We start from the raw sequence: 55,172 nt of genomic DNA, 5'->3' as shown, positions 1-55,172 counted from the left end.
CGCCTCCTCTTCGGAACCGGCCGGTTCGAGTCGTCGAGCGGCTTTCAGTGCGGCCTGGCGGGGCATGCTGCCGGAGAACACGCTCGATTCTGTACCGTCCTCCTCGCGCATCACGAAATTCCGCTTACCGTCCTCGCGTACCATGGTTTTACTCCTCCATGGCAACCGAACACATGGCGCGGCTTAAATATATCGGCAAAATGAGCGTCCGGCGTCGAGGTCCTTATAAACGAACCCGCGCGGAGGGGGTGCGTCGTGAGTCCGGCGGCGGCGACGCCGTCTGTCGTTCGACGTTCGGGCTTGAGAGCGCGTAGACAACACTTATGTATATCCTACAGTGAACCTTCGACTAGACACCCCCGATGGTTCGGAAAAAGAAGCTCAGCCCGAGTGGCGCGAAAGACGAGAACGGTGAGTACCACAACGTCCACGTGAACCTTCACGAGGACGAACTCGCCGTCGCGGGCATGGAGATTGGAGACGAGGTGTTCGTGCGCGTCCGAGACGGCAAGATAATCATCCAGAAAGCCGACCCAGAGGAAGTCGAGCACGATTTCTGACTCGGATGACGCAGACGACGCGACAGCCCCGAACCCGGGACCCAACGAGAGACGGCGGGGGTCGTGGGCGATGATTCGGGGCGCGTACACCGCACTCAGACCCGCCCTTTTCGCGCTCCCGCCGGAGACGGCCCACGGTGCGGTCCACACGGCGTTACGGACGGTACAGCACACCCCGATAGAGGACAGACTCCGCCGGCGCTACCGCGTCGAAGACGAGAGACTCGCGACGGACGCGTTCGGTCTCGCGTTCGACAACCCGGTCGGAGTCGCCGCGGGGTTCGACAAGAACGCCGAGGTGCCGTCGGTGCTCGGCGCACTCGGGTTCGGCCACGTCGAAGTCGGCGGCGTCACCGCGGAGGCACAGGCCGGAAACCCGCGCCCCCGGATGTTCCGCCTCCCCGAGGACGGAGCCATCATCAACCGCATGGGACTGAACAACGAAGGTGCGGACCGAGTCGGGGAGCGACTCGCGGCAGAACCGACGCCCGACGTACCCGTCGGCGTCAACGTCGCTCTCTCGGAGACGACGCCCGCAGAGGACGCGCCCGAGGACTACCGCTACACGTACGAACGAGTCGCGGCGGGCGCGGACTACGTCGCGGTCAACGTCTCGTGTCCCAACAGCGAGGGGATGCGTTCGCTCCAGAACCGCGACGCGATGGAGGCTATCCTCGCCGAACTCGTCGACGCGGGCGCGTCACCGCTTCTCGTGAAACTCGCTCCCGACCTCCCGAACCCCGCCGTCGAAGACGCCCTCGAAGTCGTCGACGAACTCGACTTAGACGGCGTCATCGCCACGAACACGACGACCGACCGCCCCGAGAGCCTCCGGAACCCGAACAAGGCCGAACGCGGCGGCCTCTCGGGCAAGCCGATAGAGTCGAGAGCGACCGACCTCGTGCGCTTTATCGCCGAACGGACCGACGTTCCCGTCGTCGGCGTCGGCGGCGTCTCCGACGCGGAGGGCGCGTACGCGAAGATTCGCGCCGGTGCCAGCCTCGTGCAGTTGTACACCGGCCTCGTCTTCGAGGGACCGACCCTCGCGCGCGACATCAACGAGGGCGTGCTCGAACTCCTCGAACGCGACGGCTTCGACTCGATAGACGAAGCCGTCGGCGCGGACGTCTGACCGGCGGTCCGAAAAGAGAAAAACTGCGACGCCGATGCCTCAGTTCCGGACGACGATGGCCGTCTCGCCCGCCTCGACCATCTCGCCGTCGCCCGTGTACCGCCGTTCCTCGTTTATCTCGAACATCTCGGCGTGGAGTTCGACGCCCGCGGCGTGGAGTTCGCCGTCCACGACTTCGTAGTCGTCCTGCGCGATTGCGGACTCGATGTCGGAGACCCGACTCCCGAACTCGGGACCGACCAGCGAGTAGTCGAGGTCCACGCCCGTGACGACGGACTCGACGTCCGGATCCTCGTCGAAGGCGTCGAGGGATTCGACGTGCATCACGCGACTGATGTCGTCTTCGAATCCGGCGACGTTGCCGTACACCTCGACGGTGTCTAAGTCGGCGTTCATCGACAGTTGGTTGTCGCTCTTGTACTTTCGAAGCGCGCCGACGACGTCCATCGCCGTCTCGCCCGCCGCGACGTCGGCGTCGAGTCCGAGCGGTTCGGGCCACGAGGCGCGGTGGACGCTCGATTCGTCGTCGTACATGTCGTGCCACAGTTCCTCTGTTGCGTGCGCGAGGACCGGCGCGAACAGTTTGACGAAGCGACGGTGCGCCGTCTGGAGCGTGTACGCCGCCGAGGGGTCGTCGCCGTCGCGGACGCGCTGTTTTGCGATTTCGAGGTAGTCGTCACAGAAGGTGTGCCAGAAGAAACTCCGAACCCGGTCGCGGGCCTTCGAGAACTCCCTGTTTTCGAACTTCTCGGTGACGAACTCGATTTCGCGGTCCAGCGAGGTCAAGAGCCAGCGGTCTATCTGGCGCAGGTCGTCGTGGTCGAACTCTTCCGGGGCATCTTCGGTGAGACTCTCGACGAGTTTCGACGCGTTCCACAGTTTCCGCAGGAGTTTCTCCCCGGCGCGAAGACCTTTCTCGGAGTACGGCAGGTCGTCGCCGACGGCGCTTCCGGCGGCCCAGTAGCGCGCGGCGTCGACGGGGTACTTCGAGACGACTTCGTCGGGCGCGACGATGTTGCCCTTCGATTTGGACATCTTCTCGCGGTTCTCGTCCAACACCATCCCGTTTATCATCACGCTGTCGAACGGCACCTCGCCCGTGTGTTCGTAGCATTTGACGACGGTGTGGAACAGCCAAAACGAGATGATGTCGTGGCCCTGCGGGCGCACGTCGAACGGGTACAGGTTCGGTCGAGCTATCTCCATCTCCCCGGTTTCGCCGTTCCAGTCCCACCCGGCGTTGACGAGGGGGGTCAGAGAGGAGGTGGCCCACGTGTCGAAGACGTCGTCCTCGGGGACGAGTTCGTCGTGGCCGCACTCCGGACAGGACGCCACGGGCGGGTCGTCCGAGAGGGGGTCCACCGGCAGGTCCTCGCGTTCTGCGACGACGACGTGTTCGCAGTCGTCGCAGTACCAGACGGGAAACGGGATGCCCGAGGAGCGCTGACGGGAGATGGACCAGTCCCACTGCAGGCCCTCGATCCAGTTTTTGTACCGGGTGAACATCTTCTCGGGGTACCAGTCCATCTGGCGGCCCGCCTCGAGGTACTCGTCGGTCTTGTCCAGCAGTTCGATGTACCACTGGTCTTTGACGAGGAACTCGACGCTCGTCCCGCAGCGTTCGTGGACGTTCACCGTGTGAGTGATGGCGCGGCGGTCCAGAAGCGACCCCTCCTCGTCTAAGTCCTCGACGATAGCCTCGCGGGCCTCCTCCGAGGAGAGACCCTCGTACTCGCCGGCCACGTCGGTCAGCGTGCCCGACTCGTCGATGGCGATGCGCAGGTCCAGGTCGTGGGCTTGGTACCACTCGATGTCGGTCTGGTCGCCGAAGGTACAGCACATGACGACGCCGGACCCGGTCTCCATATCGACGCGTTCGTCGGCGATGACGGGGACTTCCTGCCCGAACAGCGGGATTTCGGCCGTCTCGCCGACGAGATACTGGTTCTCGTCGTCGTCGGGGTGGACGAAGACGGCGACGCAGGCGGGGAGCAGTTCGGGGCGCGTCGTCGCGATGACGAACGATTCGTCCTCGCCGACCACGTCGAACTCGATGTCGTGGAAGTGACTGTCCTGTTCGTCGTCTTCGGTTTCGACCTGCGAGATGGCCGTCTCGCACTCGGGACACCAGATGGCGGGCGCGCGCTGGCGGTACTCTCGGCCCCGTTCGTACAGGTCGATAAAGGAGAGTTGCGAGATGCGCTGGACCTCCGGCGAGATGGTCTGGTACGTCTCGTCCCAGTCGATGGAGATGCCGAGATTCTGCATCTTCTCGGTGAACTCGGACTCGTACTCCTCGCAGACCTCCCGGCACATCCGCTGGAACTCCCGACGCTCGTAGTCTTGGTGTCGAACGTCGAGTTCGTCCTCGGCCAGTCGCTCGGAGGCGATGCCGTTGTCGTCGTATCCGAACGGGAAGAACACGTCTCTCCCGCGCATGCGTTCGAACCGCGCGACGAAGTCCTGCAGGGTGAAGCCGTAGACGTGGCCCCAGTGCAGACTCCCGGACACCGTCGGCGGCGGCGAGTCGATGGAGAATGCGGTGTCGGGGTCTACCGACTCGCCGCGGTACGCGTACGTATCCTCGTCGACCCACCTATCCTGCCACTTCGACTCGACGGTCTCCGGGTCGTATTCTCCGCTCGGCATTATCGGTCGAATCTACTGCGTGGACCGCTGTTAAACAACTCGGTTGGCGGAGACGAGGCGGCGCGAGACCGGTCGGTTCGAGCGCGCGCACCGATTCGTTCGCTCCGCTGAACTGTCGGTTCTCGTGAACTGGCAGTTTTGTGGCGTTCGTCCCTACCGTAGAACATGCAGGGAATACGATGGGTTCAGATGAGCGACGACGAGCGAACCGAGTTCCTCGGGCGCGGCGGGACGGGCGTCATCTCCTTCGCCGAGGGAGTCGATACCGCCCCGTTCACCGTCCCCGTGTCGTACGGCTACGACACCGAGAGCGGGTGGTTCTACTTTCGGCTCTCGTTTCAGCCCGACAGCACGAAAGAGGACGTCGTGGACAGACCCGTCTCTTTCGTCACGCACCGACGGACCGACGACGGGTGGCGGAGCGTCGTCGCGACCGGTGCGCTCGAAGACGTCTCGGAGGACGACCACGCCTCGACCGCGGTACAGGGGCTGTGGGCGGTCGAGATTCCGGAGGTGGACATCTTCGAGCGTCCGCGAGACGACGTCGAGTTCAGGGAGTTCCGCCTCGACCCCGACAGCCTGTCCGGGCGAAAAGAGGTACAGACAGAAGGGTGAAAGAGAGACTCAGACTCGCTCGACTGCGATGAACCCTCACTCGCCGCCTTCGTCCGGTTCGCGGACCGTGAGCACGGGGACGGGTGACGTTCGGAGCAGTTTCTCGGTGACGCTCCCGAGCAGATACCGGTTGAATCCGGTCCGCCCGTGCGTCCCGACGACGAGCAGGTCGATATCGGACTCCTCGACGTAGGAGAGAATCGCCCGGTGGATCGACGTTCCGTGTTCGACCGTTCCGGTGACGGACTCGACGCCCGCGGCCGACGCCGACGCCGCCGCGTCCTCGACTATCTCCTCGGCCGCCTCTTCGAGCGTGGACAGTCGAACGTCGGCCCGCACGTCGTAGCCGAGAGACGTGAGATCGACCACGGACAGGACAGAGAGCGCCGCGGACTCCGCCGTCGCGACGTCGGTCCCCATCGAGAGCGCCGCCGCGGCGCAGTCGCTTCCGTCCGTCGGAACCAACACGTTTCGGTAGGGGTACTCGACGCTCACCTCGTCGTCGGGGCGAATCGTCAGGACGGGCACGTCGGCCCGGCGAACCACTCGCTCCGTGGTGCTCCCCACGAGGAGGCGTTCCAGTCCGCGCCGCCCGCGCGTCGGCATGACCACGATATCGACGTCGCGGGCGTCGGCGTAGTCGAGTATCGCACGGTGAGGCTCTCCTTGGACGACTTCCGTGACGGTGTCGACGCCGCGGCCGCCCGCGCGGTCGGCCGCCTCGGCGACGATTCGTTCACCCTCTTCTTCGAGGACATCGGTGATTTGGCCCCGCATCCGGACGACGCTGTCGTGGGTGGTGTCCGCGACGTTGAGGACGTACACCGTCGAGTCGTGCGCGGCGGCGATGTCGAGGACGTGGTCGAACGCCGCCGACGCCCCGTCGCTTCCGTCGGTCGGGAACAGAATTCTGTCGTACATACTAGGGCTGTCGATGCGTTGATACAAAAAGGCGACAGACGGTTACCGCGAACTGGTAGTCACCGGCGGAGCGAAGACGGGACGCGGCGCGCCGTCCGGGCGGCGGGCGGCGGGCAGCAGGTGGGTGACGGTGCGTCGCTACCGCAACGCGCTCAGGTCGAACTCGAACGCCGCGACGGGCAGTTCCAGGTCGTGTTCGACGAGGACGGAGGGGTGAACCTCGCCGACGACGCCCACGTCGTCGCCGTCAACGACGACGCTCGCGACGCGGCCGTCGATGAACGAGGGGTGAGTCGTCTTCGGCGTCTCCAGTTCGACGTCGAAGTCTCGACAGAGCGTCTGGAGGCGCGCTTTGGCGTCCTCGTACGTCGCGTCGTGGCGCGCGAGGACGGCCGCGACGTGCCGCCGTTCTCGAACTCGCGTGTTCACGTCGTCGTCGCGTTCGGCCACGAGGCCGATTTCGGCGAGGTCCTGCGGGTACGCGCGATGGGTGTTGTTCTCCAGGACCATGAGAAGAGAGGGCAGCGCCCACGTCCGGAGGACGGTGTAATCCTCGCTGTACGGTTCCGTGATGCGGGCGGGTTCGCCGCCGCCGAGAACACCGTCGGAACGGCGTTCCGACGAGCCCCCACTCGCTTCGCTCGCGGGGACCGATTCGCCCTCCTCGACGTTCATCCGCGTCGTGAGGGCGTCCTCGTTCGTCATGTGGAAGTTCAGCATGTCCTCGAACCCGAGTCCGACGAGCGTGTTCCGGGCGGCGTCTTCGAGTCGGGACCGTTCGTGTCGCTTCCCGACGGTTCCCACGTCGGGGTACCGCGGTTCGAGTTCGTTGAACCCGTAGGCGCGGCCCACGTCGTCCACGAGGTCAGACGGGTGGAGCACGTCCACGCGGTACGGCGGGACGGACACCTCGTACACCGTCTCCTCGTCTGCGTCGTCCGTCGGGGTGGCCGCACCGTCCTCGGTGTTTACGGCCGTCGATTCGTCCGATTCGGCTCGCGTCACGCCGAGGCCGGACCGTTCGAACAGGTCCGCGACTTCCCTCTCTCCGAACTCGACGCCGAGCATCGTCTCGATTCGGTCGTGCGAGACGTGCTTCGTGTCAACCTCGAAGTCGGGGCGAACGAGCGTCCGGTCGGAGTACTGGACTTCGACGTCCTCTATCGTCGCGCCGCGCGCGCTGAGGGCGTAGCAGATGATGTTGCACATCCGGTCTATCGTCCACTGGTCGGTGCCGGTGAGTTCGACGAGCAGTTCCCGCGACTCGGTCGAAACCTCCGTTCGACGGCCGTTGATGACCGGCGGGAACGAAAAGAGGCCGAGTTCGTCGTAGATGGCGGGGTAGCGGTCGTACTCCGAGACCAACTCGGCGTACTCCCGCCCGGTGGGGTGTCGCTCCAGAACCTCGCCGGGGGACAGTTCGGCGTCGCTGTCGAGTGGGACGAACGTGTCCTCGTCGGGGGCGATGCCGGTGTAGGTGATGGAGTTGCCGCCGGTGTCCTCCTGCAGTACGTCCCCCTTTATCATCGTCAGGTCGTGGATGCCTATCGCGCCCTTCGCGCGCTTTCGACCCATCGTCGCGTGGAGTTTCTCCTGCAACTGGATGAGCGAATCGAGGGCCGCCTCGTCCAAGTCGACGCCGCGGACTATCGCGCCGGTGACGTACGGGCGTTCCTCGGGCACGTCCTCGTCGACGACGAACGTGTAGTCGGGGTTGTTCGTGTTCGGGACGTAGACCCCTCTCTCGTCGCCGTACTGGTAGCGAAGCGACCGGGCGACGCCCTCGACGGAGAGTCGGTCGAGTCTGTCGGGACCGAACTCCAGTTGGAACTCGCCGTCTTCTGTCTCGCCTTCGAACTCCAGTCCGAGAGCGAACAGGTCCTCCTTGAACTCCTCGTCGGACTTGTCCTCGTGGCCCGTCAGTTCCCGCAGTTCGTCCGGGTGAACGTCGACGACGGGCATTATCGGAGCACCTCCGTCTCGCGGAGCAGTTCGAGGTCACTCATCGTCCCGTGCACGTCGCGGATGTCGTCGAAGCCGTACATGAGCATCAGTAGTCGTTCGAGTGCGAGTCCCCACGCCATCACGTCGCAGTCGACGCCGAGGGGTTCGAGCACTTCGTCGCGGAACATCCCGGAGTTTCCGATTTCGATGAGTTCGTCCGTCTCGGGGTGTCGTCCGAACAACTCGAACGACGGTTCGGTGTAGGGGTTGTAGTGGGGTTTGAACTGGATGTCCGTGATGCCGAACTGGCTGTAGAACTCCTCGAAAGTCCCCATCAGGTCCCGCACCGAGAGGTCCTCCGCCATCACCCACCCCTCTATCTGGTAGAATTCGAGCAGGTGCGTCGGGTCGAGCGTGTCGTTTCGGTACACCTTCTCGACCGAGAAATACCGCTGCGGAGCGTCGAGTTCGCCGACTTCGTGCCCCGAGAGGTAGCGCATCGACAGCGACGTGGTGTGCCCGCGCAGGGCGACGGCCCGCGCGAAGTCCTCGGACCACGGCGAGTGATAGCCGTCGCCGTCCGGGCCGACGCCGTGTCTGTGGGCGTCTTCCACTCGGTCCACGAGGTCCTCGGGCAGGTCCCGTATCGGCGGCACGTCGAGGGCGAACCGGTCCCAGTGGGTCCGCGCCGGGTGGTCCTGCGGCATGAACAGGCAGTCGTTGATCCAGAAGTCCGCGTCCGCGTGCGGTCCCTCCATCTCCCGAAAGCCCATGCCCGTCAACACGTCCTTCACGCGGTCTGCGGTCTGTCGGAGGATGTGCGTCTTGCCGCCGCGCACGTCGGGGGCGTCGGCTTCGACGTTGTACTCCGTGAACTCCACGTCCTCCCACTCGCCGGAGGTCAGCATCTCCGGGGTGAGGCGGTCCACCGTCTCTGCGGGTTCGACGCCCTCCATGAGGAGCGTCACGCCCTCGTCTGTGAGGCGGACGGACCGAACCGTCTCCTCGTTCCTCTCGACGAGGTTCCGCGAGGCCAGTTGGTCGAGAACGTCGCCGTCCTCTGCGGCGTCGCCCCGCGCGAGTGCCGCGAGAGCCAGCGCTTCCGGGTCGGCGTCCGCGTCCGCGTCCGGGTCCGCGGAGAGTTCGCCGCTCTCTATCTCGCCGTACCCCTTCCGGCCGAAGTTCGCGAGGGCGATGTCGACTTCGGGGCCTTCGAGGCCGGACGCGCCGATGACGCGCCCCATCTGCACCGCGTCCTCGTCGGCACCGGCGTCGACCGCGGCCCGATAGAGGCGAACTTCCGGAAGCCCGGATTCGACGTAGTCGCGGCCCTCCTCGGTGAGTTCGTGCGTTACGTCTTCGGTCTCCTCGATTTCGAGGGAGCCCTCGTCCGCGAGTTCGAAGGCCGCCTGCGTCACCGTCTCCGGTTTCAGGCCCGTCTCCGTCGCCAGTCGGTCGATGGTCTGTGCGTCCGTCGCGCTCGCGGCGTTCAACACCGCGACCTGTGATTCGGGAAGTCTCATGTCACATCCTGCGTTCGCGTCGGTCGTTGTCGCGTCTACCGAGCGGTGGTCATTAGCAGTTCCGAAGAGCGCGGGCCGTCGGTCGGCCCCCGTCGGGCCGCGCCCGGCGTCGTCCCCCACGTTCGGACGCGGGACCCCGGACCGGTTCGGACGGAGTCGCCTCCCCGCCGCCCTCAGTCGGTCCGAGAGAAGAGACCGAACCCGCCGCGTCCGGTCGGTTCGCGGGTGGTTCGTGCGCCTGCGGCGTCGGGTCCGAGTCGCGTACCCGAGAGAACCGCTCCCCGCCCCAAAAGCGTTCTGAAAGGTGTAGGGCGGCGTTCGGTGCCGAACGGCTCAGGCGACGTTTCGCTCCCTCCGCGTCGGCCCCTCCCCGGGGGCGTCGAACCGGTCGGCGGCGAGTTCGGAGACGTCAACGTGCGATATCTCGCCGTCGCAGACGAGTTCGGCGACGCACTCGCCCGTCGCGGGGGCGTGTTGGAAGCCGTGACCGGAGAACCCGGCGGCGACGACGAATCCCGGCCGAACCTCGTCTAAGACGGCGTGGTGGTCGGGCGTGACCGCGTACAGTCCGGCCCACCCGTTCCGGACTCGCGTCTCGGGGCCGAAGTAGTCGGCGCAGGCGTCCGCGTGCCCGATAGCCTCCGCAATCCAGTCGATGTCGGCCGATTCGTCGAACGTCTCGGGGTCAACGTCCGGGTCCTCGGCGGCGAAGTGGCCGCCGACGACGGCCGTCTCCTCGCGTTCGGGGCGAAAGTACGACCCCGTGTCCAAATCGACGGTAAGCGGCGTCGACTCCGGAAGCGTTCGCTCCGGTTCGACCACCGCCATCTGCCGCCGTCGCGGGGAGACCGGAAGTTCGACGCCCGCGAGGCGGCCGACGCGGCGCGCCCACGCGCCCGCCGCGTTCACGACGTAGTCCGCAGCGAACGTCTCCGCGGGCGTCTCGACGCGCCACCGGCCGTCGTCGGCGTCGCCGAGGCGTTCGACGTCCGTCACGGGCGTGTTCGTCCGCACGTCCGCGCCCGCCTCGTCTACGGCCCGCGAGTACCCCTGTACCGCCGAATGCGGGTCCGCGACGCCGTCGAGAGGCGAGTAGGTGGCGGCGACGAACTCCGCGTCTCTGAGTTCCGGACAGAACTCGCGGGCGTCGTCGGGAGCGAGGAGGCGACTGTCCGCGCCCGCGTCGTTCTGCAGGGCGACGTTCTCTCGGAACGCCGCCGCCGTCTCCTCTTCGCGCGCGAGAAACAGGTAGCCCGTCCGCCGGTAGTCGATGTCGACGCCGAACTCGTCTTCGAAAGCGTTCCAGACGGGGAGACTCGCGAGCGAGAGTTCGACGTTGACGCGGGTGGAGAACTGCGTTCGGATGCCGCCCGCGGCGCGGCCGGTGCTCCCGCCGCCGAGCGTTCCCGCCTCGCAGACCGTGACCGACGCGTCCCGGGCGGCCAGGGCGTGTGCACACGAGAGGCCGACGATTCCGCCTCCGACGATGACGACGTTCATGGGCGAAGTTGACACCCCACGAGTATGAACGTATCCCGCGTGCGGCGCGGGCGGCGCGGACGGCGAGAGGCGGCGGAGCCAAACGTTCAGGCGACGGCGCGCGTACCACCAAGCCATGACCGAACTGCGCGTCCTCTCGGACGACGACGTGGCGTCGTTGCTCTCGCTTCCGGCCCTCCTGCCCGAAATCGAACGGGCGTTCGTGAAACAGGGCCGCGGCGAGGTAGAACGGCCCCCGCGGCCCCACTACCCCGTCGGGACGGAGACGCCCGGAACCGCCCTCGCGATGCCCGCGTACGTCCACGGCGACCCGACGTACGCGACGAAACTCGCCGCCGTCCACGGGGGGAACCGAGAGCGCGGTATTCCGACGGTGAACGCCCAACTGGCACTGACGGACGCCGAGACGGGGCGTCCGCTCTCGTACATGGCCGCGAACCGAATCACGAACGCCCGGACGGGATGCATCGGCGGACTCTCGGCGCGCGAACTGGCGACGGGATCGGTCCGACTCGGCGTCTTCGGCGCGGGCGCACAGGCCCGGTGGCAGACGCGCGCCATCGACGCCGCGACCGACCTCGAACGCGTCCGCGTCTACTCGCCCTCCGACTCCCGAGAGGCGTGCGCCGCGGACCTGCGCGAGGAACTCGGTGGAGGCGTCGACGTGTCGGCCGTGGACTCGCCCGCGGCGGCCGTCGCCGGGTCGAACGTCGTCGTCACCGCGACGACGAGCGAAACGCCCGTCTTCGAGGGGTCCGCTCTCGAACCCGGAACGCTCGTCGTCGCCGTCGGCGCGTTCACCGCCGAGATGCGCGAACTCGACGCCGAGACGATGGCCCGCGCGGCGACGGTGTTCGCGGACGTGCCCGCGGAGGCCGCCGAAGTGGGCGACACGGCCGAGGCGGGCGTCGAGGAGTCGGAGTTGCGACCCCTCTCTGCGGTGTTCGAGGGCGACGCCGGGCGCGACTCGCCCGACGAGATACTCGTCGTAGAGAGCGTCGGCTCTGCGGTGTTGGACGCGGCGACGGCGGGCCACCTCTACGAACGGGCCGAGAGAGCGGAGGCGGGCGTCGTCGTGACGCTCTGAGCGCGGCCCGAGAGCGTCGTCCGCGGACAGTTTTATTTCTCGGCGACGCGGAGGTTCGAGATGGCTCTCCTCGGAGAACTCGGACCGGTCCTCGCTCTCGCTCTCACCGTCGGCGTCTCGGCGTCCGTGACGGTCGGTGCGCACCTGTTGTACCGACGGGAGGGCGGTTCGTTCGAGTCCGCCCTCCGCGTCGTCCTCCTCGCGGCCGGGGTCACCTCTCTTCTCGCCGCCGTCGTCTGGACTATCGCGGGAGGCGGGCCGTCCCGAGGCGTCTCGGTGACACCTCTCGTCGCGGTGTTCGTCGCCTTCCTCGGACTGACGCTCCTTCCGTTGGCGGGCGGACGGGCACTTCTTCGACGCGGGAGCGACGCCGATTCGGCGACTGCGCTTCGCTTTGCGACGTACGGGTGGCCGCTCGCGATGCTCGCGGTGTTCGGCGTGTACGTCGCCTACTGGCTGTTCACGCGAGATATCTACCACCCCGGAAACGGGCAGATATGCGTCGTCTGGCGGTGCACCGGGATTACCGTGGCGTCGGCGGTGACGGTGTCGGTCGGGGCGGTCGTCGCGGTGTTCGGCACGGGACTGGCGGGACTTCGACTGTACGCGTCGGCGACGGAGAAGTGACCGCAGCGAACGTCGAAGCCGAACCGCCGTCAGTCGTCGCCGGGCGCGACGCCGCGGCGGTCCGACTCCAGAGAGATGTCGATATCGTCGAGCATCGCTTCGGCTTCCTCGCGTTTCTCTTGGTGGTCTTCGAGGAACTCCTCCATGAGAACCGCCGCCTGTTCTTTGCACCCGCCGCAGAGGCGTTCGCCGCCGACGCACTCGTCGTAGACGCGCTTTGCGAACTCGTCGTCGTCGCCCGAGAGCAGGTACGCGTACAGTTCGTAGACGGGGCACTCGTCGGCCTTCCCGCCGAGTTCGCGCTGTTTCTCCGCCGTCTCGCGGCCGCCGGTCGTGGCGGACTTCACCTTGTCGTACCCCTCTTCGGGGTCGTCGAGAAGCGAGATGTGCGAGGCGGGAATCGACGAGGACATCTTCCCGCCGGTCAGCCCCGTCATGAAGCGGTGGTAGATGGACGAGGGCGGGAGGAAGCCGTAGCCGCCGTTGTCGAGTTCCACCTCGCGGGCCAACGTCTCGGCGTCGGAGACGGAGAGGTCGAACGCGTCGATGTGTTCGTCGTACCGGCGCTTCTCGCCGTCGATGGACGCGATGAGGTCCTCGAACGCGTCGTCCGTCGCGTTGGCGTCGAGGAACCGGACTCGGGGGCGGAGCGGTTCCATTCCCGCGTTCTCTAGCTTCTCTACGGCCGTAGAAAGCGCGTTCTCTCCGGCCGCTAACGCGGAGATGTCCACCTGCGTGCGTCCTGCTTCGTCGAGCCATTCGGCCGCCTCGCCGCACCGCGGCGTCTCGGGGTCCTCCGCGAACGCCTCGCGGGCCTCGTACGCGGCGGCGACGATGGGCCGTTCCACGTCGGCGAGTTCGAAACTCGCGTACGCCTCGGTGACTTTGAAAAATCGCATCCGCGCGGCCAAGTCGCGAGCGAAGCGAACGTGGGGGTCTTGGTCCGGGCCGACGGGGATGACGGTCGGTTTCGGCTCCTCTAACTGCGGGTAGAGGATGTCGCCCATCTGCGTGACGACAGACTGCATGTGCGAGACGTTCGTCTCGCCGTCGAAGCCGTAGATGCCCTGAAACTCCGAGAAGTTCGCCTTCGACCCGAGTTCGAAAGAGAGGTCCTGTAGGGTTCGGTTGTCCGACTGTCGGTAGAGTTCCCCCTCCTCGGGGTCGAATCCGAGAGCCAAGAGCGAAAGCAGGTAGTCGCGGGCGTGTTCGTCTATCTCCTCCCACGACAGGCCGCGTGCGGAGTGGGCCTCCAAGTCCGCGATGAGGCCGTACGCGTCGCCGCCTTGCTGTTGGTGCCAGATTATCTCGTCGAAGACGAGTTTGTGGCCGATGTGGGGCGCGCCCGTCGGCATGAACCCCGAGAGAACGGCGAAGTCGTCGCCCTCGCGCATGGCGTCCGCGACGGGGGTGTAGTCGCGGTGACCGAAGATGACGCCGCGGCGCATCAGGTAGTGGGGGTTCGGCACGTCGGGAAGCACCTCGTCGAACTCCTCGATGCCGAACTCCTCGAACAGTTTGCGGTAGTCGGAGATGGTCGAAGAGCCCCACGGGTCGAGAGCAACGTCGTTGACGGCTCCGCCGTCAGGCAACGTCTGACGTGATCGCTCGTCGTCCGTCCGGGTCGTCTCGTCCGTCTCGCGGGGGTCGGAGTCGTCTCGTGTCATGGAGTGAGTCGGGCGACCGAAAGCCAGTCTATGCCTCTCTTGGCGTCGGTGAGCGCAAAAACCATTCGCTTCCGTACCCCGCCCGCGAGGCGCACGTCCAAAGAGAGGTCCCGCGGCAGGAACGTGTGGTCCGGAGAAACGACGCGGACGAGGTCCGCGGAGTGCGAGAGGTCGGAGACGGTCGAGAAATCGGTGTAGACGCGGAAGTCCGCGCCGAACTTGAACCCGCTTTTGGGGACCGCACCGGCGTCTCTGAGCGCTGTGTACGCCTGCAGTCGGCGGTCGAACCGGTCGCCCTCCACCTCGCGAGCGAGGTCCACCACGGCCGCGGCGTCGGCGGTGACGACGTTCCGTTCCGAGAGGTACGCCCCCTCGACCAAGGAGAGTTGAAGCGGTCCCGAGTCGGCGTTTCGGCCGTGGAGTCGTTGGCCGTAGAACCCGCGTTCGTACATCTCGTCCGGCGACTCCCACAGGAGGACCCTATCCGAGAGGAGGCCCGCGTCCAGTCCCGACGGCGGTTCGTAGTCGTCGGCTCCCTCGATTTCGGGGCGGTCCGTCTCGAAGTAGGTGAGTTCGCCGTCCTCGTCGACGATGGCGAGAACCACGTCGCCGAGAGCGTCGGCGGCGATGGACTCGCGTTCGCCCGCGATGCGGATGCGGTACTCCACGTCGTCGTCCCACGGCCCCTTCCCGCGCGGGAAGACGACGAAGTCCACGTCGGTGTGTTCGGAGACGCCGGACCAGTCCTCGCGCGTCGGCGAGAGGTAAAAGCCCCTGTCTCTGAGGTCCTTGTAGACGACGAACTCCATCACCGCGCCCGTCCGCGTCAGGAACTCGCGAAAGTCCATCCCGTCTACGGCGTCTAAGTCGCCGCGCGCGAGGAGGTGCGCGGCTTCCACCGGCGCGAGTTCGATGCGGTTCCCCTCCGTGGGCCGTCCGTACCCCCGAGAGTCGTAGAACCGCTGGCGCGCGTCGCCGCCGACGCGAACGACGTCGCCGTCGAGTGTCCCGTCCATGCCCGAAGTCGGGGGCGGCGGAGGCATAGGGCCTGCGATGCAGTCGTTCGGTCGGCGGCGGACGCGACGAGAACATGTCGGTCCGAGCAGAATACTCATCCGAAGACACGACGTAGTTCCCTCATGGTCCACCAGTTCCCGTCGGAGACGGCCCGGCGACACCCCTCGTTGACGTTCGGCCTCGCCGGGGGGACGTTCGCCCTCGTCTTCGTCGCGTGGGCGACCGTCACCCAGTCGGCGGACGGCGGATACCTCCCGTCCGGTCCGGAGGTACTCCTCGTCCTCGGGGGGTTCGTCGGCGGCGCGGTGGTCGCGCGGTTGCTCTGGACCCGCCTCGACGGGGCGGACTCACCGCTCAGAGGCGTCGCCGTCGGCGCGCTAATCGGACTGTTGGCGATGCCGGTGCCGATGTACCTCCTCGAATTCGTGCTCGTCGCGGTGGACGGGGTTCCGTTCGAGGCGTCCCCCGAAGCGTCGCCGTGGATGCAGGCGGGGAGCGACCTGCTGCTCTTACTCGTGACTCCGCTGTTTCTGGCGGTTCTCGGCCTCGTCGTCACCTACGGAGCAACCGTCGTCGTCGGTGCCGCCACCGGCTATCTGCTCGCCCGCCGGTGAATCCGAGGGACGGTCGGCGGTTCGACCCCCGAGACGCCGCCCTCACTCGGCGAACGCGTCGCACGTCCCGTCTAAACACCGCCGACCGCGACTCGTCTCGAACACCGGCAACCCGCAGTCGCAGTCGTCGACGACGACGCCCGCGGGAATGGCGAACGCCGACTCGCAGTCGGGGTAGGCGTCGCACCCGGCCAGCAACCGGCCGCCGCGGCGGATGATTCTGAGGTCCGAGTCGCAGTCGGGGCAGGTCCACGCCCGGTCGAATCGTTCCCTGACGGCGTCGTCCAGCGATTCGCAGGCGCGGTCCACGCAGAGTTCGAACGTTGCGCCGCACTCGACGCGCATCGTCGGTAAGCCGCAGTCGTCGCACGTCTCCTCTAACACCGTCGCGCCCGCCGGGAGGACGTACCGCGCGTCGGTATCGACGCCGACGACGGCGCCGCCGACGCGGACGAGTGGTTCGCCGGTGTCGGGATGCGCGCCGACGGGGACGCCCGCCTCGGTGGCGGGGTACTCCGCGCGGCCCGACGCGTCGTGGGAGACGACGCGAAGCGTCTGTTCGTCCGTGTGGGCGACGAGTCCGAACCCCGACGCGTCCGTCTCGACGGTGAGCGTGTCGGGACGGGTCAACCACGACACCGGTTGGTAGCCGTCGGCGTCGTGGACGAGGACGGTCCGGTCGGGTTTCACGACGACGACGACGCGTCCGCGTTGCGTTCGCGTGCGCGCGCCCTCGAAGGTGGTGGTGCAGTCTCCGGCGAAGACTCGAATGTTCTCCGTCACGGCGGCGATGGCCCCGTCATCCGTGATATACCCTGCCACGAAGGTCTTTGAAGGGTGGCGGTCGTTCGAGGTAGCATGGACGCCCCCGACGAAGTCGTGTTGTTCGACATGGACGGAGTCCTCGTCGACTCCGAAGACTACTGGCACGAGTTCGAAGACGAGTTCGTCTTCGCCGACGCCGTCGCATCCGGCGATCCGGCCCACGAGGAGGTCACCGGGATGCACTTTCGCGAGATATACGACTACCTCGACGAGACGTACGGCACGGCGGTCACGAAAGAGGAGTTCGTCGACGCGTACCACGAACGCTCGGAGACGCTCTACGGCGAGCAGGTGGTGTTGATGGAGGGCGCGGAGGAACTGTTCGACGATTTGCGCGACGACGGGCGACGACTCGCCATCGTCTCTTCGGCCCCCCAGTCGTGGATCTCCATCGTCCGCGACCGGTTCGACCTGGGCCACCTCGAGTTGGTTCTCAGCGCAGAGGACATAGACGCCGCCGGAAAGCCCGAACCGCACATCTACGAACACGCGGCCGCCGAACTCGGCGTCGAACCCGAGGAGTGCGTCGTCGTCGAGGACTCGGTCAACGGCATCGAGTCCGCCGTCCGGTCTGGCGCGTTCACCGTCGCCTACCGCCGCGCGCACAACCGGGAGTTGGACCTCTCGCAGGCGCACGTCGTAGCCGAGGGGCCCGAGGAACTGCGCGAGGCGCTTTTCGGCTGACGGAAATCCGCGAGAACGACGTTTCCGCGGTCTGAAAGTCAGAGAAACAGTTATCGTCCGGTGTGACAGACAGACAACATGAGTAGACTGTCAACAGTCGTCGTCTGTCTGGTACTCGTCCTCGCCGGGTGCACCGGCGGCGGTGGCGGAGACGCGGCCGCCGATTCGACGCCCGTTCCGAGCGAAGACGGCGGGAGCGACGGCGAAGGCGATAGCGGTGACGCCGACGGCGACTCGAACGCCGCGAGTGGGTCGTCCGGTTCGGACGACATGCCCGACGCGGTTCCCGTTCTCCAGACGGGCGAACGGTACGAGTACGAGGTGCGGAGCGACGTCCTCGCCGACGCCCCCGAGTCGGGGACGCTCACCATCGACGTGACGGCGGGCGGCGAGTGGCCCGGCGCGGCGATGAACGTCGTTCGCGACGCGCCCAGCGGTCGGACGGAGGCCACCTCCGAGGCGGCCGCCTTCTCTCCGGCCCTGGGCGAGATGGCGTACGCGCTGAACGTGCGTTCGCTCGTCGTCAGTTCCCGCATCGTCTCCGCGAAGTCCACCGACCTACGGACGTACGAGGTGGGCGACGAGTGGCGCTTCGACTCCTCGGACACCGAGGTGGGCTTTACCGTCGTCGGCGAGGAGCGAGTCGGCGGTCTGACCGCGAAGCACGTCCGCGTCACCGGCGGCGCAGAGACCGACATCGACGCCGACATCTGGTTGGTTCCGGGCGTCGGCTTCCCCGCGAAGTTCGTCCAGCGAGAGGACGGCGAGGCGACGGTAGAACTCACGCTGACGGCGTACGAGAGTCCGTAACCGCGGGTTCGGATTCGCCGGTCGGTTTTCGAGACGACGAACGGGCGCGCCGCGTTCTCGTGCTACTCCACGTCCACGGTGCGCGTCGCCGTGACGGGGTGAAGCGGTTCGTCGGGGAACGTCACCTCGACGCGGTACTCCAGTTCGTCCGCCGTCGCGCCGAAGACGCCAACCGGGACGCTCACGGCGTCCGTGAGGTACGTCTGTTTCGTCGTCATCTCCACGTCGTTGACCGTGACGCGGACGCCGACGGTGCCGCCGCCGCCGCGGTTCCGAACGGTCACCTCGCACATCTCGTTTTCCCCGGCGGCGATGCCGTCGGGGAACTCGCCCCACGACACCTCGACGTCCGGAAAGCCGCGGGCGTTTCTGACGACCTGTTCCGCGACGCCCTCCGAGAGTCCGGCGCTTCGGAGTTCTGCCTCTCCGGCGTCCACGACGTCGCGCGGACTGCGGAGGCCGCCGGTCGCGAGTTTGGCCGCGCGGTTCGACCCGATGCCGTCCACCGCCGTCAGGGCGACGGCGTCCCGCGAGACGCCGTGGTCGACGCGCGCCTCGACGCGCCGGGCGAGGTTCGCCGCCCGCGGCCCGGCGAAGGCGGCGAGGAACTCCCGAAGCGCGGAGATGAGCCGAAGGGCGTTCTGCCGGATTATCCACGCGTCCGACCGGAGCGCCGAGGGCGTCGAGTTCTGCATCCCCGCGTGGAGGATGGCGAACACCTTCCGCGGGCCGTCTTCGAGGTGCGTCGAGACGCCCGAGAGGACGGCGTCCACGGCGTCGCCCTCCGACTGGCGGGGCGAGACGTCGTGGAACTCCGCCGCGCCGGCGACGGCTTCCAAGATGGCGTCGTCGGTGATGGTGTCGCGTTCGCAGAGGTCGTAGAACCGCCGCGCGGTGTCGAGACGGAGGTAGTACTTCGATGCGAGGCGACCGAGCGTCGTCGCGCGGATGGAGAGGTCCTCGCCCATCTCGACGAACCCGCGGTCGACGAGGATTTCGAGCGTCTCGCGCACGCGTTCGCGGAGGCCGCCGAAGTCGTACTCGTCGGGTTTCGACTGCGCGCGTTGGTAGTAGAACGTCGTCTCCAACCACGAGAGCACGTCCTCCAAGTCGCCGATGGTCCCCATCGCTATCTCGGCGTTGAGATGCGAGTCCAAGTCCGCGGCCAGACGCGACTCTATCTCCTTGCCCTCGCGGAGGAGCGTCCGGTATTTGTCCGCGTCGCTCCGGTCGCAGACGACCCATCCGTACCCCACGTCGTCGTATCCGGGGCGGCCCGCCCGCCCGAGCATCTGGAGGATGTCCAACGGGGAGATGTCCACCTCGCCTTCGAGCGGGTCGTGGTGTTTCGTGTCGCGGATGACGACGCACCGCGCGGGGAGGTTCACGCCCCACGCCAGCGTCGACGTGGAGAACAGAAGCTGAATCTTCCCCTCTTTGAACCACCGTTCGACCCTGTCTTTGTCGTCCCGCGAGAGACCCGCGTGGTGGAACGCCACGCCGTCGGGAACCGACTTTCGGAGCGTCTCGTTGCCGAGGTCCTTCGCCTCGGTGTGGAAGTCGTAGTCGCCGCGCGCGCCGATGGGGATGTCGCGTTCGGCTATCTCGTCGCGCGCCTTCCCCGCCGCGCGGAGGGCGTCCTGCCGCGAGGAGACGAACACGAGGGCCTGCCCGTCCTCGCGGATGTGGGGTTCCGCCAAGTCGAGGGCGCGGTAGAGGCGGCGGTATTTGTCCTGAAACGGGTTGTCGCCGTGGGTGTACGTCTTCACGTCGGCGTGGAGGTCCACGGGTCGGTAGTCGTCGCCGAACTCGAACGTCGTCTCCGGCGGGGCGTCCAACCACGCCGCCACGTCGCCGATGTTCGGCATCGTCGCCGAGAGGGCGACGACGCGCGGGTCGCAGATGCGTCGGAGGCGCGAGACGGTCACTTCGAGGACGCCGCCGCGCGTCTCCGAGTCCAAGAGGTGCACCTCGTCTATGACGCAGCAGTCCACGTCGGTGATGAACGAGTAGCGCGCGGAGTCGTGTTTCCGCGTGGCCGAGTCCGTCTTCTCGGGCGTCATCACGAGGATGTCCGCGCGTTCGGCGCGGCGCGGGTTCAGGTCGCGTTCCCCGGTGACGACGTAGACGGAGTAGCCGAGGCTCTCGAACCGTTCCCACTCCGATTCCTTCTCGTTCGTGAGAGCGCGGAGGGGCGCGATAAAGAGGGCCGTCCCGCCGTTCTGGAGCGTCCGACAGATGGCCAGTTCCGCGAGTGCGGTCTTTCCGCTGGCGGTCGGCGCGGAGGCGACGACGTTGTCGTCGGAGTCGAGAATCGCGGGCGCCGCCTCGCGTTGCATTCGATTGAACTCGTCGAAACCGAAGGCGTCGGCGAAGTCGGGGACGACGTCGGCGACTTTCACGCGCCGCACCCCCCGAGGAGTCGAGACGGGGCCTCGTCGGACCGAAAGTCCGACGGAGGGAGAGAGGTCATGTGAGAGAGGGAGACTTCCGTCGGGAAAGGCGTTTCTCCCCGCGTCCGACGGGAGGAACGGTCGGGGAGACGGAGAAACCGGAGGAGAAGTCGTCAGTCCGCAGTAAGACGAGAGATTCGAGACGGGTCGCTCAGGCGACGACGGTCGCCGCCGCGATGAACGACCACTTCGTACCGCTTTTCGACTCTTCTTTCTTCGATTCGACTTTCGATCGGCCACGGCGGTGCTTCCACTGCATACTCGATAAGAGGGTTTACTCGCTTATGAGTATTTCGTTATGTTGATATGTTCGTCATGTTCGTTCCTGTGCGTTCCTGAACTGTCGTGAAGGTTCGCGGGTCTACCGTCCGCTGCTCGGGTCGATGTCGAACGCCTGTTGTCCGACGCGAATCGTGTTGTCGACGAGGTTGGCGTGGCCCCGGCGGAGGCGTTCGGAGATGGCCTGCTGGGAGACGTCGAGGGAGTCTGCGAGGTCGGCCATCGTCACGTCGCGCGGGACGTCGAAGTAGCCCTGTTGGGCCGCGGTGAGAAGCACTTCGTACTGCGCCTGCGAGAGACCGAACTCGCCGCGACTGACCGACCCCGAGAGTTCGTAGATGTTCAGCACCTCGAACGTCAGGTCGTTGTCGTGGCAGTACTCGGCGGTGCTCGAAAGCGCCTCCCTGTCGGGGAGAAGCAGTCGAACGCGCCACTGGTCGCCCGTGCCGTACATCTCCAAGACGGCACCCCTGGCGTTTATCAACACGTGCGTGAGAGCGAGTACGTCTTCGACCCACTCCATCCGGTACAGTCGCTCGTCGCCGAAGTCGTCCAGAAGCGTCGCCTCAGCGACGCTCGGGTCCGCGTCGAGAGCCTCGTCGAACTCCTCGAACGACTCCGCGGTCACTCGGACGTACGGAACGAGGCTGTCGCCGTCGTGCGCGACGACGCGGACTACCTCGAACTCGGCGCGGGGGACCTCCGCGAGCGACCGTCCCAGCGCGAACTCCTCCGCGGCCAGTTCGACCGAAGCGATGGTACTCATTGACGGAATCGACACGTTCCGGAGGATAAAGCGCGTTGGCGGTTTCTGACACCGTTTCCTCCGAGAGACAGTAATCGAGCGCTAGACGAGACCGGAGGGGGATTAACGGCCAGGAGTATACAACCACAATGGGGTTATCCCTAGCGAATGATCCTGTAGTCAGGACGATGGACTCTCCCCACAGGCTCGGCGACAGCCGAGTCCCCCTCCACTGGGAACTGGTTCCCTCGGACAACGGAATCACGTTCCGACACCGGACACAACCAGTCGTCGTCGAAGCGGTGAAAGACAGAGACGAGAACCGAGACTGGAACCGGCCGTGGCTCCTCCGCTGTCGAGAACGCGCCAACGAGGCGTCGCACACGCGCGAGATCGGTCGCGTCACGACGGAGGTAGACGCCGTCTGCGCGCTCTTCGACTGGATGGAGTGCATCGACGACCGAATCGAACGGACGAACGGCGCGCCGGTCAACAGTTGGGACGCCGGAGCCGAGACGTTCGAACGCGGGCGGCCGACGCCGTGGCGGCCGGAACCGCAGAACGGCTAACGAAATCCGGCTAATCCTCACGTTTTTGCCCGCCGCCGCCGAAGGAGCACGCATGTCCGGCAGGCGGAAACCCGACTGGCTGAAGATGCGACCACCGTCGGGGCGTCAGTTTACCGATATCAAGCAGACGCTCCGCGACAGGGACCTCCACACGGTGTGCGAAGAGGCGAACTGCCCGAACATGGGCGAGTGTTGGAGCGGTCGCAACGGCCCGGGGACGGCGACGTTCATGCTGATGGGCGAACGCTGTTCGCGCGGATGCAACTTCTGCGACGTAGAGACCGGCGGCATGGACGCGCTCGACCCCGAGGAACCCGAGAACGTCGCCGACGCCGTCGCCGAAATCGGGCTCGACTACGTCGTCCTCACGTCCGTGGACCGCGACGACTTGCCGGACCAAGGCGCGGGCCACTTCGCGGAGACCATCCGCGAGATAAAGCGGTGCGACCCGAGCGTCCTCGTGGAGGTGTTGATTCCGGACTTTCAGGGCGACTCCGAGTTGGTTCGGAAGATAATCGACGCCCGACCCGACGTCATCGCGCACAACATAGAGACCGTCGAACGCCTGCAGTGGCCGGTCCGCGACCGGCGCGCGGGCTACGAGCAGTCGCTCTCGGTACTCGAACAGGTGACGCGAGAGTCCGACATCTACACCAAGACGAGCATCATGCTCGGCCTCGGCGAGTACGACCACGAGGTGTACCAGACGCTCTCTGACCTCCGGGAGGCGGACGTCGACGTGGTCACCCTCGGGCAGTATCTCCAACCCTCTCGCACCCACCTCGACGTGTTCGACTACGTCCACCCGGACGCCTTCGAGACGTGGCGGCGGGTCGCGGAGGAGGAACTCGGCTTCCTCTACTGCGCCTCCGGCCCGATGGTCCGGTCGTCGTACAAGGCGGGCGAACTGTTCGTCGACGCCGTCCTCAGAGACGGCAAGAGCGTCGAACAGGCCCGCCGCGAGGCGCGGACGGCCGCCGGGGACTGACCGGGACGGCCCGTCCCGCGACGGAACGGCACGATATTCTACACATTCGTCCATGATTTACCCCGGGCGGCGGGTATCGATGGGAGAACGTCGTTCGAATCCGACCGAATATTGAAAAACTCTCGATTCCATCCCGGAGAGAATGGACGCGTCTACGCGAGTTGGCAGTATTTCTGTCCATAGTAAACTATTTACGAAAACACTATACCTCGGGCGGGTCACCCTCGAACTATGAGTAGGAGGGTTCACCCGTGAGCGTACTACAGCGAGACCCGCAGGACATGCTTCGCGTACTCGACGAGGACGGCGAACCCGTCGGGGACGTCCCCGACCTGAGCGACGAGGAGTTGGTGGATATGTACCGCGAGATGCGGTTGGCTCGCCACTTCGACACGCGGGCGGTGAGCCTCCAGCGACAGGGTCGGATGGGGACGTACCCGCCGCTGTCGGGACAGGAGGGCGCACAGATCGGAAGCGCGTTCGCCCTCGACGAGGAAGACTGGATGTTTCCGAGTTACCGCGAACACGGCGCGGCGCTTCACCGCGGCCTGCCGTTGAAGCAGACGCTTCTGTACTGGATGGGCCACGAGAAGGGCAACCTCGTACCGGAGGACGTCAACGTCTTTCCCGTCGCGGTGCCCATCGCCACGCAGGTTCTCCACGCCACCGGCGCGGCGTGGGCGAAGAAACTCCGCGGCGAGGACGCCGCCGTCCTCGCGTACTTCGGCGACGGGGCGACGAGCGAAGGCGACTTCCACGAGGGGCTGAACTTCGCGGGCGTCTTCGACACGCCGAACGTGTTCTTCTGTAACAACAACCAGTGGGCCATCTCGGTGCCGCGAGAGCGACAGACCGCCTCGAAGACGATCGCTCAGAAGGCGGCCGCCTACGGGTTCGAGGGCGTGCAAGTCGACGGGATGGACCCCCTCGCCGTCTACGCGGCCACCCGTGCGGCGGTCGAGAAGGCGAAAGACCCCGCGGAGGGCGAACTCCGCCCGACGCTCATCGAGGCGGTGCAGTACCGCTTCGGCGCGCACACGACGGCGGACGACCCGAGCGTCTACCGCGACGACGAGGAGGTGGCCGAGTGGCGGAAGAAAGACCCCATCCCGCGACTCGAACGGTTCCTCCGGGAGACGGGCCGCCTCGACGGCGAGTCCGTCGAGTCCATCGAGTCGCAGGTCGAAGACCGGGTGGCGACCGCAATCGCCGAGGCGGAGTCCGAACCGCGTCCCGAACCCGAAGAGATGTTCGCGCATCTGTACGAGGACCTGCCGCCGGAACTCGAAACACAGATGGCCGAGTTCGAAGCACTGTACGAGAGACACGGGGACGACGCGTTCCTCCGGGAGTGACAGATGAGTCAGAATCAGAGCCAACAGACCCAGAGTTTGACGCTAGTGCAGGCGGTACAGGACGCTCTCTACACGGAGATGAAGCAGGACGACGACGTGGTCGTCATGGGCGAGGACGTCGGTAAGAACGGCGGCGTCTTCCGCGCCACCGAGGGCCTCTTCGACGAGTTCGGCGGCGACAGAGTCATCGACACGCCGTTGGCGGAGTCGGGCATCGTCGGCACCGCAATCGGGATGGCCGCGATGGGGATGAAGCCGGTACCGGAGATGCAGTTCTCCGGCTTCATGTACCCCGCGTTCGACCAACTCGTGAGTCACGCCGCGCGCCTCCGAACCCGGAGTCGCGGTCGGTTCACCTGCCCGATGGTCGTCCGCGCGCCGTACGGCGGCGGCATCCGCGCGCCCGAACACCACTCCGAGTCGAAGGAGGCGTTCTACGCCCACGAGGCGGGTCTGAAGGTGGTCATCCCCTCGACGCCGTACGACACGAAGGGGCTTCTCATCTCCGCGATTCGGGACCCAGACCCCGTCGTGTTCCTCGAACCGAAACTCATCTACCGCGCGTTCCGCGGCGACGTGCCCGAGGGCGACTACGAGGTGCCGATCGGCGAGGCGGCGGTCCGACGCGAGGGAACCGACGTTTCGGTCTACTGCTACGGCGCGATGACGCGCCCGACGATGGAGGCGGCCGAGAACCTCGCAGACGAGGGCATCGACGCGGAAGTCGTCGACCTGCGGACGGTCGACCCGATGGACAAAGAGACGATAGTCGAGTCGTTCGAGAAGACCGGTCGCGCGGCGGTCGTCCACGAAGCGCCGAAGACGGCGGGCATCGGCGCGGAGATAGCCGCCACGATTCAGGAGGAAGCGCTCCTGTATCAGGAGGCTCCGGTCGAACGCGTCGCCGGGTACGACGTTCCGTACCCCCTGTACGCACTGGAGGACTACTACCTGCCGTCCGTGACTCGCGTCGAAGAAGGTATCCGGAACGCGGTGGAGTTCTGAACGATGGGTATCAAGGAATTCAAACTGCCGGACGTCGGCGAAGGCGTCGCCGAGGGCGAACTCGTCACGTGGCACGTCTCTCCGGGCGATACGGTCACCGAAGACCAAGTCGTCGCGGAGGTAGAGACGGACAAGGCTCTCGTGGACGTACCCTCCCCGTACAACGGGACGGTGAGCGAACTCCGCGCCGAGGAGGGCGAGATGGTCCCCGTCGGCGACGTCATCATCACCTTCGAAGTCGAGGGTGAGGGCGACGAACCGGCCGACGCGGAGGTACAGACAGAGACCGAGGCGGACGACTCCGACGCGGACGAGGAACCCGAAGAGGAGACGGCACCGTCGGAGACGGAGTCGCCGTCCGGGCGCGTCTTCGCGCCCCCGAGCGTTCGCCGCCTCGCGCGCGAACTCGGCGTCGACCTCGCTTCGGTCTCGGGGTCGGGTCCGAGTGGCCGCGTCACCGAGGGCGACGTGCGGAGCGCCGCCGAGGGTGCCGACGCGGGCGGCGACGGCGAGAGCGGCGGTCCGCGGAGCGTCTCCTTCAGCGGCAACTCCGCCGTCTCGAAGGCGGGCGACAGCGGAAACGGGCAGGACGCCGGGTCCGCCGACTCGTCCGCGCCCGCGCCGCAGGCGGCCGGGCGAGAGAAGACGCTCGCCGCGCCCGCCACGCGGCGAATCGCCGAGGAGGAGGGTGTCAGCATCGACGACGTGCCCGCCACCGAAAAGCGGGACGGCGAACCGTTCGTCACCGAGGCGGACGTCCGCCAGTACGCCGAAGTCCAACGCGAGGCCCAGAGAGCGGACGCGGAGTCCGTCTCCGCCGAGGCGGGCGCGGGCGAGGCGTCGGAGACGGCGGACCTGCCAGCACAGACCGTCGAACCGGAAGCCGACGCCGGCCCCGGTGCGGGGGAACGCGTCCCGTACAAGGGCGTCCGGAAGGCCATCGGCGACCAGATGCAGCGGTCGAAGTACACCGCGCCGCACGTCACCCACCACGACGAGGTGGACGTGACCGAACTGGTCGAACTCCGCGAGGAGTTCAAGCCGATGGCCGGGGAACGCGACGTGAAACTCACGTACATGCCGTTCGTGACGAAAGCCGTCGTCGCGGCGTTGAAGCAGTTCCCGTACATGAACGCCCAACTCGACGAGGAAAACGAGGAGATAGTCCTCCGCGACGAGTACAACGTCGGCGTGGCGACGGCCACCGACGCGGGACTCCTCGTCCCCGTCGTCCACGGCGCGGACGGGAAGGGACTGCTCGATTTGGCCCGGGAGACGAACGAGTTGGTCGAGAAGGCTCGCTCTCGGAAGATTTCGCCCGCGGAGATGCAGGGCGGGACGTTCACCATCACGAACGTCGGCGTCATCGGCGGCGAGTACGCGACGCCGATTATCAACTACCCCGAGGTGGGCATCCTCGCGCTCGGCGCGATAAAGGAGAAACCGCGCGTCGTGGACGGCGAAATCGTCCCGCGGAAAGTGCTGACGCTGTCGCTGTCGTTCGACCACCGCGTCGTAGACGGCGCAATCGCCGCTCGATTCACGAACAAGGTCGGAGAGTACCTCTCGAACCCCAAACTCCTCTTGCTCGAATAGAATGGTCGTCGGAGATATCTCAACCGGAACGGAAGTACTGGTCATCGGCGCGGGGCCGGGCGGCTACGTCGCCGCCATCCGCGCCGCACAGCGCGATTTAGACGTGACGCTCGTCGAGAAGGACGCCTACGGCGGCGTCTGTCTGAACCGCGGCTGTATCCCATCGAAAGCGCTCATCACCGGCGCGAGCCTCGCTCACGAGGCGGGCAACGCGGAGGAGATGGGTATCCACGCCGACCCGGCGGTGGACATGTCGCAGATGTCGAGTTGGAAAGACGACGTGGTGGACAGACTCACCGGCGGCGTCGAGAAACTCTGTAAGGCGAACGGCGTCAACCTCATAGAGGGCGAGGCGCGGTTCAAAGACGACGGCAGCGTTCGCGTCGCCCACGGCGGCGACGGACAGGGCTCAGAGTCCATCGACTTCCAACACTGCATCGTCGCCACGGGTTCTCGGCCCATCCAGATACCCAACTTCGAGTACGAAGACGCGCCGGTGTGGTCCTCGAAGGACGCGCTCGAAACCGACGCCGTGCCGGGCGAACTCCTCGTCGTCGGCGCGGGCTACATCGGGATGGAACTGTCGACGACGTTCGCCAAACTCGGCGCGGACGTGACGGTAGTCGAGATGCTCGACGACGTCCTCCCCGGCTACGAGGACGACGTCTCCCGCGTCGTCAGAAAGCGGGCCGAATCGCTCGGCATCGACTTTCACTTCGGCGAGGCGGCGAGCGACTGGCGCGAACAGGGCGACGGCATCGTCGTCGCGACGGAGACCGAAGACGGCGAGGAGTCGTCGTACGACGCCGACAAGGTGCTCGTCGCCGTCGGCCGAAGCCCACTCACCGACACCCTCGACATCGAGAACGCGGGCGTCGAACTGACCGAGAACGGCTTCATCGACGTGGACGACCGGATGCGAACCTCGGTCGAGGGCATCTACGCCGTCGGCGACGTGGCCGACAGGGGGCCGATGCTCGCGCACGTCGGGTCGAAGCAGGGCATCGTCGCCGCGGAGCACATCGCCGAGGAACCCGTCGCGTACGACGCGCAGGCGGTTCCCGCCGCGGTGTTCACCGACCCCGAAATCGGGACGGTGGGGATGACGCAGGCCGAGGCCGAAAAAGAGGGATTCGAAACCGTCGTCGGGCAGATGCCGTTCAACGCCTCCGGCCGCGCGTTGACGACGAACCACTCCGAGGGGTTCGTCCGCATCGTCGCAGAGGAACAAAGCGGGTTCGTTCTGGGCTGTCAGATAGTCGGCCCCGAAGCCTCCGAACTAATCGCGGAAGTCGCTCTGGGGATAGAGATGGGCGCGACGCTCGAAGACATCACGAGCACCATCCACACCCACCCGACACTCGCGGAGGCGGTGATGGAAGCCGCAGAGAACGCCGAGGGACAGGCGATTCACACGCTGAACCGGTAGTCGGCGTCTCGCCTCGGTCCACTGATAAACCTACCCGTCGTTCGACGGTCCTGCGACTTCGTTCCACGACGGGACAACCCCGACTCGTTTTTGCCGCTTCGAGATACACGACAACATATGTCACTGATATTCGAGTCTCCGTCGGACTACGTGCAAGGACGAGGCGTCGCCGAGGAAATCGGGACGCACGCGGGACAGTTAGGCGAACGCGCGGTGCTGTTGGCGGACGATGTGGTGTTGGACATCGTCGGAGAGACGGTCACCGAGAGCCTCGAAGCGGCGGAGGTCGGAGCCGAGACGGTGGAGTTCGGCGGAGAGGCGTCGAAGACGGAGATAGAACGGGTCACGGACGCCGCAGAGGAGGCGGGTGCGGACATCGTCGTCGGTGCGGGCGGTGGGAAGGCCCTCGACACGGCCAAGGCCGTCAGGGAGAATCTCGACATCGCCATGGTGTCGATGCCGACCGTCGCCTCGACGGACGCGCCGACGAGCAGTCTGTCGGTCATCTACACGGAACACGGCGAGTTCGAGGAGTACCAGTTCTACTCGAACCACCCGGAACTCGTCCTCGTGGATACGGCAGTCGTCGCCGACGGCCCGACTCGACTGTTCCGTTCGGGCGTCGCGGACGCCCTCGCGACGTGGTTCGAGGCCGACGCGACCTACCGGTCTCACGGGCAGAACATCTTCGGCGGGGAATCGACGCGGGCGGCGCACGCGCTTGCGGAACTCTGCTACGACACGCTCAGAGACCACGCCGTCTCGTCGGTTCGCGCGGTGGAGAACGGCGCGGTCACAGAGAGCGTCGAGGCGGTCACCGAGGCGAACACGCTGTTGAGCGGTCTCGGATTCGAGAGCGGCGGCCTCGCGGCGGCGCACTCGATACACAACGGACTGACGCAACTCGAAGAGACGCACGACGCGACGCACGGCGAGAAGGTGAACATCGGAACGCTCTCGCAACTCGTGTTAGAGGGCAGAGACGACGCGTTCGTCCGAGAGATAATCGAGTTCTCCGTCGACGTCGGCCTCCCGGTGACGCTCTCGGACATCGGCGTCGAGAACCCGACGCGAGACCAACTCGACGAGGTGGCGAACGCGGCCTGCGACGACGACGAGACCATCCACAACGAACCGTTCCCGGTCGAACCGGCGATGGTCCGGGACGCGATTCTGACGGCGAACGACCTCGGAGAGCGCTACGGGTAAGCCGAGAGCGAGACGGGCGACCGAAAAGGAGACGGCTGGCGGCCGAACGTCGGAGCGCCGATTCGCCCCCGAGTCGAAAGCGCTCTTCGGGCGGTCTCCGACGCGTCGTTCCCGTCCGCGGACGGGGCACGATAGTGGCCGGTTTAGGTTCTCTTCCGCCTTTCTTCGGCGGCCGCTATCGTTGATCGTCTATCAGTATCCTCCTCGAACGTTGATGACAATATATCAGAAGTGCAACATATTTCCGTGTCCGGAGGCTAGGTAGAATCACTATGAGAGGACCGAAGAAAGAACGAAACTTCCTCGGAAGCAGACTGAGCGGATGGCCCGTCACGGACGCGAACGACGGCGAAATCGGTGGCGTTCCCGAAGGTCGCCGGACGCAGAGCGGGTCGGTTCGGCGGGGCGACGGTCCGGCGCTCGGAACCGCCGCGCAGTCGCCGCTGAACGCGCTTTTGACCTTCCTGCGAACGTAACTCCGTTTTACCGCCACCGTCGCTCCGGCCGGTAGTCGTCACCGAAGAACAGAGACGCTCCCGTCGCATCCGACGACGGGTTCGACGCCCCGGACGCGGCGCGTTCGGAGGCCGACGAAACTCTTTTCGCGGCCGAGACGCCCGCGGACTCGAAACCGATAGCGAAAGAAGTCGCGAGAAACTTCGAGAGGCAGAGAGAACGCGAGTCCGGTTCAGTCGGATTTCTTGACGATGGCGCGTTCGGCCAACAGGTCGCGGAGTTCGTACATCGTGGAGACGACGTCGTCGCAGGCGGGGCGGACGGCGTCTTTCGGTTCGAATCCGACGGCGAGTCCGGCGACTTCGAGCATCGGCAGGTCGTTCGCGCCGTCGCCGACGGCGACGGTGTGCGACAGTTTCACGCCGAGTTCGTCCGCGAGCGATTCGAGCGCGTCGTCTTTCGTCCCCTCGATGAGGGGTCCCTCCACGTCGCCGGTCAGTCGGTCGCGTTCGACCGGGAGTCGGTTGGCGACGATGGAGTCCACCTCGACGCCTTCCTTCTCTAAGGCGCGTTCGACGCCGCGTTCGAAGCCGCCGGTAAGGATAGCGACGTGGTGACCGGCGTCGCGCAGGCGAGCGATGAGGTCCGCCGCGCCGGGTCTGAGGGTGACCTCGCCGTACGCCTCCTCCGCGTCCTCGATTTCGAGGCCCTTCAGCAGAGAGGCGCGCTTGCGGAGACTCTGCGCGTAGGATATCTCGTCGTTCATGGCGCGTTCGGTGATGTCGGCCATCTCCGCCGCCACGTTCTCTCGCTTGCCGAGGAGGACGGTCATCTCCGAGTCCGAGAGCGTTCCGTCGAAGTCGAAGGCGATGAGTCGCATATCCGACCGTCATCCTCGGACGGTTTGAAACCATCCATCCGCGTTGCCGCCCGCAACCGGGGAAACCGGTCCGCACCGCTCCGTCCTCCCGAACGGCGACCTTGTGTGTTACGCGCTAACAACCCTCTATTAGCCATATCGGCCGCCGAAGAAACCCTTATCCGGAGTCCAAGGAACATACGCGCATGAAGGTTCTCGTCACGGACCCAATCGCCGACGCGGGGTTAGGACGACTCCGCGAGGCGGGCCACGAGGTCGTGACCGACTACGACGTAGAGGGCGACGCACTTCTCGAAGCGGTCTCGGACGCGAACGCACTCGTCGTCCGGTCGGGGACGGAAGTGAACGAAGCGGTGTTCGAGGCCGCGCCGAACCTCGTCATCGTCGGGCGCGCGGGCATCGGCGTCGACAACATCGATATCGACGCCGCGACGGACCACGGCGTCGTCGTCGCGAACGCGCCGGAGGGGAACGTCCGGGCCGCCTCCGAACACACCGTCGCGATGGCGTTCGCCGCCGCGCGCTCTATCCCGCAAGCGCACGCCCGTCTGAAGGGCGGCGAGTGGGCGAAGGGCGACTACCTCGGGACGGAACTGAACGGCAAGACGCTCGGTATCGTCGGCCTCGGCCGCGTCGGCCAAGAGGTGGCGAAACGTCTCGACGGTCTCGGGATGGACCTCGTCGCGTACGACCCCTACATCAGTCAAGAACGCGCCGACCGCCTCGGCGCGGAACTCGTCGAGTTCGAGGACTGTCTCGAACGCGCCGACTTCCTGACGGTCCACACGCCGCTTACGCCGGAGACGGAAGACCTCATCTCGACCGAGGAACTCGAACTGATGGGCGACGGCTACCTCGTCAACTGTGCCCGCGGCGGCGTCGTGGACGAGGACGCACTCGCCGCCGCAGTCGAGGACGGAACGCTCGACGGCGCGGCGATAGACGTGTTCGCCGACGAACCCGTCTCGCCGGACAACCCGCTTTTGTCCGTCGAAGACGTCGTGGTCACGCCGCACCTCGGCGCGTCCACCTCGGCGGCCCAAGAGAACGTCGCCACCTCCATCGCGGACCAGATAGACGCCGCGTTCAACGAGGAGCCCGTGATGAACGCGCTCAACGCCCCCTCGGTGGACGAGAGCGCGTTCCCGCGCATCCGGCCGTACATCGAACTGGCGGACACGGCGGGGAAAATCGGCGCGCAGTTGCTCGACGGCCGCATCTCCTCGGTCGAAGTCTCCTACGAGGGCGACATCGCAGACGAGGAGGTAGACCTCGTCACCGCCTCCGCGCTCAAGGGCGTCTTCGAACCGCTCGAATGGCAGGTCAACGCCGTCAACGCGCCGAAGATAGCCGAAGAGCGCGGCATCGAGGTGACCGAGTCGAAAACCCGCCAGTCCGAGGACTTCCAGAGCCTCGTCACCGTCACCGTCGGCAACGACGAGGAGTCTCTCAGCGTCTGCGGGACGCAGTTTGCGGGCGACGACCCGCGCATCGTCCGCATCGACGGCTACCGCGTCGACGCCATCCCGCACGGCCGGATGCTCGTCGCGCGCAACTACGACAAACCCGGCGTCATCGGCTTCATCGGTACCGTTCTCGGAGACAACGACGTCAACATCGCCGGGATGTTCAACGCCCGCCGCGCCGACGAGGGCGGCGAGGCGCTGACGGTGTACAACCTCGACAACCACGTCCCAGACGAGGTGCGCGAGGAACTCCTCGCTGACGACCGGATAATCGACGTGAAGTATCTCACGCTGAACGGCACAGACGAGTAGCCCGCAGGAACCGCGGCGCGCAGTCGAATCGGACGGCGCGAACTCGCCGTCGCTTCTCCTCTCGACCGGTCGCCGAAAGCGGCGTCCGCCTCAGCGACTGTCCTCGACGCGCCAGCGAACCGCGTGGCGTTCGCCCTCCGGGGTCCGACTGGCTCCGACGACGTCGCCGCGAGCGTTCACGCCCGACGCCGTGCTCGCGCCCTCGTCGCCGTCGAGTAACGTTCCCATATCCGTCATCCCCTCGGCTTCGGTCCATCGGAAGGCGTGCTCTACGTCGCCGACTCGACTGTCTCCGACAACCACGCCGCGGACGTTCGACCCGTGGGCCTCGCTGTACCCCGCGTCGCCGTCGAGGGTTCCGAGGCTCTCGACGCCGCCGCCGACCCACCGGACCGCGCGGCGCGAATCGAAGGCGCCGGGGTCGTAACTCCGACCGACGACGGTTCCGTGCGGAGTGACGTCGAACGCGTAACTGACCCCGTGGTCTTCGAGCATACCCAAATCTTCCATCCCCTCGGCTTCGGTCCACCGGACGGCGTGGTTCGTTCCGTCGTCGCTCTCGCTCCATCCGACGACGGTTCCGGCATTGTCCACCGCGAACGCACCGCTCTGTCCCGTGTCGTCGCTTCGGAGCGTCCCGAGGTCCTCCATCTCGCCGCCGGTCCACCGGAACGCGCGCACCTCGCTTTCCCCGGCGTCGCTCTGTCCGACGACGGTTTCTCGGTCGTTTACGTCGTACGCGATGCTGTCTCCTCGTTCCGACCCGCCGAGACTGCCGAGGTCCTCCAACTCGCCGCCCTCGGTCCGCCTGAACGCCCGTCGCACTCTGTCTTCGCCTTCCGCGGCCCCGACGACGGTTCCGCGGTCGTTGACGCCCGTCGCTCTGCTCTCCGCTCTGTCGTCGGAGCGAAACGTGCCGAGCGAGTGGGGGTCACCGTCCGCGTCCCACAGGACGGCGTGGACGAAGACGGCTCCGTCGACGTCCGTCTCGCTGGTTCCGACCACGGTCCCGCAGTCGTTGATATCGGCCGCGTCGCTGACCGCGCCGCCGTCGAGTGTGCCGAGGTCCGTGATCACCGAGCGAGACACCTCGCCTTCCGCTGAATCTTCCACGTTGGTTCACCTGTCCCGCCGTTCGACCTGAGTGCGTAAATATGTGTCTCAGTAATCATTATGCCCACGTGGCCTGTGAGTCGTTGTATGGATGCTGACAGAAACGGTGACGGGTCGGGTTCTCTGGGAGAAGGTGAGACGGACGCCCGTCACCGCGTGTCGCGCCGGGACGCGCTAAAGACGGCCGGCGCACTCGGCGGCGCGGGTGCGTTCGGACTCTCCGCTTTCGTCGGAAGCGTCAGCGCGGCGAGTTCGTGGACCATAGCCGTCCTGCCCGACACGCAGAAGTACGCGGAGAGTTCCTCTCTCATCTCGCGGGCGCACGCCCAGACTGACTGGATTCGAGCGAACAAGAGCGCACAGAACATCGTATTCGTCAGCCACGAGGGGGACATCGTCGAACACGGGAGCAACACCACAGAGTGGCAGCGAATGGACGCCGTGATGGACAAACTCGACGGCGTCGTGCCGTACGCCACCACCGTCGGCAACCACGATTACGCCACCCTCAACAACCGGAGTTCGTCCACCGCGAACTACAGCAAGTACTTCGGCAAGTCGCGCTTCTCGAAGTACAGTTGGTACCGCGGGACGGGTCCGAACGACCGCGCCCACTACCAGCGATTCTCCGCCGGGGGCTACACGTTCCTCCACCTCGACTTAGAGTGGGGCGTCCCCGGGTCGCGGTCCGACCCAAACAGCGTGAAGGGGTGGGCGTGGAACGTGCTTCGGGCGAATCGAAGCGTCCCGACCATCATCACGACGCACGCGTACCTCTGGGACAGAGTCGGGTCCGAAGGCCACGCGACGCAACGCGACGGTGCCAACTCCGGTGCGACGATATACAAAGACATCGTGAAGCCGAACCCGCAGGTGTTCATGGTCCTGAACGGTCACTACCACAAGGCGGACGGCCAGTGGCGGCAGACGTCGCCGAACGACGGCGGGTCGAGCACCTACGAGATGCTCGCGAACTACCAACACTACGCCAACGGCGGCGACGGGTGGATGCGCCTCATCAAGTTCATCCCCGGGGGCGGGCGCGGAACCGACCGCGTCCAAGTTCGGACGTACTCGCCGAGTCGGAAACAGTACAAGACGGACGGTCGGAGCCAGTTCAACTTCGACTTCAGTTTCTCCTCTCGATTCGGCAGGTAGGCCCTCCGTCTCCGTCGGCAGGTCGGGACCCTCGACCGAACGAGAGTATGTCAGGTATTACGACACGTCCGTGCGTCTTCGTTCCACGTTACCGTCCGAATCCGACGCACATACCATATTTCATACTATTTTCGCAGAAGGAGGAGAGACCGATTCGAGACGCCCCCGAACTCACCGCCACCGTTCCCCGACGTCGAGTCGTCGGGCGACTCTGTCGGCGAGTCCGTCGTTCACCGGCGGCGGACGAACCGTCGGCGTCGTCTCGCTTTCCCCCGAGGCGGGAGACGTGTCGTCGATGTCGGCGATGACGCGTTCGTAGTGGTCGATGACGTTCTGTCGGGCGCGTTGAGTCCGCTTGACCTTCCGTCGAAGCGCCTCGTTCTCCCGTTCGAGGCGGGCGACGCGTTCGCGGAGGGACTCCCCGTTCGAGGAGTCGGCCGACGAACCGCCGTCGCGGCGCGCGGCGTCCGACGGGGCGGAACCGGGAACCGACGCCTCGTCTGCTCCCGGGGCGGGACGGGCCGTCTCCTCGGCGTCGTCGCCGGACGTAGACGAGTCGGGGTCGGAGGGCGGGAACGTTCTGTCGCGGCGTGATTCGCCACTCACCGTTCCGGTCGGGAAACTGGGCAATGGCATCGATTGTGAGAACGTCCCACAAAGATATGAAACTGTGTCAGACTCGCGTCACACGCGTCCGGTCGAGACGAAACGTTCCGGCGTTCGTCGCGCTACTCCGCGAGGAGGTCCAACACCGCTTGGGTGTCGTTGGCGACAGGTTCGGGTTCGCCGCCCGCCTCGAATGCGGCGTCGGGGTCCTTCAGGAGGTGGCCGGTAGTGAGACAGACCACGTCCTCGTCGCCGCCGACGGTGTCGTCGCTGCGGAGTTTCCGGAGTCCGGCGACGGAGGCGGCGGAGGCGGGTTCGACGCCGATGCCCTCGCGCGCTAAGTCGCGTTGGGCGGTCGTAATCTCCTCGTCCGTGACGGCGACGGCGGTGCCGCCCGTCTCTCGGATACCGGGGAGAGCCTTCGGGGCGTTGACGGGGTTGCCGATGCGGATGGCCGTCGCGCGCGTCTCCACCTCGTCCCAGCGTTTGGTGTCGTCCCACCCGTTCTCGACGGCTTCGACCATCGGGGCGGCCCCCTCGGCTTGGACGCCGGTGAGTTTGGGCACCTGTTCGGGGTCGAGAGACCCCGACTGGACGAGTTCGCGGAACGCCTTGTACAGCGCCGCCGTGTTGCCCGCGTTGCCGACCGGCAGGACGATTCGGTCGGGGAAGCGGCCGTAGTCGTCGCGGAACTGTTCGAGAATCTCCAGTCCGATGGTCTTCTGGCCCTCCAGTCGGAAGGGGTTCAGCGAGTTCAGGAGGTACACCTCGCCGCGTTCCGCGAGGTCCTGAACGATGTCGAGACAGGAGTCGAAGTTGCCGTCGACTTCGAGGATGCGCGCGTCGTGGAGGGCGGCCTGCGCTATCTTGCCCGCGGCGACTTTCCCGGACGGGAGGAGAACGAGCGTCTCCATCCCGCCGCGCGCGCCGTAGGCCGCGAGTGCCGCCGAGGTGTTCCCCGTCGAGGCGCACGCGAGGCGGCCGACGCCGAGTTCCTTCGCGACGCGGACGCCGACGGTCATGCCGCGGTCCTTGAAGCTCCCGGTGGGGTTCATCCCCTCGTGTTTGACCCGAAGCGTCTCCACGCCCAGGTCGTCTTCGAGGCGCGGCGCTTCGTGAAGCGGGGTGTCGCCCTCGGGGAGGCTGACGCCCTCTTCGAACGGAAGCGCGGCGCGGTAGCGCCAGACGCCGCGGCCCTCGAAGTCGTCGAACGTCGCCGGGTCGGCGTACCGGACTTCCAGAAGGGCACCGGCGTCGCTCGTGTAGCGAATCTCGTCGAACGGGGCGTACTGCTCGCCCGTCTCGATGCACTCCAGCCACACGCCGTCGTCGGCGACGTCGGGGGCCTCCTGTGCGGGCGCGGTGAGGTCGAGGCTCATCGTCTCCAGACACGGGGTCGGCGGGCAAAAAGGGGGGCGATTCGAGCGCGTCCCGCCCCCGTCGCGCCGTCTCAGCCGTCTCTCCGCCGACGGCCGTGGCGTTCGACCAGTCGGCGCATCATCCGCGACTCCGCCCGTCGGAGCAGGTCAGAGGCCGTGCTCGGCGCGCAGTCGAGTGCGTCGGCCACCGCCGCGACGCCCGCCTCCCGCGGAACCTCGTAGAACCCGAGTTCGACGGCGGTTTCGACGGCTTCTAGCTGCCGAGTCGTGAGTTCTCCGGCGACGGGCGCGTGTCGCCTGTCGTACTCGCCGACGGTCTTTACGGTCACGTCTATCTCCTCGGGGAGGCCGCGGAGCATCGCCTGCAGGTCCTCGCCGGGGCCGACGAGCGTCATGTGGAACGCGGCGTCGGCGTCGTAGACGACGGGCGGCGCGAGGACGAGGTTCAGGTCGGCGAACGCCTCGCGCCACGCCACGTCCTCGGGGCGCGTCTCTTGGCTGACGTAGACGTAGAACGACGTCTCGTCTATCGGCGTGAGGTCGTACCACCGGACGGAATCGACCGCAGAGAGCGCCGCCTCGTACCGTTCGCGGTCGGCCTCGACGTAGAACAGTTCGTGTTCGACCGCTCTCTCGCTCGCGACTCCGCTCCACGCCTGCAGTTCCTCGTACCGCACGGCGTCGTCGTCGCGGATGAACTCCTGCATCGGGTGCAGCATCCACCGCGGTTGCGAGAGGCGCACGTCGAGGTACTTCACGCCCTCCGCTTTCGGCGGCGCGAACTTGAAACTTAAACGCGCTAGTAGGGCCGCGGAAAACTCCACGCGGCGACGGCGGCTACCGAGGCGTATGGAGTGGACAGCCACGACGGCTCTGTTCGCGGTCGGAACGGTCGCCGGACTCGGAAATCTGGTCGGCATCGTCGCGAGCGCCCTCGGGTGGGCGGAGTACTGGCCCCCCGGAGAGAGAACGTGGAACTACTACGCCCACTGGACGCTCTCACAGGTCGTCAACGTCGCCTTGGTCGGCGTCGCGTACCTCGATTGGAACGCGTTGGGTCTGCCGCAACCGGCGGCGCTCGCCGTCGGCGGCGTCCTCTTTGCGGTGTGGTACGGGGCCGCACTCGTCGCCGGGTTGGACTTGGGCGTCGAGGAGACGAAAGGGCTGACCGGCGAACTCCGGACCGACGGCTGGTACCGGTACTCTCGGAACCCGCAGTACGTCTGTTACGTCGTCGCGACGGTCGGCTTCGCGGTGCTTGCGGGGTCGGCGCTGGCGGCCGGGTTGTGCGCGATATACCTCGCGTGGTGGGTGGCGCTGCCGTTCGCGGAGGAACCGTGGCTTCGCGACCAGTACGGCGAGGCGTACGACCGCTACGCCGACCGCGTCCCGCGGTTCGTCGGCCTCCGTTCGCTCTCGGCGGCGACCGGCGGACGGTCGAGCGTCGATCCGAAGTGAGAACGACTCCGGGCGGCGGGCGAAAGCGTCGGACCCGCCGCGGTCACTCCTCCGCGCCGTAGGCGTCGATGCTCGCGTGGACCTGTTCGACCCACTCGTCGAGTGCCTCGTGGAGCAACTGCTTCGCCTCGGGGAGGTCCGTCGCGGTGTACTGGTAGACGTACCCGCCGGGGTCGAGCAGTCGCCGTTCGCGGTCGGCGAGGCCCTTCTCCATCAGCGTCGTGAGCGACCGGTTCACGTTGCTCCGGTCTCTGTCGAGTTCGTCCGCGAGTTCCGCCACCGTGCTGCCGGGACTCTCGAGAAGCGTGAGGTACGTCCTGCTCTCGTGGGCTTGGATACCGAAGACGCACGCGAGAACGTGCTGAAAACTCGGGTTCTCGGTTTCGACGAGGTCCCCCATATCTGGCGCGTCGCTCATATACCGCCGTTGGCCCCGCCCCCGATTAAAGTCACGTGTCCTCGGCAGAGCGGACGGCCGTTCGGCGTCGGTTCAGCGGTCGTCACCCGTCGTGCGGTTTGGGGTCGTCTCCCGGCTTCAGTCCCGCCGCCATCAGTCGACGAGCGATGACCACCATGCCGTTGTCGAACCCCCGGCCGAACACCGCTTTCTCGTATTCGACCGCCCCCAAGTCGTCCTCTTGGACGGAACTGACCAGAATCGTGTTCCGGTCGACCAACAGGAGTCGGCTGATGGTCGTATCGTCCGTGGGGTCGGTCGGCGAACTCCGCAACCACGCCAACTCGGAGACGAACACCTCGATATCCGGAAGCGCCTCGGTTATCATGTCGTGAAGCGCCGGGGTGGCCGTCCCGACGAGAACGTCCACGCCGGACTCTCGGGCCGCCCGTACGTGTTCGAACAACTCCGTCGTGGCGGCGCTTTCGCGTCCGAGGATGAGGACAACCTCCTGGTCTGCGGTGTCGACGAGTTTCAGGAGGCGGTTCTCGATGGCCGGCGGGCCCGAGAGCGCCCACACCTCGTGTGTCATCTCTCGGTCGGCGTCGAGCGACTCGGTACCCATCGATTCGAGTGCGTCGACGAGAGACTCCGTCCGGGATTCGTACTCCGACCGGAGCGTCTTCGCCGCCTCCGCTATCGGGACGGCCCGGAACTGCTGGGGGTTGCTGTGTTGGACCTCCGCGAGACCCTTCGTCTCTAACACCCGAATCGCGTCGTAGACGCGGGTTCGCGGCACGTCCGACGTCTCGCTTATCTCTTTGGCCGTCGCTTTCGGGAGTCGCGACAACGCCACGAAGCACTTTGCCTCGTACTCTTTGAGGCCCAGTTTCTGGAGCAGTTCGACCGCCTCTTGGTAGCTAGATAATTCATTCATGGGTCCCAACCATTCGACCGGCGCCCCCGGCCTGTCTCTAGTACCACGCCACGACTGATAAGTGACTACCTCTCGTTCTGACGCGCCGCCGAGACGACGACGCGAATGCTCACGTTCCGGCGAGCGCCCGATACTGTCGCACGAGAGCGGATGTTTATCGTTCACCCAGATAATCACAGTAAGGTTATACCAAGCCGACTCGAAATCCCGGTGGGCGCAGAGTACGGATGGGTCCCAACCAGTCGGTATTCTGCGCCCGACTGCCACAGCAGTGGCAGTTTCCGCGGGGCGACTCTAGTTCAGTCGAGACTGTAAGAACTGATCGTAACCGTTGGCCAGAAGTTCCAGTAACGGCTCTATCTCCTCGAACTCCGGTCCTCTCGCCACGGCGCCGGACTCTCGGTTCCACTCGATTAATCCGGACTCCTCTAACTTCGGAAGGTGAACGTGTCTGAGTTCGATTCGCGCCTGCTCTCGGCTCTCTCCGTCTTCGAGTTCGCCCCCGCTGTCAGCCCCGTCGGGAGAGACGGAGTGTGAGTTGTCTTCCAGCAGGGAGGTCAAAATCGTCCGTCGGTGAGCGTCTGCCAATATTCGTAGATACTCGTCGAGCATGCATGTTCAACTCGGTGTCAGTACACCCCTTCGGGGCATAACATCCCTCTATTTTCTAGATTCGCCCTCGTGTGAGTAATCGGGTGACAGCGTTTCGGGGACGCTCCGTGTCGCCCCGCCATCTTGCGAATCCTCACGGTACCGACTTCGCGTCCCGCGGATACCGCCGCCGGGACGTCACTCTGGCTCTGGCTTTGCGTACCCCATCTTGCGGATGCAAGCGAGCATCTCCTCTCTCTCGGTGTGTTTGTGGAGCGTCGTCGGCGTGTCGCAGTAGAAGGTGGTTCCGTCGTGTCTGAGCGATACCCGATGCGTTCCGCCCATCATCTCCGCTTCGACGAGGACGCGACGTCCGTCGAGGAGGGCGTCGAGTATCTCCTCTGCGGACAACTCGCCGGCTTCGACGCGGAGTGGTTCGGCCATACCGTCCCGTCGGCCGCCGGAGATATTACTGTTGTCCGTTTCACCGACGCTCCCTGCGCTCAGACGAACCGGCGCGGTTCGTCGTTCGACCGAAATCCACCACGAGTAGCCGCCGATAAACTCGGCTCAGTTCGTGCTGAACTTCGACTCCTCTTCGGACCGAGGCGGTTCGACGCCCTCCGCGGCTTCCGCCGTCGCCGTCTCCTTTTCGGTGTCGACGTGCCAGCGGTCCACCAAGTCGTCGTACTCGCCGAGGCGACGGCTCACCTCTCCTTTCAACTCGTCGTCGTTGACGTTCACCTCGAAGATGAAGCGCGGTTCGGCCGTCTCGCCGCGCGTCGTCTTCTGGATGTTGGCGCTGACGAGTTCGCTGTCGAAGTAGTACGGCGCGAGTTGCGTCATCACCTTCTGGTAGACGGTGTCTTCGACTTTCCGGAGGGCCTTCCGACTCGCGGAGTCCGCCGCGCGCGCGACGTACCCGATGGACTCGCTCCACCGTTCGACGGCGCCGTCGTTGTCGCCCTCCTCTACTTTCTGGTACGACTCCGACAGTTTCTCTCCGGCGGTCTGTAGGTCCTCGTTCGGCTGTTTACCGGCTTTCTCCCCCTCGCCTTCGCCGACGCTCGCTTGCTCTGCCGTCTTTTGGCTCACGTCCTCGCCGAGACGTTCGTGCGACTTCGGCCGCCACTCGTTCCACCGTTCTATCGCCTCTCTATCCACCCCGGCGTCTCGTAGGGCCCGTGTGATGCGTTCGCCGTGCTCTACGACGTCGCCCCACGAACCGCGTATTTTGAAACCCGAAACGCTCTCTTCCATCGGCTTGGGCGAGGGTAGGAGTGGGCGGCTATAAAAGTCTATTCGCGTGTCGGGTCAGTCGCTCGAAATCGTGCGGTTCCTCCGTGCGCCTCACCGGTCGCCGTGGATGAAGGCCGTCGCCGCGTCGTCGATGCGGGAGACGACGCCCGAGAACCACGCCGCGGGCGACGCCGCGCGCAGTTCCGACTCGGCGAGTTCGATTCGACCGCCCGCCATCGGGTCGCGCGCGCCAGAGTCGGACCCCTCGTCCGAGGCGGTGGCGTCGACGACGGTGGACATCGCGCATCGACCGCAGGACTCGGTTCTCTTTTCGGACATAGTGAACGATTCGCGTGATGTACGCATCCCTCACGATTAAATTTTTGCGTTCGGCGCGTCCCCGAGGGGCTTTTGTACCCTTGTGAGGTGGAGACTGTCATGGGCTACACCGTGGTCGATTGTGACGACGTCGAGACGGCGGAGGACAGGCCGTGCGAGATGCGCCGTCTGACGGAGCCTGCGGGCCTCTCGAAGATGGCGGTCAATCGCTTTCGGGCCGAACCGGGCGAGGAGATTCCGCTCGCGTACCACTACCACGAGACGCAAGAGGAGGCGTTCTACGTCCTCTCGGGGACGCTGTTCGTCGAGACGCCCGAGAGAACGTACGAAGTCGCCGCTGACTCTCTTTTCGCCGTCGAACCCGAGAGTCCGCAGCGAGCGTACAACCCCCCAGAGGCAGACGCGGAGGTAGTGGTTCTGGCCGTCGGCGCACCGAACGTGAGCGGCGACGTGGAAGCGTACGACCCCGACGGCCGATGAGCGAAACCGAGGGCGGAGACGGCCGCGAGGAGTTCGACCCCGAGGCAGTCGCCGCGGAGGCGGGCGTCGAACTCCCGGACGTGCCCGACTGGGACGACGAGTACTTAGACCGGGTGAGCGACCGGTTGATGTTCAACTACGACCTCGAACGGGCGCGCCGAATCCGCGGCGAACGGTTCGAGATGGTCGGGACGATGCGCATACTGAACCGAAAGCAGTTCTTCCATCCCGCCCTCGACTACGCGAACCACGAGAGCCGAGAGTACCTCTTCGTGCGGCGAGACTCCCGCGTGACCGTCGCCGAACTCGAACGCCTCGTCGAACTCGCGCACGAACTGGCCGACGACCCCGAGTGGGTGGTCGCAGACGAGGAACACTACGGGACGGAGTTCACCTTCGTGGCCGTCGTCTCCGACCTGAGCGACGACGTTCGGGCGTTCGTCGACTCCTTTTCGGACCGCACGCTCCTGAAGTTCGGCTACTACGGCCACTACGAGATAAACCTCGTCGCCGTCGCCCCCGAGACGCGCGAGGTGGTCGCGAGCGAGAACGCCGACACCGCGCGGGCGTTCGCTCTCTGGGACGACGTGCAGGCGTTCGACGACCGGGGACTCCTCGGTCGCCTCTTGGACCGACTGCGCGGCTGAGAGCGCTCTCGGGAGACCGACCCCGCACCCGCCGACGCCGACGCCGTCGCTGGCAGCGCGAGAAAAAACGGAGAACTATCGCGGCTCGTCAGTTCGGTTCCGGGTCAGTCGTCGCCGGGCGTGTACCCGCCGGAACCGGGTTCGTCGCGGACTTTCTGGATGTTCTCGTACCCCAGTTTCACCAACGAGAGTGCGAGGTAGATGAGCGTGAGCGAGATCACGATCTGTGCCACCGCGGACAGCATCGCGACCAGGTCCGCACTCGCCATCCACTGAGAGTCCAGGAACTTCGCGTAGAGGTTGTCGTGGAACGCGATCCAAAGCAGTCCGAGCACCGTGATGGTCACCATGACGACCATCGGACCGCCGGTGCTGTAGAGCTGTTTCGAGTCGCTCCAGTTCGCGAGCCAGACAGTCGCCGTGAGCAGCGCCAGCGCGGCCAGAAGTTGGTTCGCGCCGCCGAAAAGCGCCCACAGCGTCGTCCACGAACCGCTCGCGATGAGCACGTACGCGGCGAGACACTGGACCGAGGCGTTCCCGTACCGGTCGGAGGCGAACGACTGGACGGACGTCTCGGGCGTCCCGACTATCTCCTCCATCATGTACCGACCGAGTCGGACCGCCGTGTCGGTGGAGGTGAGCAGGAAGCTCACGAGCACGAGCGCCATGAACGGACCGCCGAACGACGTCGGGATGCCGAAACTCGTCAGCAGGATGCCGCCGCCCGTCGCGAACGTCGGGAGCGCGAGTCCGATGCCGCCGCCGACGTCCGGGGAGACGAGCGCGACGGTGATGAGCGCGACGGTGGCGAGCAGACCCTCACCGAGCATGCCGCCGTAGCCGATGGTCCGCGCGTCGGACTCTTTGTTCAGTTGCTTCGACGTCGTCCCCGAGGAGACCAGCGAGTGAAAGCCGCTGATGGTCCCGCAGGCGATGGTGATAAACAGCATCGGGAACAGCGGAAGGCCGCCGCGTCCGATGAAGCCGTAGTACGGTTCGAGGTTGGTGACAAGCGGTTGGCTCGCACCGAGGACCGTACCGACGATGACCGCCAACAGCGCGCCGCCGACTCCCGTGTAAAGCAGGAACGACGAGAGGTAGTCGCGCGGTTGAAGCAGCACCCAGACCGGAAGAGCGCTCGCAAGCGCGCCGTACACGAGGATGATCGGAATCCACGCGGCGGCGTTCGCGCCGAACGCGCCCGCGGCCGGGAGCCACGAGGGGTCACCGGAGAACAAGACGATGGTACTCGCGGGAGCGCGAGCAGCCGGTTCGAAAAGCGCGAGCGGGTACTGGACGCCGACGAAGACGCCGACGAACATCGCGACGACGAACCCGACGGTTCCCGGGATGAACGGGAGGTTCAACTGGTAGAGATACGCTCCGAACAGCACGGCCAGACCGATGTATATCAGACTCGCCGTCGCCGCCTCCGGATAGGCGTTGAACACGATGGCGACGACGAGTGCGAACACCGCGACGACGAGGATGATGGTGATGAACGCGAACCAAAGGAGCATGTTCTTGCCCCGTTGGCCCACGTACTCGCCGATGATGTAGCCGACAGATTTCCCTTCGTGTCGCATGCTGGCCGAAAGCGACACGAAGTCGTGGACGCTCCCCATCAGAGGGTTACCGATGGCGATCCACGCGAGTGCGGGCACCCACCCCCAAACGACGCCGGCCGTTATCGGGCCGACGATGGGCGCCCCGCCCGCGATGCTCGAAAAGTGATGCCCCAGTAAGACCGGCTTCTTGGCCGGTACGTACTCCTGTCCGTCCTCGTATTTGTGGGCCGGTGTTTCGCGACTGTCGTCGAGTTCGACGAACTGTGAGAGGTATTTCGAGTAGCCGAGATACCCCACGGTAAACATCGCGAACACCGCCGCAACGAGCCAGATTACTTGTACCATGGTGGCGTGCCTCATTGCAGTTCATGAAAAACTCCGACTTAATCCTATTGATTATTGCTGCACGATACGTCGAAGAAAGTACCGTAGACCCGCGGAAACCGCCGAACCGAGTCGAAACGGCTCCGGCCGCCGAGACGCGCGTCAGGCGGTCGGTTCGACCGTCACGTCGATATCGAGTTCCGCCGCGACGTCGCCGAGGAAGTCGCCTTTCACCTCCGAGACGCGGGTCTCTATCTCGGCGACGAGAGGCGGGTCGAAATCGTCCCGCAGTTCGGCGAGGCGTTCGCGTTCCGTCGCGACCCTGTCGCGGAGAAAGCGCGCCCCGCGGCCCTCCTCGTGCGGTTCGGGTTCCGGCGTGAGGCGGTTGACGGCGAGTCCGCGCACGTCCAAGCCGTAGGAGTCCAGTTCCGCGACGGCGCGGCGCGTCTCGCGGATGGAGAGTTCGTCCGGATTGACGACGAGGTAGAACGCCGCCCGTTCGCGCAACGTCTCGCCCGCGAACTCGAACCGCTCTTTTCGGGTTCGAAGACGGGCGAGGATGGGGTCGCCGTCCATCACGCGCCGCGGTTCGTTGTTGCCGACCGCGGCCTTCTCGTAGAGGTCGATGGACCGTTCGCGCTTGTGCGCGAGTCGGTCTATCCACCCCTCCAAGAGGTTCGGAAGCGAGAGGAGACGCAGGGTGCCGCCGGTGGGAGAGGTGTCGAAGACGACTCTGTCGAACGACTCCGAGTCGCGCATCACCTCGATGAACCGGTCCATGAGGGCCGCCTCGTACGCGCCGGGCGTCTGGTGAGCCATCTCTATCTGCCGGTCTATCTCGTTTACCATCGCGGAACTCACCTGGTCGCCCATCGCGCGTTTCGTCTCCATCAGGTGCCGTTCGACCTCCGTGTCCGGGTCCACCTCCATCGCGAAGAGGTTCGCCTCGCCGGAGACCGCCTGCGGGTCGTCGTCGAACTGTTGGTCGAACACGTCCGAGGTGCTGTGTGCGGGGTCCGTAGAGACGACGAGCGTCTCCAACCCCGCGCGGGCGCATTTCAGCGCGTACGCCGAGGAGAGGGTGGTCTTGCCGACGCCGCCCTTGCCGCCGAAGAAGACGAACTTGTGCATCTCAGAAGTGGTACTGCTGGCCCTTTCGTTCGAGAAGCGACCCGCGGTCCCACATCCGTCGCTCCCACGCCTCGAACTCGTCTTCGAGATACGGGAGCAACTCCGCGGTGTAGTACGACACCGGACTCGGGATGCCGAACGCCTCGGGGAAACACGCGAGCATGAACGCGTCCTCTTGGTCTTCCGCTTCCTTCTCTATCTTCTCGTAGGCCGGGTGAGAGACCATTCCGTGGTAGAGTCCGCGGAGCCACTCCTCTAGGACCTCTCGGTACTGGCCGATTCGCTCCGCGAGTGTCATTAGTTGACGACTCACCCTCCGTCGCTCAAAAACGTGTCGTTCACGAACGTCCGTCCGCTTTCCGTGCGTTGATATACCGCGGTGCGCCATCTGCGGACATGAGTCTGCGTTCGACGGGCGAGACGCCGGTGACGGTTCTGAGCGGAAGCCTCGGCGCGGGCAAGACGACGCTTCTGAATCACCTCCTCCGAAACGCCGGAGAGCGGAATATCGCCGTCCTCGTCAACGACATGGGCGAGTTGAACGTGGACGCCGACCTCGTCGCAGAGCAGTCGGAACTCTCCGTCGCGGACGGCACCGTCGCGGAACTCTCGAACGGATGTATCTGCTGTGAACTCCGGGACGACTTGGAGACGGCCGTCGTCCGCCTCGCGCGGGAACGCGACTTCGACCACCTCGTCGTCGAACCGTCGGGAATCAGCGACCCCGCGCCCGTCGCCCGCCTGTTCACCGGCGGGTCGCCCGCCGCCGCGCGGTACCGCGTGGAATCGGTCGTCGCCGTCGTGGACGCGCGCCTCTTCGCGGACACGTTCGACGCGGACGGGACCCCCTCCAAAACGGTCGCAGAGGGCGGCGAGAAAGGGAGGCGTCCCATCTCGGACCTCTTGGTCGAACAGGTGGAGTTCGCGGACGCGGTCATCTTGAACAAGTGTGACCTCGTGACCGACGACGAACGCGAACGCGTCGAGAGCGTCGTCGAAACGCTCCGTCCCGGCGTCGAGGTCGTCCCGACGTCGTACGCGGAAGTCGAGGTGGACGCTCTCCTCGGCGTCCAGCGGTTCGACCCCCAGTCCGCCGCGGAGTCTGCAGGCTGGCGGCGGTTGCTCGAGACGGCCGAGACTGCGGACGCCGACCGAGACGCAGGGGACGGACACGGAGACGGGACTCACGACCACGACCACGGCGACGAGACGCACGACCATGACCACGGCGGCCACGCGCATCCCGAGGAAGCGTACGGCGTCGATTCGTTCACCTACCTGCGGCGACGTCCGTTCCACCCCGAGCGTATCGCCGCCCTCCTCTCGGACCTCCCCGAGAGCGTGATTCGGTCGAAAGGGACGATGTGGGTCGCGGGGCGGGAGGAGACCCAACTCACGTACAGTCAGGCCGGTCCCTCGGCGTACGTCGAGGGAAGCGGTCGCTGGGTGGCGAGTCTCCCCGACTTCGAACAGGACGCCTACAGGCGCAACCGCTCCGACCTCGGGTTCGAGTGGGACGACGAGTGGGGCGACAGGCGGACCGGACTCGTGTTCATCGGACGCGGCGTGGAGGAAGACGAACTCGTCGCGGCGTTGGACGACTGTCTCCTCACCGACGAGGAGATGTCCGCCGACTGGGCCGCGTTCGAGTCCGAAACCCGGTTTCCGGACGCTCCCGGCGACCGGACGACCCTCGCGGAACCGACGCCCGACGCGTAGTCAGCAGGCGCACCCGGTCGAACCGGGCGAACGCTCCAGTTCCATCTCGTCGCCGCACTCCGGGCAGTCGGGCGCGTCCTCGCCCGCCGTCTCCCGGACCGGAATCCGCTCCGCGCAGTCGTGACACCAGTACGCGCCGACCGGTTCGCCGGTCCCGCGGCCGCGGTCGGCCGACTGTGTGGACGCTTCGAACGTCTCTTTGAGTGTGCCGATTATACCCATGGTATACTCTGCCGTACGGGAGGGAGAGCCTAAATCCCCGGTCGGTCGTTCGAGCGAGACGCACGACCGTTCGAGGGGTTCTGACCCCCACGAGGCGCGTCAGCAGTCTTCGACGACGGCGTCGAGTGCGCGTTCGAGTTCGCCGCGCCGTTTCCACGCGGCGACGCGATCGGTGAGAGACGGAAGAGGGAGGCCGAGACTCACCGACGACCGGGCGGTGACGGTCGACCCGTCCGAGTCGGCGTCGACGGTGACGGCCGTCTCCATCGCATCGAACGGCCCCGCTTGGCCCGCCTGTTCGTAGCGCAGGCCGTCGTCCGTCTCCTCGAACCGCAGGACGAACTCGACCCCGCGTCCGCCGACGGTGACGAACGTTCCGTCCGTTCGGTCCTGCACGTCGCGCACCTCGAAACTCCCCTCGTACTCCACCATCGCCTCGGGCGTCAGCATCCGAGCGAGCGTCGGCGGTGACCGCGGGACGAATCGAGAGACCGTCACTTCTCGCATAGCCGGTGGTTCGAGTCGGGTCACAAAAGAGGCAGCGAGAGGAGACAGAGGAGAAGTCCGAGCGCGATACCGGCGTACAGGAGGCGTCGGAGGCGGAGTCCCGGCGGAATCTCCGCGGTGTCGAGGGGCGTCGCGGTCCAGACCAGTCGGTGGTACGCGCCGGCCGCCACGGCGACGAACGCCGCGGCGGACGCGGCGACGGCGACTGCCCACGAGAGTCCGAGTGCCGCGACGTAGAGGGGGCCGAACGAGACGCAGAGAAGCAGTCCCAACCCCGAGACGACGAGAAACGGAACCGAATCGACGGCCTCGCCGCGGCGGTTTCGGAGTCGCATAGCGTCGCTTGCGGGCGAACCGCAAAGAACCTAAGTGGCGGAGGTCGGACCCAGAGGTATGGAGACCGACTCACAGGGGGACCCGCGGGTGCTCTTCGTCATGAATCTCGTCCTCTCGACGCTGTTTGCATCCATCGTCGTTTGGGGGGTGAGCTACGTCGATATCGCCGATTTTACGGTGATAAACGTCGCGTCCCTCGCGGTGGTGTTGATGGCGGTGACGTACGTCGTGACGTACTGACGGGGAGTCGGGGCCGAGCGGTGGTCCGTACCGTGCGGCGTGAACCCACGGCAGGCGACGTCTGGGCCGCGATTCATCGACATTTATGTCCACGGCGTTCCGCGTTTCGAACAAGATGCCCATCGAAGACCGAGACGACGCCTACCTCATCACCCACGCTCTCGCCAAAGACACCCTGTTGCGCCTGCGAGACGTCGAGACGGAGCAGGTCGCCTTCCGGAAAGGCCTCGTGAAACTCGGCCGCATCTGCGGCTACGAGATAATCGACGGCGCGATGGAGACGGAGTACGTCACCGTCCAGACGCCGTTGACCGAGACGACCGGCGAACGCGTCAAAGGACTCGACGACGTCGTCATCATCAACGTCCTCCGGGCGGCGACGCCGTTCGTCGAGGGACTGTTGAAGGCGTTCCCGCGGGCGAAACAGGGCGTCATCAGCGCCGGACGCGACGAGGAGGCGGGGATGAACGACGACGGCGAGTTCCCCATCACCATCGACTACGTGAAACTGCCCGAGATAACCGAGAAAGACACCGTCATCGTGGCGGACCCGATGCTCGCGACCGGGTCGACGATGTGCGCCGTCTTAGATCACGTCCTCGAGAACTCGAAAGCCGATCCGACGGACCTGTTCGTCCTCTCTGCGGTCTCCGCGCCCGACGGACTCCTGCGCGTCGGCGACCAGTTCCCCGAAGCCGACCTGCTCACCGTCTCCATCGACGACCACCTCGACGACGACGGCTACATCATTCCGGGACTGGGCGACGCCGGTGACCGCGCCTTTCGGACGAAGTAACTCCGCTCTGTCTTCTCCGACTCTCTCGCGTCAGTCGTCGGCCGCGGAGTCACCGAAGCCGGTCTGTCGCAGGCGCGTCACGGACTCCCACCCGTCGTCGGTCCGTCGGACGGCGTCGAGGACCGAACTGAACACGACGACGTCGAGAAACTGCCTGTAGCCGACGAGATGCACCGGGACGTACGCGAGGAGGCTCCAGTCTTCGCCGGAGATGTCGATGGCCACGGCGGCGATGAGCGCGAAAAGAGAGACGAAGTACAGCGTCGCGGCCAGAACCGAAAGCAATCGACCGTCGAGAATCGCGAGGCCGATAGCGACGGTGACGACGGCGCTCGATAGCGGGACGAACACGAGAGACAGCGCGAACCACGGGAAGGCGAACCGGTGGAGGTAGCCGCAGTCTGGGTCGAAGAAGACGTCGCGGTGTTTGACCAGCGATTGGATGTTCCCGCGCGTCCAGCGGAGTCGCTGGCGGTAGAGGTCCCCGAGCGAGAACGGGGCTTCGGTGGTGACGACGCCCTCCGTGGTGCGGACGTGCCACCCCGCCTGGAGGAGGCGGACGGTGAGGTCGAAGTCCTCGGCGACGGTGTCGGGGTCGTAGCCGCCGACGTCGTCGAGCGCTTCGCGTCGGAACGCGCCGAAACAGCCGGGAACGACCATCACGGAGTCGAAGAGCGCGAACGCCCGTCTGAGCGTGTTGATCCCGACGGCGTACTCTAAGGCCTGCATCCGGGCGAGATGTCCGTCGCGGTTGCCGACTTTCACCGTGCCCGCGACGGCCCCGACGTCGTCGTCGGACTGAAGCGCGCCGACCGCGCGACTGATTGCCGTCGGTTCGACGACGCTGTCGGCGTCGACGGCGACGACGACGTCGCCGCGCGCACACGAGAGCGCGAAGTTCAGCGCGCCGTGCTTGCCGCCGTTCGTCCGGCTGAGAACGGTGACGTTCTCGCCGCGGTAGGCGGCGGCTTCCTCGTACGTGCCGTCGGTGCTCCCGTCGTCTACCACGACGACTTCGAGCGCGTCGGTCGGGTAGTCGCTTTCGAGGACGGCTTCGATACACTGCCCGACGTACCCCTCCTCGTTGTAGGCCGGAACGAGGACGCTCACCGAGGGACACGGCGGTTCGACGTCCCGTTCGTCGAACCGACGCCGCTGGACGAACGTGAGCGGGAGGACGACGACGACGATGGCGCTGACCATGAGCAGTCCGAAGAAGACGGCGGCGTCGAACACCGAAGGGAGGTGGCCCGCGAAGGCGTATGACGCCGCCGCGACGAGGAGCACGGTGGGGCCGCCGAGCCAAAGCGGGACGCGCCGCCGCGCGGAGACGAGGCGGCGGGCGTCGCCGCCGACGGCGAGACCGACGAGCCACGTCGCGGAGAACCCCGTAACGACGGCGTAGAGAGCGCCCGCCGGAGTGAACCGCTCCGTGAACACGAGCGCACCGAACAGCAGACAGGAGACGGCCGCAGTCGAAACGGCCCACCCCGGAAGCGGGAGTCTCGCACCGAACAGCGCGTCGAACTGCGACGACCAGCGGTCGGAGCCGAACAGGACGATTGCGGCCGCGAGGGAGGTGAGAAACGCCGCGAGGACGAACCGAGCGGGGAAGACGAAGACGCCCAGAAAGTAGACGACGAGGAGGAGAACGATCTGAGACGGCGCTCGAGAGGTCCACGCGTCCGACGCGTCCGAGGACGGAGCAGGCGTCCGACCGTCGGTCATCGCTCGTTCGCGACGACGCCCGTCGCCCCCGGCCGGGGCGGGGTCCGTTCGATTCGCACCGATTCGGGCGAGTCGAACCGTCGGTCACAGTCCGCACAGCGGTAGACGGTGGCGACTCGTGGAACGCCGTCTCCGCCCAGCGAGAGGCGTTCTGTGCACTTCGGACAGCGACCGGGGGCAGGAGGGGTATCGCCGAACGCCGCGGCTACGTCGACGTACCCACAGGAGAGATGTTCGAAGACGCCCGTCCGTTCGACTGCTCCGGTCTCGCAGTCGGGACAGGAAACGACGCGCGTCGAACTCGACGTTCTTCGGCTCTGTCGGGACATACCAGTAGTTGGTAGCCACCACAGATAGTTATGATATAGATACAGTTCAGTCGTGGATACTAACCGGTCGTTGAACCCGTCTGACGCCGATTACCGCCGCGATAACAAACGTCTCCGAGAGCGGAGAGTCACTCATGGAGAGGCGAACCTTTCTCGGAGTGGTGGGGGCGTCGGCGGGCACGGCGTTCGGTTCGACGGGGCTCTATCGCAGTGCCGAAGGCGCCGCCCGGCCGCGAACGGGCGACATCCTCGCGGGGATATCGGTCGGACCCGAGGAGACCGGACGCCTCGAACGGTTGAGACGGTGGGCGGGGGCGTCGCACGCGGTGGTCGTGCGGTACGCGACGCTCGGCGGGGGCGACGACGACATCGCCGCGACGTGCGAGGCACTGACCGAACGGTGGAACGCGGGGGCCGTCCCGCAACTCGTCCTCCAACCACTGTTCGACACCGTCGCGGAGACGTCCGACCGAATCGCCGCGGAGATCGCCGCCGGAGACCACGACGACAGGATCGACGCGTGGGCCGAACGACTCGGAGCGTGGGCAAATAGGGGGCTGGGGCGGCCGAACCGCCGACTCTACCTCACGTTCGCGCCGGAGATGAACGGCGACTGGGTCCCGTGGGCACCGCCAGCGAACGAGACGACGCCCGAGGAGTACGTGGCGATGTGGCGTCGCGTCCGCCGCCGGTTCGAAAAACAGGGGCTGGGACCGGACGAACTACAGTGGATATGGTCGCCGAACGTGACCGGCCGCGGCGGGATTCCCCTCTCTCGATACTACCCCGGCGACGCGAACGCCGACTGGGTCGGTATCAACGGCTACAACTGGAGTCGGTGGGGAACGTGGTCGGACCCCGAGGACCTCTACGCGGCGGCCGTAGAGAAGGTCCGAGAGGTGACGGACAAACCCCTCGCGTTGACCGAGATGGGCTGTTCGTCGGCCGTCGAAGGCGGGTTCGACCCCGAGCGAAAGGACCGGTGGATAACCGACCTCTACGACTTCGCCGCCGCGACGGAGATAAAGATGGTCTGTTGGTTCAACCACGAAAAGGAGACGGACTGGAGCGTCTTCGGCGGAGAACGCGGGACGGAGACGGTCCGGATAGACGGCGAGTCGATACGCGCGTACGGCGCGTATCGGAGGGCGCTGAACCGGCCGGGCGTGCTGGGACCGCACCCGAAGAGCGCGCGGAACCTCACCGACGCGGAGTTCCGCGGCGACTTCTGAACCCCCTCGCTTCGGGTAGAGATCGCCTCGCGTCGTGCGGTTAGTCTTCGAATCGAACCGAGTGGAAACGTACCGCATACTCGTGTTGTGTGGACTATAGTCACGGGCGGTCCGACGGCTACCCCTCGACGCCCCTCCCGAGGGCGGTGACGCGTTCCCGGAGGTACCGGCCGACGAGTGCGACAGTCGCGACGCCCACGAACGCGGAGAACGCCGCGACGAAGACGGTCGTCGGGTCGGTCAGGCCGCCCGCAATCTGCTCTCGGACGAACGACCCCGCCGTCACGACGGCGACGGCGAGGAGGGCGACGCCGCCGAGGTTCGCCGACGCGGAGTTGCGTTCGGGGACGGCCTCGGAGTTCAGAAGATAGAGGACGACGACGAGGACGAACGGCGTCCCGACGAGGCCGAACGCGAGGACGAGAACGAGGAGGGGGAAGAACGCCCCGCCGACGAACGCGCCCGCCGCGGAGACGAGCGCCATCGCGACCAGCGCCGCCCGGTACCGGCTATCGGAGATGTCCGTCTCCCACCCGAGTTTGTCCGCGACGAGGAAGGGCGGGACGACGGTGTTGCCGCCGAGCGTCGAGACGGCCGCCCCCCACAGGCCGAGCAAGAACAGCCACTCCGCGTAGGGACCGACCAAGGGACCGAGCGTCCGCGCCGCCGCGACGGCGGTGAGTTCGTCCGCCGCGACGGTCGGGTCGTGGAGGACGCCCGCGGCGACGAGGAAGATAGCGACGCTGAACGCGCCGAACGCGCCGAAAATCGAGACGGCCACGTCGAACGTCGCCAACCCGTAGTCGTCGGCCGTCCACCCCCGAGCGCGCATCGTGTAGGAGTGCATGGTGACGAGGGTGATGTGAACCGCGCCGCCGAGGACGCCCGCGGCGACGAGAGCGCCGTCGACCCCGGCGGGAATCCGCGGCACGAGTCCCGAGGCGGCCGCCGCGGGGTCCACCGGGACGACGAGAAGCGACGCGAGGAAGGCGAGGACGACGGCCGAGACGAGGAGTTTCGCGGCCATCTCGACGAATCGGTAGCCGCGCCCCGCCAGTCCGGCCGCGAGGACGACGGCCCACGCGACGCCCCAAGCGCGGGCGTCCACGCCGGTGACCGCCGCCGACACGTCGGCCAACCCCTTCATGATGACGAGTTGCGCGAGGCCCGCCGCGAGGACGGCGTCGACGACGAGTATCCACGCCCACGAGTCGCCGAGATGCCGTTCGACGACGGAGACGATGCCGTCCTCGGTGAGCAGACCGAGTCGCATCGAGAGGTACTGCGCGAGTGCGCCGAGAACCGCAGAGAGGACGACGATCCACAGGAGGGCGTACCCGAACGCCGCGCCCGCGGTGAGGACGCTGGCCATCGTCGCCGGTCCCGCGGCGATGGCGCCCGCGACCCACGACGGCCCCATCTCGCGAACGTACGTTCCGAACTGTCCCGTATCGACGGCGGTGACGTTCGTCACAGCCTCGTCCGTGCGACCCATAGCCGGTGGGTCGCGGCACCGACGTAAGAGTTTTACCCAGTTGTATTACCAGAGAATAACAACGCGGACGGCCGGTCCGTCTCAGTCGTCGCCGTCGCGATAGCCCGACGAGGAGTCGTCGAGGCTGTGAACCGTCTCCGCGAGGCGGCGGTGGTCGAACCGCGAGGACGACATCCGCGCCGAGAGGGCGGTGACGGACGCCGAGACGGCGGCGGTTCCGACGAAAGCGGTGAGAAACGCCGGCGTCGGGAGGAGTTCGCCGACGACGGGGAGCGACGTGAGGA

57 protein-coding genes (2 of these 57 only partly in view) are annotated in these 55,172 nt (G+C 66.3%); 25 read left to right on the top strand and 32 right to left on the bottom strand.

Features of this window, described 5'->3' with window-relative positions; translation table 11 throughout:
- On the bottom strand, positions 1–144 hold the 5' portion of the coding sequence (locus tag BM167_RS17130) for a non-histone chromosomal MC1 family protein (RefSeq protein ID WP_092893947.1). Its footprint begins 171 nt before the window's first position; 144 of the gene's 315 nt are visible here — the first part of the coding sequence; it begins with the start codon at positions 142–144; its stop codon lies off the left edge, out of view.
- A gap of 218 nt (positions 145–362) precedes the next feature.
- On the opposite strand from BM167_RS17130, the gene BM167_RS17125 reads away from it, so the two are divergent.
- Together BM167_RS17125 and BM167_RS17120 are read left to right on the top strand one after the other, a co-directional pair.
- Positions 363–560: a hypothetical protein gene (locus BM167_RS17125; RefSeq protein WP_092893946.1), complete on the top strand. Its 198-nt coding sequence runs from the start codon at positions 363–365 to the stop codon at positions 558–560.
- Positions 561–630: 70 nt separating this feature from the next.
- Positions 631–1,692: a quinone-dependent dihydroorotate dehydrogenase gene (locus tag BM167_RS17120; protein WP_092893945.1), complete on the top strand. Its 1,062-nt coding sequence runs from the start codon at positions 631–633 to the stop codon at positions 1,690–1,692.
- A 39-nt stretch (positions 1,693–1,731) separates the two neighbouring features.
- Here BM167_RS17120 and BM167_RS17115 read toward each other — a convergent pair whose 3' ends face one another.
- Positions 1,732–4,341 carry a valine--tRNA ligase gene (locus tag BM167_RS17115; protein WP_092893944.1) on the bottom strand — a complete coding sequence of 870 codons (2,610 nt, stop codon included), beginning with the start codon at positions 4,339–4,341 and terminating at the stop codon, positions 1,732–1,734.
- A 165-nt stretch (positions 4,342–4,506) separates the two neighbouring features.
- Here BM167_RS17115 and BM167_RS17110 point away from each other — a divergent pair, with 165 nt between their 5' ends.
- Positions 4,507–4,956, top strand: coding sequence for a pyridoxamine 5'-phosphate oxidase family protein (locus BM167_RS17110; protein ID WP_092893943.1), 450 nt, complete (start codon positions 4,507–4,509; stop codon positions 4,954–4,956).
- A gap of 36 nt (positions 4,957–4,992) precedes the next feature.
- Here BM167_RS17110 and BM167_RS17105 read toward each other — a convergent pair whose 3' ends face one another.
- From BM167_RS17105 to BM167_RS17090, 4 genes are all read right to left on the bottom strand, one after another.
- Positions 4,993–5,877 carry a universal stress protein gene (locus BM167_RS17105; protein ID WP_092893942.1) on the bottom strand — a complete coding sequence of 295 codons (885 nt, stop codon included), beginning with the start codon at positions 5,875–5,877 and terminating at the stop codon, positions 4,993–4,995.
- A 138-nt stretch (positions 5,878–6,015) separates the two neighbouring features.
- A complete protein-coding gene (pheT, locus tag BM167_RS17100; RefSeq protein WP_092893941.1) occupies positions 6,016–7,839 on the bottom strand; it encodes a phenylalanine--tRNA ligase subunit beta in 1,824 nt (607 codons plus the stop codon).
- The gene (gene pheS / locus BM167_RS17095) at positions 7,839–9,344 is read right to left on the bottom strand and encodes a phenylalanine--tRNA ligase subunit alpha (protein ID WP_092893940.1); all 1,506 of its coding nucleotides are present in this window, start codon (positions 9,342–9,344) and stop codon (positions 7,839–7,841) included. The genes pheT and pheS overlap by 1 nt, the downstream gene beginning before the upstream one ends.
- 333 nt (positions 9,345–9,677) lie before the next feature.
- Entirely contained in the window at positions 9,678–10,844 is a 1,167-nt protein-coding gene (locus BM167_RS17090; protein ID WP_092893939.1) for an NAD(P)/FAD-dependent oxidoreductase, read from the bottom strand.
- Positions 10,845–10,959: 115 nt separating this feature from the next.
- Here BM167_RS17090 and BM167_RS17085 point away from each other — a divergent pair, with 115 nt between their 5' ends.
- A complete protein-coding gene (locus tag BM167_RS17085; protein WP_092893938.1) occupies positions 10,960–11,931 on the top strand; it encodes an ornithine cyclodeaminase family protein in 972 nt (323 codons plus the stop codon).
- A gap of 60 nt (positions 11,932–11,991) precedes the next feature.
- Positions 11,992–12,558: a hypothetical protein gene (locus BM167_RS17080; protein ID WP_092893937.1), complete on the top strand. Its 567-nt coding sequence runs from the start codon at positions 11,992–11,994 to the stop codon at positions 12,556–12,558.
- A gap of 29 nt (positions 12,559–12,587) precedes the next feature.
- Here the strand turns inward: BM167_RS17080 and BM167_RS17075 are convergent, their stop codons facing one another.
- A complete protein-coding gene (locus BM167_RS17075; RefSeq protein ID WP_092893936.1) occupies positions 12,588–14,225 on the bottom strand; it encodes a tryptophan--tRNA ligase in 1,638 nt (545 codons plus the stop codon).
- Positions 14,222–15,241: a tRNA-intron lyase gene (endA, locus tag BM167_RS17070; protein ID WP_092893935.1), complete on the bottom strand. Its 1,020-nt coding sequence runs from the start codon at positions 15,239–15,241 to the stop codon at positions 14,222–14,224. Before endA ends, BM167_RS17075 begins: the two co-directional genes overlap by 4 nt.
- Positions 15,242–15,364: 123 nt before the next feature.
- Here endA and BM167_RS17065 point away from each other — a divergent pair, with 123 nt between their 5' ends.
- A complete protein-coding gene (locus tag BM167_RS17065) occupies positions 15,365–15,856 on the top strand; it encodes a hypothetical protein (RefSeq protein WP_092893934.1) in 492 nt (163 codons plus the stop codon).
- A gap of 42 nt (positions 15,857–15,898) precedes the next feature.
- Here the strand turns inward: BM167_RS17065 and BM167_RS17060 are convergent, their stop codons facing one another.
- Positions 15,899–16,639 carry an endonuclease NucS domain-containing protein gene (locus BM167_RS17060; protein ID WP_092893933.1) on the bottom strand — a complete coding sequence of 247 codons (741 nt, stop codon included), beginning with the start codon at positions 16,637–16,639 and terminating at the stop codon, positions 15,899–15,901.
- Between the two features lie 75 nt (positions 16,640–16,714).
- On the opposite strand from BM167_RS17060, the gene BM167_RS17055 reads away from it, so the two are divergent.
- Positions 16,715–17,365 carry an HAD family hydrolase gene (locus tag BM167_RS17055; RefSeq protein ID WP_092893932.1) on the top strand — a complete coding sequence of 217 codons (651 nt, stop codon included), beginning with the start codon at positions 16,715–16,717 and terminating at the stop codon, positions 17,363–17,365.
- A 78-nt stretch (positions 17,366–17,443) separates the two neighbouring features.
- A complete protein-coding gene (locus BM167_RS17050) occupies positions 17,444–18,175 on the top strand; it encodes a hypothetical protein (protein ID WP_092893931.1) in 732 nt (243 codons plus the stop codon).
- Between the two features lie 62 nt (positions 18,176–18,237).
- Here the strand turns inward: BM167_RS17050 and BM167_RS17045 are convergent, their stop codons facing one another.
- A complete protein-coding gene (locus BM167_RS17045) occupies positions 18,238–20,577 on the bottom strand; it encodes a DEAD/DEAH box helicase (protein ID WP_092893955.1) in 2,340 nt (779 codons plus the stop codon).
- Positions 20,578–20,989: 412 nt separating this feature from the next.
- Positions 20,990–21,673, bottom strand: coding sequence for a helix-turn-helix domain-containing protein (locus tag BM167_RS17040; protein WP_092893930.1), 684 nt, complete (start codon positions 21,671–21,673; stop codon positions 20,990–20,992).
- A gap of 167 nt (positions 21,674–21,840) precedes the next feature.
- Here BM167_RS17040 and BM167_RS17035 point away from each other — a divergent pair, with 167 nt between their 5' ends.
- From BM167_RS17035 to BM167_RS17000, 8 genes are all read left to right on the top strand, one after another.
- Positions 21,841–22,221, top strand: a complete 381-nt coding sequence (locus BM167_RS17035; protein ID WP_092893929.1) for a hypothetical protein — start codon at positions 21,841–21,843, stop codon at positions 22,219–22,221.
- Between the two features lie 52 nt (positions 22,222–22,273).
- Complete coding sequence (gene lipA / locus BM167_RS17030) at positions 22,274–23,209, top strand: lipoyl synthase (protein ID WP_092893928.1); 936 nt, start codon at positions 22,274–22,276, stop codon at positions 23,207–23,209.
- A gap of 251 nt (positions 23,210–23,460) precedes the next feature.
- Positions 23,461–24,564, top strand: a complete 1,104-nt coding sequence (pdhA, locus tag BM167_RS17025) for a pyruvate dehydrogenase (acetyl-transferring) E1 component subunit alpha (protein ID WP_092893927.1) — start codon at positions 23,461–23,463, stop codon at positions 24,562–24,564.
- A 3-nt stretch (positions 24,565–24,567) separates the two neighbouring features.
- Positions 24,568–25,569 carry an alpha-ketoacid dehydrogenase subunit beta gene (locus BM167_RS17020; protein ID WP_092893926.1) on the top strand — a complete coding sequence of 334 codons (1,002 nt, stop codon included), beginning with the start codon at positions 24,568–24,570 and terminating at the stop codon, positions 25,567–25,569.
- Between the two features lie 3 nt (positions 25,570–25,572).
- The gene (locus BM167_RS17015; RefSeq protein ID WP_092893925.1) at positions 25,573–27,165 is read left to right on the top strand and encodes a 2-oxo acid dehydrogenase subunit E2; all 1,593 of its coding nucleotides are present in this window, start codon (positions 25,573–25,575) and stop codon (positions 27,163–27,165) included.
- A 1-nt stretch (position 27,166) separates the two neighbouring features.
- Complete coding sequence (lpdA, locus tag BM167_RS17010) at positions 27,167–28,594, top strand: dihydrolipoyl dehydrogenase (protein ID WP_092893924.1); 1,428 nt, start codon at positions 27,167–27,169, stop codon at positions 28,592–28,594.
- Positions 28,595–28,711: 117 nt separating this feature from the next.
- Complete coding sequence (locus BM167_RS17005) at positions 28,712–29,803, top strand: glycolaldehyde reductase (RefSeq protein ID WP_092893923.1); 1,092 nt, start codon at positions 28,712–28,714, stop codon at positions 29,801–29,803.
- A gap of 272 nt (positions 29,804–30,075) precedes the next feature.
- The gene (locus BM167_RS17000) at positions 30,076–30,279 is read left to right on the top strand and encodes a hypothetical protein (RefSeq protein WP_092893922.1); all 204 of its coding nucleotides are present in this window, start codon (positions 30,076–30,078) and stop codon (positions 30,277–30,279) included.
- A gap of 212 nt (positions 30,280–30,491) precedes the next feature.
- Here the strand turns inward: BM167_RS17000 and serB are convergent, their stop codons facing one another.
- Positions 30,492–31,139 carry a phosphoserine phosphatase SerB gene (serB, locus tag BM167_RS16995; protein WP_092893921.1) on the bottom strand — a complete coding sequence of 216 codons (648 nt, stop codon included), beginning with the start codon at positions 31,137–31,139 and terminating at the stop codon, positions 30,492–30,494.
- A gap of 185 nt (positions 31,140–31,324) precedes the next feature.
- On the opposite strand from serB, the gene serA reads away from it, so the two are divergent.
- Positions 31,325–32,917, top strand: a complete 1,593-nt coding sequence (serA, locus tag BM167_RS16990) for a phosphoglycerate dehydrogenase (protein ID WP_092893920.1) — start codon at positions 31,325–31,327, stop codon at positions 32,915–32,917.
- Between the two features lie 90 nt (positions 32,918–33,007).
- Here serA and BM167_RS16985 read toward each other — a convergent pair whose 3' ends face one another.
- A complete protein-coding gene (locus tag BM167_RS16985; protein WP_092893919.1) occupies positions 33,008–34,030 on the bottom strand; it encodes a DUF3466 family protein in 1,023 nt (340 codons plus the stop codon).
- A gap of 87 nt (positions 34,031–34,117) precedes the next feature.
- On the opposite strand from BM167_RS16985, the gene BM167_RS16980 reads away from it, so the two are divergent.
- A complete protein-coding gene (locus BM167_RS16980) occupies positions 34,118–35,188 on the top strand; it encodes a metallophosphoesterase (RefSeq protein WP_177213408.1) in 1,071 nt (356 codons plus the stop codon).
- 171 nt (positions 35,189–35,359) lie between these two features.
- Here the strand turns inward: BM167_RS16980 and BM167_RS16975 are convergent, their stop codons facing one another.
- The 3 genes from BM167_RS16975 to BM167_RS16965 form a co-directional block, all read right to left on the bottom strand.
- Complete coding sequence (locus BM167_RS16975) at positions 35,360–35,824, bottom strand: coiled-coil domain-containing protein (RefSeq protein WP_092893917.1); 465 nt, start codon at positions 35,822–35,824, stop codon at positions 35,360–35,362.
- A gap of 92 nt (positions 35,825–35,916) precedes the next feature.
- The gene (gene thrC / locus BM167_RS16970; protein WP_092893916.1) at positions 35,917–37,173 is read right to left on the bottom strand and encodes a threonine synthase; all 1,257 of its coding nucleotides are present in this window, start codon (positions 37,171–37,173) and stop codon (positions 35,917–35,919) included.
- Between the two features lie 71 nt (positions 37,174–37,244).
- Positions 37,245–37,931, bottom strand: a complete 687-nt coding sequence (locus BM167_RS16965) for a helix-turn-helix domain-containing protein (protein WP_092893915.1) — start codon at positions 37,929–37,931, stop codon at positions 37,245–37,247.
- 91 nt (positions 37,932–38,022) lie between these two features.
- Here BM167_RS16965 and BM167_RS16960 point away from each other — a divergent pair, with 91 nt between their 5' ends.
- On the top strand, positions 38,023–38,631 hold the full coding sequence (locus BM167_RS16960; protein WP_092893914.1) for a methyltransferase family protein: 609 nt from the start codon (positions 38,023–38,025) through the stop codon (positions 38,629–38,631).
- A 43-nt stretch (positions 38,632–38,674) separates the two neighbouring features.
- On the opposite strand, the gene BM167_RS16955 is transcribed toward BM167_RS16960, so the two are convergent.
- From BM167_RS16955 to BM167_RS16930, 6 genes are all read right to left on the bottom strand, one after another.
- Entirely contained in the window at positions 38,675–39,049 is a 375-nt protein-coding gene (locus tag BM167_RS16955) for a helix-turn-helix domain-containing protein (RefSeq protein ID WP_092893913.1), read from the bottom strand.
- Between the two features lie 82 nt (positions 39,050–39,131).
- Positions 39,132–39,965 carry a TrmB family transcriptional regulator gene (locus tag BM167_RS16950; RefSeq protein WP_177213407.1) on the bottom strand — a complete coding sequence of 278 codons (834 nt, stop codon included), beginning with the start codon at positions 39,963–39,965 and terminating at the stop codon, positions 39,132–39,134.
- A gap of 294 nt (positions 39,966–40,259) precedes the next feature.
- Positions 40,260–40,577: a DUF7344 domain-containing protein gene (locus tag BM167_RS16945; protein WP_092893912.1), complete on the bottom strand. Its 318-nt coding sequence runs from the start codon at positions 40,575–40,577 to the stop codon at positions 40,260–40,262.
- Between the two features lie 177 nt (positions 40,578–40,754).
- The gene (locus BM167_RS16940; RefSeq protein ID WP_092893911.1) at positions 40,755–41,000 is read right to left on the bottom strand and encodes a DUF8001 family protein; all 246 of its coding nucleotides are present in this window, start codon (positions 40,998–41,000) and stop codon (positions 40,755–40,757) included.
- 126 nt (positions 41,001–41,126) lie between these two features.
- Entirely contained in the window at positions 41,127–41,816 is a 690-nt protein-coding gene (locus tag BM167_RS16935; protein WP_092893910.1) for a DUF5828 family protein, read from the bottom strand.
- 90 nt (positions 41,817–41,906) lie between these two features.
- The gene (locus BM167_RS16930; RefSeq protein WP_394327252.1) at positions 41,907–42,095 is read right to left on the bottom strand and encodes a DUF8007 family protein; all 189 of its coding nucleotides are present in this window, start codon (positions 42,093–42,095) and stop codon (positions 41,907–41,909) included.
- 138 nt (positions 42,096–42,233) lie between these two features.
- Here BM167_RS16930 and BM167_RS16925 point away from each other — a divergent pair, with 138 nt between their 5' ends.
- Entirely contained in the window at positions 42,234–42,614 is a 381-nt protein-coding gene (locus BM167_RS16925) for a cupin domain-containing protein (RefSeq protein WP_092893908.1), read from the top strand.
- Positions 42,611–43,261, top strand: coding sequence for a DUF8052 family protein (locus BM167_RS16920; RefSeq protein WP_092893907.1), 651 nt, complete (start codon positions 42,611–42,613; stop codon positions 43,259–43,261). Before BM167_RS16925 ends, BM167_RS16920 begins: the two co-directional genes overlap by 4 nt.
- A gap of 104 nt (positions 43,262–43,365) precedes the next feature.
- On the opposite strand, the gene BM167_RS16915 is transcribed toward BM167_RS16920, so the two are convergent.
- The 3 genes from BM167_RS16915 to BM167_RS16905 form a co-directional block, all read right to left on the bottom strand.
- A complete protein-coding gene (locus BM167_RS16915; RefSeq protein WP_092893906.1) occupies positions 43,366–45,174 on the bottom strand; it encodes a carbon starvation CstA family protein in 1,809 nt (602 codons plus the stop codon).
- 141 nt (positions 45,175–45,315) lie between these two features.
- Entirely contained in the window at positions 45,316–46,284 is a 969-nt protein-coding gene (locus BM167_RS16910; RefSeq protein WP_092893905.1) for an ArsA family ATPase, read from the bottom strand.
- Position 46,285: 1 nt separating this feature from the next.
- Entirely contained in the window at positions 46,286–46,582 is a 297-nt protein-coding gene (locus BM167_RS16905; RefSeq protein ID WP_092893904.1) for a DUF7990 family protein, read from the bottom strand.
- A gap of 98 nt (positions 46,583–46,680) precedes the next feature.
- Here BM167_RS16905 and BM167_RS16900 point away from each other — a divergent pair, with 98 nt between their 5' ends.
- Positions 46,681–48,003: a CobW family GTP-binding protein gene (locus BM167_RS16900; RefSeq protein WP_092893903.1), complete on the top strand. Its 1,323-nt coding sequence runs from the start codon at positions 46,681–46,683 to the stop codon at positions 48,001–48,003.
- On the opposite strand, the gene BM167_RS16895 is transcribed toward BM167_RS16900, so the two are convergent.
- From BM167_RS16895 to BM167_RS16885, 3 genes are all read right to left on the bottom strand, one after another.
- The gene (locus tag BM167_RS16895; RefSeq protein WP_092893902.1) at positions 48,004–48,225 is read right to left on the bottom strand and encodes a hypothetical protein; all 222 of its coding nucleotides are present in this window, start codon (positions 48,223–48,225) and stop codon (positions 48,004–48,006) included. It abuts the gene before it with no gap.
- Between the two features lie 99 nt (positions 48,226–48,324).
- Positions 48,325–48,732, bottom strand: coding sequence for a polyketide cyclase (locus BM167_RS16890; RefSeq protein WP_092893901.1), 408 nt, complete (start codon positions 48,730–48,732; stop codon positions 48,325–48,327).
- Positions 48,733–48,752: 20 nt separating this feature from the next.
- Entirely contained in the window at positions 48,753–49,067 is a 315-nt protein-coding gene (locus tag BM167_RS16885) for a hypothetical protein (RefSeq protein ID WP_092893900.1), read from the bottom strand.
- 58 nt (positions 49,068–49,125) lie between these two features.
- On the opposite strand from BM167_RS16885, the gene BM167_RS16880 reads away from it, so the two are divergent.
- Both BM167_RS16880 and upp read left to right on the top strand, forming a co-directional pair.
- Positions 49,126–49,308: a DUF8107 family protein gene (locus tag BM167_RS16880; RefSeq protein ID WP_092893899.1), complete on the top strand. Its 183-nt coding sequence runs from the start codon at positions 49,126–49,128 to the stop codon at positions 49,306–49,308.
- A 115-nt stretch (positions 49,309–49,423) separates the two neighbouring features.
- Positions 49,424–50,104, top strand: coding sequence for a uracil phosphoribosyltransferase (gene upp / locus BM167_RS16875; RefSeq protein ID WP_092893953.1), 681 nt, complete (start codon positions 49,424–49,426; stop codon positions 50,102–50,104).
- A 30-nt stretch (positions 50,105–50,134) separates the two neighbouring features.
- Here upp and BM167_RS16870 read toward each other — a convergent pair whose 3' ends face one another.
- Together BM167_RS16870 and BM167_RS16865 are read right to left on the bottom strand one after the other, a co-directional pair.
- Positions 50,135–51,832, bottom strand: a complete 1,698-nt coding sequence (locus BM167_RS16870) for a glycosyltransferase family 2 protein (protein WP_092893898.1) — start codon at positions 51,830–51,832, stop codon at positions 50,135–50,137.
- On the bottom strand, positions 51,829–52,161 hold the full coding sequence (locus BM167_RS16865) for a TackOD1 domain-containing metal-binding protein (RefSeq protein WP_177213406.1): 333 nt from the start codon (positions 52,159–52,161) through the stop codon (positions 51,829–51,831). Before BM167_RS16865 ends, BM167_RS16870 begins: the two co-directional genes overlap by 4 nt.
- Positions 52,162–52,295: 134 nt before the next feature.
- Between BM167_RS16865 and BM167_RS16860 the strand changes: the two genes are divergently transcribed.
- Positions 52,296–53,393, top strand: a complete 1,098-nt coding sequence (locus BM167_RS16860; protein ID WP_092893897.1) for a glycoside hydrolase family 26 protein — start codon at positions 52,296–52,298, stop codon at positions 53,391–53,393.
- Positions 53,394–53,511: 118 nt separating this feature from the next.
- Here the strand turns inward: BM167_RS16860 and BM167_RS16855 are convergent, their stop codons facing one another.
- Together BM167_RS16855 and BM167_RS16850 are read right to left on the bottom strand one after the other, a co-directional pair.
- Positions 53,512–54,888, bottom strand: a complete 1,377-nt coding sequence (locus tag BM167_RS16855; RefSeq protein ID WP_394327251.1) for an NRAMP family divalent metal transporter — start codon at positions 54,886–54,888, stop codon at positions 53,512–53,514.
- Positions 54,889–54,969: 81 nt separating this feature from the next.
- A protein-coding gene (locus tag BM167_RS16850) for a sodium:solute symporter family transporter (protein ID WP_092893951.1) crosses the window boundary here: on the bottom strand, positions 54,970–55,172 show its 3' portion. The gene runs 1,333 nt beyond the window's last position; only the last 203 of its 1,536 coding nucleotides appear in the window; its start codon lies off the right edge, out of view — the gene reads right to left on this strand; it ends in the stop codon at positions 54,970–54,972.

The sequence above is a fragment of the Halopelagius inordinatus genome (genome assembly GCF_900113245.1).
Classification (GTDB): domain Archaea; phylum Halobacteriota; class Halobacteria; order Halobacteriales; family Haloferacaceae; genus Halopelagius; species Halopelagius inordinatus.
This window is presented reverse-complemented; position numbering and strand designations above follow the sequence as displayed.

What these genes read in the sequence shown, in the direction of transcription:
- BM167_RS17080 (WP_092893937.1), top strand. Translation starts at nt 11,992, where the DNA reads ATGGCTCTCCTCGGAGAACTCGGACCGGTCCTCGCTCTCGCTCTCACC.
- BM167_RS17015 (WP_092893925.1), top strand. Translation starts at nt 25,573, where the DNA reads ATGGGTATCAAGGAATTCAAACTGCCGGACGTCGGCGAAGGCGTCGCC.
- BM167_RS16880 (WP_092893899.1), top strand. Translation starts at nt 49,126, where the DNA reads ATGGAGACCGACTCACAGGGGGACCCGCGGGTGCTCTTCGTCATGAAT.
- BM167_RS17065 (WP_092893934.1), top strand. Translation starts at nt 15,365, where the DNA reads ATGGTCCACCAGTTCCCGTCGGAGACGGCCCGGCGACACCCCTCGTTG.
- lipA (WP_092893928.1), top strand. Translation starts at nt 22,274, where the DNA reads ATGTCCGGCAGGCGGAAACCCGACTGGCTGAAGATGCGACCACCGTCG.
- BM167_RS16915 (WP_092893906.1), bottom strand. Translation starts at nt 45,174, where the DNA reads ATGGTACAAGTAATCTGGCTCGTTGCGGCGGTGTTCGCGATGTTTACC.
- BM167_RS16930 (WP_394327252.1), bottom strand. Translation starts at nt 42,095, where the DNA reads ATGTCCACCGTCGTCGACGCCACCGCCTCGGACGAGGGGTCCGACTCT.
- BM167_RS16900 (WP_092893903.1), top strand. Translation starts at nt 46,681, where the DNA reads ATGAGTCTGCGTTCGACGGGCGAGACGCCGGTGACGGTTCTGAGCGGA.
- BM167_RS17105 (WP_092893942.1), bottom strand. Translation starts at nt 5,877, where the DNA reads ATGTACGACAGAATTCTGTTCCCGACCGACGGAAGCGACGGGGCGTCG.
- BM167_RS17020 (WP_092893926.1), top strand. Translation starts at nt 24,568, where the DNA reads ATGAGTCAGAATCAGAGCCAACAGACCCAGAGTTTGACGCTAGTGCAG.
- BM167_RS16905 (WP_092893904.1), bottom strand. Translation starts at nt 46,582, where the DNA reads ATGACACTCGCGGAGCGAATCGGCCAGTACCGAGAGGTCCTAGAGGAG.
- BM167_RS17085 (WP_092893938.1), top strand. Translation starts at nt 10,960, where the DNA reads ATGACCGAACTGCGCGTCCTCTCGGACGACGACGTGGCGTCGTTGCTC.
- BM167_RS17035 (WP_092893929.1), top strand. Translation starts at nt 21,841, where the DNA reads ATGGACTCTCCCCACAGGCTCGGCGACAGCCGAGTCCCCCTCCACTGG.
- BM167_RS16890 (WP_092893901.1), bottom strand. Translation starts at nt 48,732, where the DNA reads ATGCGAGAAGTGACGGTCTCTCGATTCGTCCCGCGGTCACCGCCGACG.
- BM167_RS17000 (WP_092893922.1), top strand. Translation starts at nt 30,076, where the DNA reads ATGAGAGGACCGAAGAAAGAACGAAACTTCCTCGGAAGCAGACTGAGC.
- BM167_RS16910 (WP_092893905.1), bottom strand. Translation starts at nt 46,284, where the DNA reads ATGCACAAGTTCGTCTTCTTCGGCGGCAAGGGCGGCGTCGGCAAGACC.
- lpdA (WP_092893924.1), top strand. Translation starts at nt 27,167, where the DNA reads ATGGTCGTCGGAGATATCTCAACCGGAACGGAAGTACTGGTCATCGGC.
- BM167_RS16955 (WP_092893913.1), bottom strand. Translation starts at nt 39,049, where the DNA reads ATGAGCGACGCGCCAGATATGGGGGACCTCGTCGAAACCGAGAACCCG.
- BM167_RS17055 (WP_092893932.1), top strand. Translation starts at nt 16,715, where the DNA reads ATGGACGCCCCCGACGAAGTCGTGTTGTTCGACATGGACGGAGTCCTC.
- BM167_RS16920 (WP_092893907.1), top strand. Translation starts at nt 42,611, where the DNA reads ATGAGCGAAACCGAGGGCGGAGACGGCCGCGAGGAGTTCGACCCCGAG.
- BM167_RS16925 (WP_092893908.1), top strand. Translation starts at nt 42,234, where the DNA reads ATGGGCTACACCGTGGTCGATTGTGACGACGTCGAGACGGCGGAGGAC.
- BM167_RS17125 (WP_092893946.1), top strand. Translation starts at nt 363, where the DNA reads ATGGTTCGGAAAAAGAAGCTCAGCCCGAGTGGCGCGAAAGACGAGAAC.
- BM167_RS16855 (WP_394327251.1), bottom strand. Translation starts at nt 54,888, where the DNA reads ATGGGTCGCACGGACGAGGCTGTGACGAACGTCACCGCCGTCGATACG.
- pheS (WP_092893940.1), bottom strand. Translation starts at nt 9,344, where the DNA reads ATGAGACTTCCCGAATCACAGGTCGCGGTGTTGAACGCCGCGAGCGCG.
- pheT (WP_092893941.1), bottom strand. Translation starts at nt 7,839, where the DNA reads ATGCCCGTCGTCGACGTTCACCCGGACGAACTGCGGGAACTGACGGGC.
- thrC (WP_092893916.1), bottom strand. Translation starts at nt 37,173, where the DNA reads ATGAGCCTCGACCTCACCGCGCCCGCACAGGAGGCCCCCGACGTCGCC.
- BM167_RS16870 (WP_092893898.1), bottom strand. Translation starts at nt 51,832, where the DNA reads ATGACCGACGGTCGGACGCCTGCTCCGTCCTCGGACGCGTCGGACGCG.
- BM167_RS17005 (WP_092893923.1), top strand. Translation starts at nt 28,712, where the DNA reads ATGTCACTGATATTCGAGTCTCCGTCGGACTACGTGCAAGGACGAGGC.
- endA (WP_092893935.1), bottom strand. Translation starts at nt 15,241, where the DNA reads ATGGACGGGACACTCGACGGCGACGTCGTTCGCGTCGGCGGCGACGCG.
- BM167_RS17040 (WP_092893930.1), bottom strand. Translation starts at nt 21,673, where the DNA reads ATGAGTACCATCGCTTCGGTCGAACTGGCCGCGGAGGAGTTCGCGCTG.
- BM167_RS16975 (WP_092893917.1), bottom strand. Translation starts at nt 35,824, where the DNA reads ATGCCATTGCCCAGTTTCCCGACCGGAACGGTGAGTGGCGAATCACGC.
- BM167_RS16945 (WP_092893912.1), bottom strand. Translation starts at nt 40,577, where the DNA reads ATGCTCGACGAGTATCTACGAATATTGGCAGACGCTCACCGACGGACG.
- BM167_RS16940 (WP_092893911.1), bottom strand. Translation starts at nt 41,000, where the DNA reads ATGGCCGAACCACTCCGCGTCGAAGCCGGCGAGTTGTCCGCAGAGGAG.
- BM167_RS16865 (WP_177213406.1), bottom strand. Translation starts at nt 52,161, where the DNA reads ATGTCCCGACAGAGCCGAAGAACGTCGAGTTCGACGCGCGTCGTTTCC.
- BM167_RS17090 (WP_092893939.1), bottom strand. Translation starts at nt 10,844, where the DNA reads ATGAACGTCGTCATCGTCGGAGGCGGAATCGTCGGCCTCTCGTGTGCA.
- BM167_RS16980 (WP_177213408.1), top strand. Translation starts at nt 34,118, where the DNA reads ATGGATGCTGACAGAAACGGTGACGGGTCGGGTTCTCTGGGAGAAGGT.
- BM167_RS16960 (WP_092893914.1), top strand. Translation starts at nt 38,023, where the DNA reads ATGGAGTGGACAGCCACGACGGCTCTGTTCGCGGTCGGAACGGTCGCC.
- BM167_RS16885 (WP_092893900.1), bottom strand. Translation starts at nt 49,067, where the DNA reads ATGCGACTCCGAAACCGCCGCGGCGAGGCCGTCGATTCGGTTCCGTTT.
- BM167_RS16935 (WP_092893910.1), bottom strand. Translation starts at nt 41,816, where the DNA reads ATGGAAGAGAGCGTTTCGGGTTTCAAAATACGCGGTTCGTGGGGCGAC.
- BM167_RS16860 (WP_092893897.1), top strand. Translation starts at nt 52,296, where the DNA reads ATGGAGAGGCGAACCTTTCTCGGAGTGGTGGGGGCGTCGGCGGGCACG.
- serB (WP_092893921.1), bottom strand. Translation starts at nt 31,139, where the DNA reads ATGCGACTCATCGCCTTCGACTTCGACGGAACGCTCTCGGACTCGGAG.
- serA (WP_092893920.1), top strand. Translation starts at nt 31,325, where the DNA reads ATGAAGGTTCTCGTCACGGACCCAATCGCCGACGCGGGGTTAGGACGA.
- BM167_RS17115 (WP_092893944.1), bottom strand. Translation starts at nt 4,341, where the DNA reads ATGCCGAGCGGAGAATACGACCCGGAGACCGTCGAGTCGAAGTGGCAG.
- BM167_RS17120 (WP_092893945.1), top strand. Translation starts at nt 631, where the DNA reads ATGATTCGGGGCGCGTACACCGCACTCAGACCCGCCCTTTTCGCGCTC.
- BM167_RS16895 (WP_092893902.1), bottom strand. Translation starts at nt 48,225, where the DNA reads ATGGGTATAATCGGCACACTCAAAGAGACGTTCGAAGCGTCCACACAG.
- BM167_RS17110 (WP_092893943.1), top strand. Translation starts at nt 4,507, where the DNA reads ATGCAGGGAATACGATGGGTTCAGATGAGCGACGACGAGCGAACCGAG.
- BM167_RS17075 (WP_092893936.1), bottom strand. Translation starts at nt 14,225, where the DNA reads ATGACACGAGACGACTCCGACCCCCGCGAGACGGACGAGACGACCCGG.
- BM167_RS17050 (WP_092893931.1), top strand. Translation starts at nt 17,444, where the DNA reads ATGAGTAGACTGTCAACAGTCGTCGTCTGTCTGGTACTCGTCCTCGCC.
- BM167_RS16950 (WP_177213407.1), bottom strand. Translation starts at nt 39,965, where the DNA reads ATGAATGAATTATCTAGCTACCAAGAGGCGGTCGAACTGCTCCAGAAA.
- upp (WP_092893953.1), top strand. Translation starts at nt 49,424, where the DNA reads ATGCCCATCGAAGACCGAGACGACGCCTACCTCATCACCCACGCTCTC.